50 protein-coding genes and 2 tRNA genes (2 of these 52 running past the window's edge) are annotated in these 56553 nt (G+C 72.5%); 16 read left to right on the top strand and 36 right to left on the bottom strand.

Going from position 1 to position 56553, the window contains the following annotated elements; all coding sequences use genetic code 11:
• Positions 1-358, bottom strand: partial view of a GntR family transcriptional regulator gene (locus ABD944_RS26425; RefSeq protein WP_345180969.1) — the 5' portion only. Its footprint begins 311 nt before the window's first position; only the first 358 of its 669 coding nucleotides appear in the window; the start codon lies at positions 356-358; its stop codon lies off the left edge, out of view.
• Positions 359-465: 107 nt separating this feature from the next.
• On the bottom strand, positions 466-1422 hold the full coding sequence (locus tag ABD944_RS26420) for a LysR family transcriptional regulator (protein ID WP_345180967.1): 957 nt from the start codon (positions 1420-1422) through the stop codon (positions 466-468).
• Between the two features lie 247 nt (positions 1423-1669).
• Here ABD944_RS26420 and ABD944_RS26415 point away from each other — a divergent pair, with 247 nt between their 5' ends.
• Positions 1670-2476 (top strand): ATP-binding protein, encoded by an 807-nt coding sequence (locus ABD944_RS26415; protein ID WP_345180964.1) that lies wholly within the window; start codon positions 1670-1672, stop codon positions 2474-2476.
• A 31-nt stretch (positions 2477-2507) separates the two neighbouring features.
• Here the strand turns inward: ABD944_RS26415 and ABD944_RS26410 are convergent, their stop codons facing one another.
• From ABD944_RS26410 to gcvPA, 6 genes are read right to left on the bottom strand one after another with little or no spacing between them, the layout of a single operon-like run.
• Complete coding sequence (locus ABD944_RS26410; RefSeq protein WP_345180962.1) at positions 2508-3176, bottom strand: GntR family transcriptional regulator; 669 nt, start codon at positions 3174-3176, stop codon at positions 2508-2510.
• Positions 3173-3817, bottom strand: coding sequence for a GntR family transcriptional regulator (locus ABD944_RS26405; protein ID WP_345180960.1), 645 nt, complete (start codon positions 3815-3817; stop codon positions 3173-3175). The genes ABD944_RS26410 and ABD944_RS26405 overlap by 4 nt, the downstream gene beginning before the upstream one ends.
• A gap of 51 nt (positions 3818-3868) precedes the next feature.
• Positions 3869-4627, bottom strand: a complete 759-nt coding sequence (locus tag ABD944_RS26400; RefSeq protein WP_345180958.1) for an SDR family NAD(P)-dependent oxidoreductase — start codon at positions 4625-4627, stop codon at positions 3869-3871.
• A gap of 14 nt (positions 4628-4641) precedes the next feature.
• Positions 4642-5748: an ATP-NAD kinase family protein gene (locus tag ABD944_RS26395; protein ID WP_345180955.1), complete on the bottom strand. Its 1107-nt coding sequence runs from the start codon at positions 5746-5748 to the stop codon at positions 4642-4644.
• Between the two features lie 7 nt (positions 5749-5755).
• Entirely contained in the window at positions 5756-7336 is a 1581-nt protein-coding gene (gene gcvPB, locus ABD944_RS26390) for an aminomethyl-transferring glycine dehydrogenase subunit GcvPB (protein ID WP_345180953.1), read from the bottom strand.
• On the bottom strand, positions 7333-8697 hold the full coding sequence (gene gcvPA, locus ABD944_RS26385; RefSeq protein WP_345180952.1) for an aminomethyl-transferring glycine dehydrogenase subunit GcvPA: 1365 nt from the start codon (positions 8695-8697) through the stop codon (positions 7333-7335). The genes gcvPB and gcvPA overlap by 4 nt, the downstream gene beginning before the upstream one ends.
• A 98-nt stretch (positions 8698-8795) precedes the next feature.
• Here gcvPA and ABD944_RS26380 point away from each other — a divergent pair, with 98 nt between their 5' ends.
• The 5 genes from ABD944_RS26380 to ABD944_RS26360 are packed head-to-tail and all read left to right on the top strand — an operon-like array spanning position 8796 to position 16098.
• Entirely contained in the window at positions 8796-10145 is a 1350-nt protein-coding gene (locus ABD944_RS26380) for an ABC transporter substrate-binding protein (protein WP_345180949.1), read from the top strand.
• A gap of 16 nt (positions 10146-10161) precedes the next feature.
• On the top strand, positions 10162-11100 hold the full coding sequence (locus ABD944_RS26375) for a carbohydrate ABC transporter permease (protein ID WP_345180947.1): 939 nt from the start codon (positions 10162-10164) through the stop codon (positions 11098-11100).
• The gene (locus ABD944_RS26370) at positions 11097-11942 is read left to right on the top strand and encodes a carbohydrate ABC transporter permease (protein ID WP_345180945.1); all 846 of its coding nucleotides are present in this window, start codon (positions 11097-11099) and stop codon (positions 11940-11942) included. The genes ABD944_RS26375 and ABD944_RS26370 overlap by 4 nt, the downstream gene beginning before the upstream one ends.
• On the top strand, positions 11939-13942 hold the full coding sequence (locus ABD944_RS26365) for a beta-galactosidase (RefSeq protein ID WP_345180944.1): 2004 nt from the start codon (positions 11939-11941) through the stop codon (positions 13940-13942). The genes ABD944_RS26370 and ABD944_RS26365 overlap by 4 nt, the downstream gene beginning before the upstream one ends.
• A 2-nt stretch (positions 13943-13944) precedes the next feature.
• Complete coding sequence (locus ABD944_RS26360) at positions 13945-16098, top strand: MGH1-like glycoside hydrolase domain-containing protein (RefSeq protein WP_345180942.1); 2154 nt, start codon at positions 13945-13947, stop codon at positions 16096-16098.
• A gap of 48 nt (positions 16099-16146) precedes the next feature.
• Here ABD944_RS26360 and ABD944_RS26355 read toward each other — a convergent pair whose 3' ends face one another.
• From ABD944_RS26355 to ABD944_RS26310, 10 genes are all read right to left on the bottom strand, one after another.
• Positions 16147-16935, bottom strand: coding sequence for a formylglycine-generating enzyme family protein (locus ABD944_RS26355; protein ID WP_345180940.1), 789 nt, complete (start codon positions 16933-16935; stop codon positions 16147-16149).
• Between the two features lie 189 nt (positions 16936-17124).
• A complete protein-coding gene (locus ABD944_RS26350; protein WP_345180938.1) occupies positions 17125-19128 on the bottom strand; it encodes a family 20 glycosylhydrolase in 2004 nt (667 codons plus the stop codon).
• A gap of 57 nt (positions 19129-19185) precedes the next feature.
• The gene (locus tag ABD944_RS26345) at positions 19186-20166 is read right to left on the bottom strand and encodes an aliphatic sulfonate ABC transporter substrate-binding protein (RefSeq protein ID WP_345180936.1); all 981 of its coding nucleotides are present in this window, start codon (positions 20164-20166) and stop codon (positions 19186-19188) included.
• Positions 20163-20939 carry an ABC transporter ATP-binding protein gene (locus ABD944_RS26340; RefSeq protein ID WP_345180935.1) on the bottom strand — a complete coding sequence of 259 codons (777 nt, stop codon included), beginning with the start codon at positions 20937-20939 and terminating at the stop codon, positions 20163-20165. Before ABD944_RS26340 ends, ABD944_RS26345 begins: the two co-directional genes overlap by 4 nt.
• Positions 20936-21706, bottom strand: a complete 771-nt coding sequence (locus ABD944_RS26335) for an ABC transporter permease (RefSeq protein ID WP_345180934.1) — start codon at positions 21704-21706, stop codon at positions 20936-20938. Before ABD944_RS26335 ends, ABD944_RS26340 begins: the two co-directional genes overlap by 4 nt.
• Positions 21706-23175 carry a sulfatase family protein gene (locus tag ABD944_RS26330; RefSeq protein WP_345180933.1) on the bottom strand — a complete coding sequence of 490 codons (1470 nt, stop codon included), beginning with the start codon at positions 23173-23175 and terminating at the stop codon, positions 21706-21708. Before ABD944_RS26330 ends, ABD944_RS26335 begins: the two co-directional genes overlap by 1 nt.
• A gap of 74 nt (positions 23176-23249) precedes the next feature.
• Entirely contained in the window at positions 23250-24416 is a 1167-nt protein-coding gene (locus ABD944_RS26325) for an ROK family transcriptional regulator (RefSeq protein ID WP_345180930.1), read from the bottom strand.
• A gap of 112 nt (positions 24417-24528) precedes the next feature.
• Positions 24529-25332 carry a class I SAM-dependent methyltransferase gene (locus ABD944_RS26320; protein WP_345180928.1) on the bottom strand — a complete coding sequence of 268 codons (804 nt, stop codon included), beginning with the start codon at positions 25330-25332 and terminating at the stop codon, positions 24529-24531.
• A gap of 34 nt (positions 25333-25366) precedes the next feature.
• Entirely contained in the window at positions 25367-26104 is a 738-nt protein-coding gene (locus ABD944_RS26315; protein ID WP_345180926.1) for a glucose 1-dehydrogenase, read from the bottom strand.
• 11 nt (positions 26105-26115) lie between these two features.
• Positions 26116-27216 carry an NAD(P)H-dependent amine dehydrogenase family protein gene (locus tag ABD944_RS26310; RefSeq protein ID WP_345180924.1) on the bottom strand — a complete coding sequence of 367 codons (1101 nt, stop codon included), beginning with the start codon at positions 27214-27216 and terminating at the stop codon, positions 26116-26118.
• A 324-nt stretch (positions 27217-27540) separates the two neighbouring features.
• Here ABD944_RS26310 and ABD944_RS26305 point away from each other — a divergent pair, with 324 nt between their 5' ends.
• Positions 27541-28803, top strand: coding sequence for a hypothetical protein (locus tag ABD944_RS26305; protein ID WP_345180921.1), 1263 nt, complete (start codon positions 27541-27543; stop codon positions 28801-28803).
• Here the strand turns inward: ABD944_RS26305 and ABD944_RS26300 are convergent.
• From ABD944_RS26300 to ABD944_RS26290, 3 genes are read right to left on the bottom strand one after another with little or no spacing between them, the layout of a single operon-like run.
• Complete coding sequence (locus ABD944_RS26300; protein ID WP_345180920.1) at positions 28790-29404, bottom strand: TetR/AcrR family transcriptional regulator; 615 nt, start codon at positions 29402-29404, stop codon at positions 28790-28792. The genes ABD944_RS26305 and ABD944_RS26300 overlap by 14 nt on opposite strands.
• Positions 29405-29409: 5 nt before the next feature.
• Positions 29410-30534, bottom strand: coding sequence for a hypothetical protein (locus ABD944_RS26295; protein ID WP_345180918.1), 1125 nt, complete (start codon positions 30532-30534; stop codon positions 29410-29412).
• Between the two features lie 16 nt (positions 30535-30550).
• On the bottom strand, positions 30551-32035 hold the full coding sequence (locus tag ABD944_RS26290) for an FAD-dependent oxidoreductase (RefSeq protein WP_345180916.1): 1485 nt from the start codon (positions 32033-32035) through the stop codon (positions 30551-30553).
• A 298-nt stretch (positions 32036-32333) separates the two neighbouring features.
• Between ABD944_RS26290 and ABD944_RS26285 the strand changes: the two genes are divergently transcribed.
• Complete coding sequence (locus tag ABD944_RS26285) at positions 32334-32762, top strand: hypothetical protein (protein ID WP_345180914.1); 429 nt, start codon at positions 32334-32336, stop codon at positions 32760-32762.
• 60 nt (positions 32763-32822) lie between these two features.
• Here the strand turns inward: ABD944_RS26285 and ABD944_RS26280 are convergent, their stop codons facing one another.
• Positions 32823-33161 carry a hypothetical protein gene (locus tag ABD944_RS26280; protein WP_345180912.1) on the bottom strand — a complete coding sequence of 113 codons (339 nt, stop codon included), beginning with the start codon at positions 33159-33161 and terminating at the stop codon, positions 32823-32825.
• 224 nt (positions 33162-33385) lie between these two features.
• Here ABD944_RS26280 and ABD944_RS26275 point away from each other — a divergent pair, with 224 nt between their 5' ends.
• Positions 33386-35317: an amino acid transporter gene (locus tag ABD944_RS26275; RefSeq protein ID WP_345180910.1), complete on the top strand. Its 1932-nt coding sequence runs from the start codon at positions 33386-33388 to the stop codon at positions 35315-35317.
• A 16-nt stretch (positions 35318-35333) separates the two neighbouring features.
• On the opposite strand, the gene ABD944_RS26270 is transcribed toward ABD944_RS26275, so the two are convergent.
• A complete protein-coding gene (locus tag ABD944_RS26270) occupies positions 35334-35678 on the bottom strand; it encodes a hypothetical protein (protein WP_345180907.1) in 345 nt (114 codons plus the stop codon).
• Between the two features lie 45 nt (positions 35679-35723).
• Between ABD944_RS26270 and ABD944_RS26265 the strand changes: the two genes are divergently transcribed.
• A complete protein-coding gene (locus ABD944_RS26265; RefSeq protein WP_345180905.1) occupies positions 35724-36224 on the top strand; it encodes an NUDIX domain-containing protein in 501 nt (166 codons plus the stop codon).
• A 53-nt stretch (positions 36225-36277) separates the two neighbouring features.
• On the opposite strand, the gene ABD944_RS26260 is transcribed toward ABD944_RS26265, so the two are convergent.
• From ABD944_RS26260 to ABD944_RS26250, 3 genes are all read right to left on the bottom strand, one after another.
• Positions 36278-38446 carry a serine/threonine-protein kinase gene (locus ABD944_RS26260; RefSeq protein WP_345180903.1) on the bottom strand — a complete coding sequence of 723 codons (2169 nt, stop codon included), beginning with the start codon at positions 38444-38446 and terminating at the stop codon, positions 36278-36280.
• Positions 38443-40524: a protein kinase domain-containing protein gene (locus tag ABD944_RS26255; protein ID WP_345180901.1), complete on the bottom strand. Its 2082-nt coding sequence runs from the start codon at positions 40522-40524 to the stop codon at positions 38443-38445. The genes ABD944_RS26260 and ABD944_RS26255 overlap by 4 nt, the downstream gene beginning before the upstream one ends.
• 531 nt (positions 40525-41055) lie before the next feature.
• A tRNA-Pro gene (locus ABD944_RS26250) sits at positions 41056-41129 on the bottom strand.
• A 141-nt stretch (positions 41130-41270) separates the two neighbouring features.
• On the opposite strand from ABD944_RS26250, the gene ABD944_RS26245 reads away from it, so the two are divergent.
• A tRNA-Gly gene (locus ABD944_RS26245) sits at positions 41271-41341 on the top strand.
• Positions 41342-41734: 393 nt separating this feature from the next.
• Here the strand turns inward: ABD944_RS26245 and ABD944_RS26240 are convergent.
• Both ABD944_RS26240 and ABD944_RS26235 read right to left on the bottom strand, forming a co-directional pair.
• On the bottom strand, positions 41735-42220 hold the full coding sequence (locus ABD944_RS26240) for a MerR family transcriptional regulator (RefSeq protein ID WP_345180900.1): 486 nt from the start codon (positions 42218-42220) through the stop codon (positions 41735-41737).
• A gap of 9 nt (positions 42221-42229) precedes the next feature.
• The gene (locus ABD944_RS26235; protein ID WP_345180899.1) at positions 42230-43105 is read right to left on the bottom strand and encodes an SDR family NAD(P)-dependent oxidoreductase; all 876 of its coding nucleotides are present in this window, start codon (positions 43103-43105) and stop codon (positions 42230-42232) included.
• A 1250-nt stretch (positions 43106-44355) separates the two neighbouring features.
• On the opposite strand from ABD944_RS26235, the gene ABD944_RS26230 reads away from it, so the two are divergent.
• Positions 44356-44787 carry a VOC family protein gene (locus ABD944_RS26230; RefSeq protein ID WP_345180898.1) on the top strand — a complete coding sequence of 144 codons (432 nt, stop codon included), beginning with the start codon at positions 44356-44358 and terminating at the stop codon, positions 44785-44787.
• A gap of 96 nt (positions 44788-44883) precedes the next feature.
• Here ABD944_RS26230 and alaS read toward each other — a convergent pair whose 3' ends face one another.
• Both alaS and ABD944_RS26220 read right to left on the bottom strand, forming a co-directional pair.
• Positions 44884-47511, bottom strand: a complete 2628-nt coding sequence (gene alaS / locus ABD944_RS26225) for an alanine--tRNA ligase (RefSeq protein WP_345180897.1) — start codon at positions 47509-47511, stop codon at positions 44884-44886.
• Positions 47512-47640: 129 nt separating this feature from the next.
• Positions 47641-48021: a winged helix-turn-helix transcriptional regulator gene (locus ABD944_RS26220; protein ID WP_345180896.1), complete on the bottom strand. Its 381-nt coding sequence runs from the start codon at positions 48019-48021 to the stop codon at positions 47641-47643.
• Between the two features lie 123 nt (positions 48022-48144).
• On the opposite strand from ABD944_RS26220, the gene ABD944_RS26215 reads away from it, so the two are divergent.
• Positions 48145-48723, top strand: coding sequence for a YceI family protein (locus ABD944_RS26215; protein ID WP_345180894.1), 579 nt, complete (start codon positions 48145-48147; stop codon positions 48721-48723).
• A 26-nt stretch (positions 48724-48749) separates the two neighbouring features.
• On the opposite strand, the gene ABD944_RS26210 is transcribed toward ABD944_RS26215, so the two are convergent.
• Both ABD944_RS26210 and ABD944_RS26205 read right to left on the bottom strand, forming a co-directional pair.
• A complete protein-coding gene (locus ABD944_RS26210; protein WP_345180892.1) occupies positions 48750-49433 on the bottom strand; it encodes an HAD family hydrolase in 684 nt (227 codons plus the stop codon).
• Positions 49434-49525: 92 nt separating this feature from the next.
• A complete protein-coding gene (locus ABD944_RS26205; RefSeq protein WP_345180890.1) occupies positions 49526-50122 on the bottom strand; it encodes a TetR/AcrR family transcriptional regulator in 597 nt (198 codons plus the stop codon).
• An 83-nt stretch (positions 50123-50205) separates the two neighbouring features.
• Here ABD944_RS26205 and ABD944_RS26200 point away from each other — a divergent pair, with 83 nt between their 5' ends.
• A complete protein-coding gene (locus tag ABD944_RS26200; RefSeq protein WP_345180888.1) occupies positions 50206-51003 on the top strand; it encodes an SDR family NAD(P)-dependent oxidoreductase in 798 nt (265 codons plus the stop codon).
• Between the two features lie 93 nt (positions 51004-51096).
• Here the strand turns inward: ABD944_RS26200 and ABD944_RS26195 are convergent, their stop codons facing one another.
• Both ABD944_RS26195 and ABD944_RS26190 read right to left on the bottom strand, forming a co-directional pair.
• Positions 51097-52932 (bottom strand): glycosyl hydrolase family 18 protein, encoded by a 1836-nt coding sequence (locus ABD944_RS26195; protein ID WP_345180886.1) that lies wholly within the window; start codon positions 52930-52932, stop codon positions 51097-51099.
• 192 nt (positions 52933-53124) lie between these two features.
• Complete coding sequence (locus ABD944_RS26190; RefSeq protein WP_345180884.1) at positions 53125-53610, bottom strand: MarR family winged helix-turn-helix transcriptional regulator; 486 nt, start codon at positions 53608-53610, stop codon at positions 53125-53127.
• A 61-nt stretch (positions 53611-53671) separates the two neighbouring features.
• Between ABD944_RS26190 and ABD944_RS26185 the strand changes: the two genes are divergently transcribed.
• Positions 53672-54088 carry a cupin domain-containing protein gene (locus ABD944_RS26185; RefSeq protein ID WP_345180882.1) on the top strand — a complete coding sequence of 139 codons (417 nt, stop codon included), beginning with the start codon at positions 53672-53674 and terminating at the stop codon, positions 54086-54088.
• 16 nt (positions 54089-54104) lie between these two features.
• Here ABD944_RS26185 and ABD944_RS26180 read toward each other — a convergent pair whose 3' ends face one another.
• Together ABD944_RS26180 and ABD944_RS26175 are read right to left on the bottom strand one after the other, a co-directional pair.
• Complete coding sequence (locus ABD944_RS26180; RefSeq protein ID WP_345180881.1) at positions 54105-54749, bottom strand: LuxR C-terminal-related transcriptional regulator; 645 nt, start codon at positions 54747-54749, stop codon at positions 54105-54107.
• Positions 54701-55987: a sensor histidine kinase gene (locus tag ABD944_RS26175; protein WP_345180879.1), complete on the bottom strand. Its 1287-nt coding sequence runs from the start codon at positions 55985-55987 to the stop codon at positions 54701-54703. Before ABD944_RS26175 ends, ABD944_RS26180 begins: the two co-directional genes overlap by 49 nt.
• Positions 55988-56182: 195 nt before the next feature.
• Between ABD944_RS26175 and ABD944_RS26170 the strand changes: the two genes are divergently transcribed.
• Positions 56183-56553, top strand: the start of a protein-coding gene (locus ABD944_RS26170; RefSeq protein WP_345180877.1) for a Tex family protein. Its footprint extends 2245 nt past the window's final position; 371 of the gene's 2616 nt are visible here — the first part of the coding sequence; it begins with the start codon at positions 56183-56185; the stop codon falls past the right edge of the window.

Here is a 56553-nt window from a genome sequence, read left to right as displayed (position 1 = left end):
GGCGCGGACGGGTCGCCTCGGGAACGGCGCCGGCCAGCCGCGCGACGGCGGGGACCTCGACCAGCTCCCTGAGCTCGGTGAGTTCGGCGAGGTCGCGGGCCGACGGCCGCACGACCCGGAAGCCCCGGTTGCGCACGGCCTCGAACAGGCCGTCCCGCACCAGGTCGATCATGGCTTCGCGGACCGGCGTGGGGGAGATCCCGAACTCGTCCGCGAGGGTGGGGGCGGAGTACACGACGCCCGACCGCAGCGTGCCCGTCGCCAGCGCCTTGCGCAGCGCCTCGGCCACCTGGCCGCGCAGGCTGCTCTGGCCGCCGAGGTCAGGCAGCCCGACCAGGGCATCGGCCACCGGATCCATTGGCCCTCCTCACCCACGATCAGAATACCGCCACGTGGGCGGCCCGGAGGCCCGGCCGAGACAAGATCACGAAGGCGGGCCGCGCGGGCACGGTCACGGGAGCGCGGTCACAGCAGCGGGTGCACCTGGGGGTGGGCGCGCCACCACGCCTCGAAGGTCGGATGGCTGGCGGTGTGCTCCAGGTAGGCGGCCGCCAGCCCCCGGTAGAGGGCCGCGGCCTCCTCCTCTCCCAGGCGGTCCCGCCGCCAGGCGACGATGAGCCTGGCGACCTGCGGTTCCCCGGCGAGGGGCCGCACGACCGTCCCGGGGTGCGGCGGCCAGGACGGGTCCACCATCCGGACGCCGTGCCCCGCCGCGACCAGCGGGCACGCCGCCCCGCTCGGCGCCTCGTAGCGCACGATGGGCTCGAAGCCGGCGGCACGGCAGGAGGCCCGCAGGGAGGACAGCGAGCCGTCGTCGGCGCCCGGCGGGGCGATCCACGCCTCGTCCCGCAGGTCGGACAGGTCGATCTCGTCCCTGCCGGCGAGCGGATGGTCCGCGGAGAGGGTGACGAAGATCGGGTAGCGGGGCACCAGGGTGCGGCTGACCACGGGCGCCGCGATCGGGACGTCGAAGCCCTCCATGAGCCCGATCAGCGCGGCGTCCAGATGGCCGCGCGCGAGGGCGTCGCCCAGCAGGGCGGAGGAGGGCTCGATGCGCAGCGAGACCTCGCGGCCGGGAAGGGCCTCGCCCACCCGCGCGACGATGCTCCCGACGCAGGCGAGGTGGACGCATCCGAGGCCGAGGGTCTCCTGCGGGCTCCGCGGTCCGCGCAGGTCGCCGAACAGCGTGTCCATCTCGGACAGGATCGTCCGCGCCCGGCTGATGACCTGGCCGCCGAGCGGTGTCGGCTCCAGACCGGACCGGCTGCGGGTGAACAGCGCTCCGCCGACGATCTCCTCGACCCGGCGGAGCTGGTTCGACATTGCGGGCTGGGACATTCCCATCCGGGCCGCCGCCCGGGTGACGCTCCCTGTCTCCGCCATCGCGCACACCATGCGAAGGTGACTGATGTCGAGATCCATAGCTGGAAATTATGCATCAGCCGATGACCCGCGACTCGGACCGACCGCAATAATTCCGGTACTCCTCCACACAGGTGGGCGATCACGGCGCCGGCGGCACCTCACCCTCGGTCTCCCGGCCGTGATCGCGCGTATGGAAGAAGGGAGATCCCGTCTCGCCGGCCCCCAGGTTGAGAGCCCTTCTCACCCTTTTTCTCTCCTGGGGGCCGGACGCGCCGCCGACAACTCTCGTGGAAAGCGATCGCTCATGCCGGATAATCCGCAGACGGTGGAGATGGCGGGGTCGAAACTGGCCGACGGCGCGTTTCCGGCCTGGTCCTTACCGCCCGGGCCGGCGGCGGCGGCGTTCGCGCGCTCCCTCGCCCGGTCGGTGTTCGCGGAGCTCGGCATGCCCGCGGACGACGCGCAGACGATCATCTCGGAGCTCGCCACCAACGCCGTCGTGCACGGCGATCGGGACCGCGCCGAGGTGTGGGCGTATCTCAGCCGCCGCCCCTCTCCCCATCTCACCCTCAAGGTGTTCGACGCCGCGCCCTGGCGGGGCGCCGGCGCCGCCGGCCCGGCGGACGCCGCCGCGCCGACCGCCGGGGAGCCCGCCGCCGACGCCTGCGGCGGCCGCGGGCTGATGCTGGTGAACGCGCTGACCGAGGAGGCCGGGGGCTGCTGGGGCGTCCATCCCACCCGCCGCAGGCTCGGCCCGGACCCGGTGTCGGGCAAGGCCGTCTACTTCACGGTCCCGCTGCCGGAGGCGTCCGCGGCCGCCCTGCCCCCTCCGGCGCCGGGCCCGGTGCCCGAAAGGCTGCGCGAGCTCGCCGCCGCGCGCGGGCTGCCGGCCCGCGTCTCGCTCGGTGCCGAGGCCACGGTGGTGCACTTCGGGGCGGGGCTGTGGGTCTGGGTGAAGGACGGGGCGCTGCTGTTCGAGCTGCCGGGACGGGGCGTCGTCCGGCACCCGCCGTCGGACGCGGTCGAGGTCGTCGAGCAGATGGTCCGGCTGAGCGAGGAGGGCGCGGCCCGCGCCCCCGCCCCGCGCGCGCCGTCGTGGGACCTGTGCTGACCGGCGGTCCGGTGCCGGGCGGCGCCCCGCCTCACCGGCCCTCGGGCCGGTCCGCCCAGATCCCCCGGACGTGCCGGAGGTGGTGGCGCATCAGCGCCTCGGCGCCCCGCGCGTCGCCGTTCGCCACCGCCTCGATCAGGTCCTCGTGCTCGCGGGCGGACGGTTCGAGCTCGCCCCGCTCCGCCAGCCGCGGCACCCCGTAGAGGCGGGACTTGTAGCGCAGCTCGCTCACCAGCCGGACGAGCTGGGCGTTGCCGCCGAGCCCGAGCAGCGCGAGGTGGAAGCGGTGGTCGGCGTCGATGTAGGCGACGACGTCCCGCCGCCCGGCCGCCGTGACGATCTCCTCGGCCAGCGGCTTCAGCGCGCGGACCTGCGCGGCCATGCCGGCCCGCGCGAGCCGCACGGCGGCGGGGATCTCGATCAAGGAGCGGACGTCGGTGATCTCGTCCAGCTCGTCGTCGGACAGCTCGGGGACCCGGAAGCCCTTGTTGCGGACGACCTCGACCAGCCCCTCCCGGGCCAGGTCGATCATGGCCTCCCGGACGGGGGTCGGGGACACGCCGAACCGCTCGGCGATGGCCGGCGCGGAGTACACGACGCCCGAGCGCATCCCACCGCTGACGATCGACGCGCGCAGCGCGTGCGCGATCTGGACCCGCACGCTCTTGCGCGGGCCGAGCGAGGGCAGGTTCGGCATCATCGCTCCGTGAGGCGCGAGAGGATCCGGGCCTTCCCGCTCTGCCAGTTGGCCTTCAGGGCCTCGACGGCCCCCTCGACGTCCGCGTCGACCAGGCGTTCGGCGATCCGCTCGTGCTCCTCGGCCGAGCGCTCCAGCACCTCCCAGTCGCCGACCACGACGCGCTCGTAGCGGTGCATGGTGAGCTTCAGCGAGGTGATGAGGTCCATCAGCCGCTCGTTGGGGCAGCCGGACAGCAGGAGATCGTGCCAGGCGTCGTCGTAGCGCTCTATCACGGCGTGCTCCGCCTCGGGGACGGAGAACGCGCGGGCCTCCTCCAGGAGGCGCGGGGCGACCGCGCGCAGGAACTCGGGGTCGGTCGACTCCAGCGCCAGGGACTCCAGCGCGGCGACGATCGTGGTGAGGTCGTCGAACTCCTTCGCGCTCATCGGGGCGAACCGGAACCCCTTGCCGCGCTCGCTGACGATGATGCCCTCGCGCTCCAGCCCGATGAGCGCCTCGCGGAGCGGGGTGCGGCTGACGCCGAGGTCCGCGGCCAGCACCATCTCGTTGATCGCCTGTTCGGGGTCGAACTCCCCCTTGCCCAGCCGGTCGAGGATCTCGTCCTTGATCTGTTCGCGCAGGGGGCGGCGGTCGATCGGCATGCTGTGGTCTTCCTCTCCTGGTGGATCGGACGGTCGGGCCGTGACCGGCGGTCAGGCCGTCCCGGCGCCGTCGACCGGGATGACGGCCCCGCTGACGAACGCGGCCGCGTCGCCGGCGAGGAACGCCACCATCGCCGCGATGTCGGCGGGCCGGCCGATCCGGCCGAGGGGGCGGTCCGCCGCGTCGGCGTAGAACGCCTCCGCCGATTCGCCGAGCTGGCGGGCCTCCTCGGCGAGCATGCCGGTGTCGGTGTCGCCGGGGCACACGCAGTTGACCCGGATGTTCTGCGGCCCGTGGTCGATCGCCATGGCCCGGGTCATGTTCACCACGGCGCCCTTCGAAGCGCAGTAGGACACGGCCCGCGCGCCGCCCTGGATGCCCCAGCCCGAGCCGGTGTTGATGATACTGCCGCCCCCGGCGGCGGCCATCAACGGTATCGCCGCCCGGCTCATCAACAGGATCGATTTGACGTTGACGGCCATCACCAGGTCCCAGTCGTCCTCGGCGATCTCCAGGACGGTGGAGCGGCGGATGACGCCGGCGTTGTTGAACAGGACGTCCACCCCGCCGAAGGCGTCCCGCGCGGCGGCGACGATCCGCGCGCAGTCGGCCGCGGAGGAGACGTCCCCGCGCACGAAGGCGGCCCGGCCGCCCGCGGCCCCGATCGCCTTCGCGGCCTCCGCCCCGGCCTCGTCGACGTCGGCCAGGACGACCGCGGCGCCGAGCTCCGCCATCAGCTCGGCGGAGGCCCGCCCGATGCCGCCCGCGGCCCCGGTGACCACGGCGGTCTTGCCTTCGAGTGAGTTCACGTTCGGTCTCCCTTTCATCGGACGGGGTACATGGCGAACCGGCCGTGCCCGGTCAGCACGGGCAGGTGGCCGCGCAGGGAGGCGTCGAGGTCCTCGTCGCCGGTGTCGACCAGCAGCGGGCGGCCGCCGAGCGAGGCGAGCTTGGCCTCGGTCGCCGCCGCGGCGAGCCGGTCGCGGCCGGCGGCGCGCAGCACGGCGGGGGAGATCTGCTGGTTGCCCCTGCCGAACAGGAAACCCTGCCCGCCGATCGGAGTCACGGCTATCCACGCGGGCGTCGCGCCCGCCAGCGCCTCCAGTTCGGCGGCGGCGGCGTCCGCCGCGACGACCGTCCCGTCGCCCGCCAGCACGTTGACGCCCATGAGGGGGACGTCGGCGCCGAGGGCGGCCGCGACGGCGCGCATCGTCGTGCCGGGCCCGAGCACCAGCAGGCCGGACGGCCCGGCGCGCTCCGCGAGCCCGGCGGCGATGCCGGCGACCGACGACGGATCCGCGACCGTGCCGCCCACCTTCCGCTGCTGCACGCGCACCGGGATGTCGGGCACCCGCACGTGGCCGTACAGGCGGGCGGAGACGCGGCCGTCCCGGACGGCGTCCTCGTCCAGGTCCATCACCTCGGCGTCCCGGATCCGCACGCCGCCGGCGGCCATCAGGGCGGCCGCCTCCCCGGCGGCGCGGGGCGTGGCCCCGAACACCGCCGAGTGCATCTTCACGCCGGTGGGCACGCCGAGCACGGGGACCGAGGACCCGACCGCGTCCAGCACGTCGCGTGCCGTCCCGTCGCCGCCGGCGAACAGCAGCAGGTCGACGTGCGGCGCGAGCGCGGTCGCGGCGCGCACGGTGTCGGCCGCCGTGGTGGGCTCGCCGGGCCGGTACCGGACGTCGGGGACCAGCCCGGCGCGCAGGACGGCGCCCTCGCCCATGGACCCGCCCGCGGTCGCCACCGCGAACGGGACGCCGAGCCGGGAGCGCAGTTCCGCCAGCGCGGTCGCGGCGCGCTCCGGCGCGCGCGGCGTCGCGCCCAGCGCCCGTGCCCTCTCCTGGACGCCGGCGCCGTCGCTGCCCTTGAGCCCGACCCGGCCGCCGAGCCCGGCGACGGGGTTCACCACCAGCCCGATCCTCATCGCGGCCTCATTCCCCGAGGATCTTCCGGCGGTACGCGCGCCAGGTGACGGCCCAGGTGGCCGGGTCGTCCAGGACGTCCTGGCGGGCGCGGTGCACGGTGGAGCGGTGCGGCGCGGTCCGGACGGTCTCCGGGTCGTCGTAGGCCTCGCGGGCCACCTCGGCGAGGATGGCGGCGTACTCGTCCAGCTCGGCCCTGGAGTAGGACTCGGTCGGCTCCAGCGTCATCGGCTCGGGGACGACGTAGGGGTGGTGGCTCGTCCAGTAGTGGGTGCCGAAGTCGGCCGCGCGGATGCCGATGTCCTCGCTGTGCACGCCGGTCTCCTCGGCGAGCCGCTCCCAGCTGTAGCGGACCTGCTCGACCCGGGGCCGTCCCGGCGCGTACGGCACCGACGCCCCGCGGATCTGGAGCACCTTCGCCATCAGGTAGTTGTTGTTGAGGACGGCCACCTCCGCGGCCTCGCGCAGCCCCGCGCCGCCCAGTGACATGATCCAGGCGTAGGCGCGCACCAGGTTCGGCACGACGCCGTAGAACGGACGGATCTTCCCGATCGACTCGGGCCGGTCGTCGTCCAGGCGGTAGCGGGTGCCGTCGAACTCGACCGTCGGCGTCGGCAGGTAGGGGGCGAGCTCCGCGGTCACGCCGCAGGCGCCCGCGGCGGGCCCGCCGCAGGCGTGCGGCGTGGAGAACGTCTTGTGCAGGTTGAAGTGGCACAGGTCGAACCCGGTGTCGCGGGCGCGGGTGATGCCGAGGATGCCGTTGGCGTTCGCCTGGTCGTAGGCGCACAGGCCGCCGGCCTCGTGCACGATCCGGACGAACTCCTCGATCCGCGGGTTGAACAGCCCGGTGTCCTCGGGGTTGGTGATGAGCAGGGCCGCGGTGCGGGGACCGACGGCCTGCCTGAGCGCCTCGATGTCGGGGTAGCCGTCGGCGTCCGGGTACAGGGTGATGACCTTGAACCCGGCCGTCTTCGCGCACGCCGCGTTGGACGGGTGCGAGAAGATCGTGGTGATGACCTCGTCGCGGGTCTCGGCCTCCCCGCGCGCCGCGAAGTAGGCGCGGATCATCGCGACGTTGGTGTAGATCGCGGCGGAGCCGGCGCCCGGCTGGAGGGTGAACCGGTCCATGCCGGAGACCTCCCGCAGCAGCCCCTCCAGCCGGTACATGATCTCCAGCACGCCCTGCACCGTCCGCTCGTCCTGCAGCGGGTGCAGCCCGGCCACCTTCGGGTCGCGGACGAACCGGTCGTTGACCTTGGGGCTGTACTTCATGGTGCAGGTGCCCTGGCCGACGTCGACGTTGAAGTCGGCGCCGAGGTTCTCCTGGGACAGCCGCAGGTAGTGCCGCAGCACCTGCGGCTGCGACAGCTCCGGAAGCGCGGGCGGCGCGGCGCGGCGCAGCCCGTCCGGGAGGACGACGTCCGCGGGCGCCTCCGGGAGCGGGGGCAGCACGCCGCGCTCGCCGGGGGAGCCCAGCTCGAACAGCAGCGGCTCGTCCCACCGGGCCTGGTGGAACCGGCGCAGCGGGGGCTTCGGGCCGATCTTCGCGTCGGCGGGGGAGAGGGGGGAGGGGGTCGGGCCCGTCTTCACTTGGCGATCTCCTGGAGGGTCTCGGCCAGCCGGTCGATGTCGTCCTTGGTGTGGATCTCGGTGACGCAGTACAGGGCGTCGGTCCCGGACAGGACCCTGCCGCCGAAGATCCCGTGCTCCAGCAGCGCCTCGCCGATCTCGGCGGCGGTCCGCGAGCCGGTGAAGCGGAGCGTGAAGTCGGCGAAGTGGGGGGCGTCCGCGTAGGGGGTCTCCACGCCGGGCACCCCGGCCAGCCGGTCCAGCGCGTACCGGGTGTTCGCCAGGATCGTCTCGGCGACCTCGCGCATGCCCTGCGGTCCCATCAGGGCCAGGTAGACCCCGGCGGCGATGCCGTTCAGCGCGGCGGCCGTGCCCACCCACTCCTTGCCCTCCTCGCGGAGGGCGAAGGAGGTGCGCTCGTAGGCGACGTCGCCGAAGCCGTACTCGCCCTCGACGCTGGTGGGCGCGAGGCCGAACAGCCGGGAGGGGAACTCGCCCACGTAGAGTTCCTCGTCCCGCGTCGCGACGAAGCCGCCGTTCATCCCGCCGTAGCTCATGGGCAGGCCGAGCGGCTGGATGTCGCCGCAGACGATGTCGGCGCCGTACGCGGCGGGCGGGGTCACCGCTCCCAGCGAGATCGGGTTGCAGCCCACGACGTACTGGGCCCCGGCCTCGTGCGCGATCTCGGCCAGCGACGGGAGGGCGGGGTCGAGGATCCCGGACGCCGAGGGCGCCTCGGCGAACACCGCCGCGACGTCCCCCGCCGCCAGCTCCGCCCGCACCGCGGCCGGGTCGGCCAGGCCGGTGGCGGGGTCCACCGGCACGAGGACCACGTCGTGGTCGGGACGGACATAGTCCTCGATCTTCGACAGCTTGTCGGGGGCGACGGCCGTCACCAGCAGCAGCCGGCGGCGGCCGGTGATCCGTCCCGCCATGCGCAGCGCGGTGGACGCGGCCTGGAAGCCGTCGTACACCGGCACGCTCACGACGTCCATCTCCAGCAGTTCGCCCATCAGCGACTGGTACTCCCAGAGCGCCTGGAAGCGGCCGTGGTCCTCGTACGGCTCGCCCGCGTAGGCGGTGAGGAACTCGCTCCGGTTGACCACCTCGTCGACGACCGCGGGCACGTGGTGGTGGTAGCAGCCGGCGCCGAGGAAGCTGAGCGCCTCCTGGGCGCTGGTGTTGCGCGCCAGCAGCCCGCCGACGTGCCGGACCAGCTCGGCCTCGGAGCGCATCGGCGGGGGCAGGTCCAGCGGCCGGTCCAGCCGGATGCGGCCGGGCACGTCCGCGTAGAAGTCCTCGACGCTCCGCGCGCCGATCGCCGCCAGCATCTCCCGTTTCACCTCGGGCACCGAGTTCGGGATGTAGGGGTGCGCGTTCATCTCGCTCTCCTTCACATTCCTTGCCTCACCCTCTTGACGAGAACACAGGATGCAGTGTGCTGTATACAGCATTATCCCGAATCCCTTGGGGAGGCAAGATGGCGACCAACCCCGGACGGGCGGCCATCGGACGCCGGACCGTCCTGACCGCCGGAGTCGCCGGAGCCGTCTCGGCGCTGCTCGGAACGAGCGGGTGCGCCACCGGAGGCGGCGCCGGGAAGGCGGGGCCGGCGCTCAGCGCGGGCGCCCAGGCCAAGATCGAAGGAAAGATCTCCGTCTGGTCGTGGGACGTCGCGGCGAAGGCGCTCAAGCGGCTCGCCCCGGCCTTCGAGCAGCGCCATCCCGGGACGAGCGTCGACGTCGTCGACATCGGCTACGACAACGCCTACGACAAGATCACCGTGGGGATGAAGGCGGGGAAGGGCCTGCCCGACGTCCTCACCGTCGAGGGCACCCGGCTCCCCGGCTACATCGGCGCCTTCCCCGGCGGGCTGTACGACCTGACCCCGCTCGCCGGCGCGCACCGGGCCGAGTTCGCCCGCGCCGCCTGGAAGGACGTCACCGACGAGCGCGGCAAGGTCTTCGCCCTGCCCTGGGACGGCGGGCCCTGCGCCCTCTACTACCGCGCCGACATGTTCGAGAAGGCCGGCGTCGACCCGGCGGGCATCGCCACGTGGGACGACTACGTCCGCGCCGGAGAGCGGATCAAGGCGGCGACCGGCAAGAAGCTCCTCGTCATGGACCCGCAGGAGGACAGCATGTTCCCGATGCTGCTCCAGCAGCAGGGGCAGGGCTACGTGCGCGGCGGCAGGATCGCCGTCTCGGACCCGCGGGCCGTCCGCGCCGCGGCGCTGCTCAAGACGCTCGCCGACAAGGACCTCGTCGCCTTCGAGAAGGGCTGGGACGGCCTCGTCTCGGCGACCAAGGCGGGCAAGGTCGCCACCACCCCGTACGCCGTGTGGTGGTCGGGGACCCTCACCGACGAGATGCCCGAGCTCAAGGGGAAGTTCGGCGTCGTCCCCCTCCCGGCGTTCGACCAGGGCGGGGTGCGGACGTCCAACGACGGAGGGTCCACCCTCGCCGTCAGCGGCCACAGCGCGAACGCGCGGGCGGCGTGGGCGTTCATCGAGTTCGCCCTCGCGGACGGCGCCAACCAGGTGTCCATGCTGAAGAACGAGGGCCTGTTCCCCGCCTACCTGCCCGCGCTCAAGGACCCGTTCGTGACCGCGCCGCAGCCCTACTACGGCGGCCGGCCCGTCTTCGCGACCTTCGCCGACCTCGCGGACAAGGTGCCCCCGATCGAGATCTCCAAGGACGGACCGAAGGCGAGGGACGTCGTCAACCGCACCGTCTCCGGCATCGTGCTGCACGGCGACGACCCGGCGAAGGCCCTGGACTCGGCGGCCAAGCAGATCGCCGCCGCGACCGGCCGGTCGATCGCCGAGTGACGCCGTGGTCGTCGACGTGACGAAACGGAAACCCGCGCAGAGCGGACCCGCCCGCGCGGCCCGGCCGGACGCGCCGCCCCGGTGGCGGGAGCGCTGGCGCCGCCGGACCACGCCGTGGACGTTCGCGGGCCCGGCGGCGGCGCTGCTGGCGCTCTTCTTCGCCTATCCGCTGCTGGCCGGCCTCTACCAGAGCTTCACCGCCGACCGCGACGGCGTGACGACCTGGGTCGGGCTGGCCCAGTACCGCCGGATGGCGGCGGACCCCGTGTTCTGGGCCGCGCTGCGCAACACCGGGCTGATCCTCGCCGTCCAGGTCCCGGTCATGATCGGGCTGGCGCTGCTGCTGGCGTTCGGGCTGAACCAGTCCTGGCTGCGGCTGCGCTCGGGCTTCCGCATCGCCTACTTCCTGCCCGCCGTCACGATGCTGGTCGCCTACTCGGTGGTGTTCCGCGTCCTGCTCAAGACCGACGGCGGCCTGGTGAACCAGATGCTCGGCGCGGTGGGCCTGCCCGCGGTCGACTGGCTGAACGGCCCCGGCTGGGCGCGGCTGGCGCTGATCGGCTCGATCACCTGGCGGTGGACGGGCTACAACGCGGTCATCCTGCTGGCCGGGCTCCAGTCGATCGCCCGGGAGCAGTACGAGGCGGCGGCCATCGACGGCGCCGGGCCCCTCACCACGTTCGTCCGGGTGGTCATGCCGCAGCTGCGTCCCGTCATCCTGTTCTGCTCGGTGACCTCGACGATCGGAACGCTCCAGCTCTTCGACGAGAACTACGTCCTGACCGGCGGCGGACCGGGCAACGCCACGACCACGCCCGTCCTCTACCTCTACAAGGTGGGCTTCGAGCAGCTCGACTTCGGCTACGCGGCCGCCCTGTCCTGGGTCGTCGTCGCGGTCATCGGGCTGATCTCCTACGCCCAGTTCCGCTTCTTCGGGAAGGAGAGGTCGCGGTGATCCCGGCCGCCGAGGGAAGGGGCCGCCCCCGCGCGGGCCGCGCGCTCGCCCTGCTGCTGCTCCTGGCGGGCGCGCTGATCAGCGCGGCGCCGTTCTACTGGATGGTGGTCGCCTCCACGCGCGACGACTCCGAGCTGTTCGCGTCCCCGCCGCCGTTCCTCCCGGGCGGGCGGTTCCTGCACAACCTGGTGGAACTGGAGCACACGATCGGCTTCGGCCGCGTCATGCTCAACAGCGCGGGCGTCGCCGTCGTCTACACGGTGCTCAGCTCGCTGATCTCCGCCATGTGCGGGTACGCGCTGGCCAAGTACCGGTTCCGGGGACGGCGGCTGCTGCTCGGCGCCGTCCTGGCGACCATGATGATCCCGTTCCAGGTGCTGCTCGTCCCGCTGTTCCAGATGATGGCGAGCCTCGGATGGGTCGACACCTACCAGGCGGTCATCCTGCCGTTCCTGGCCAACTCGTTCGGCATCTTCCTCATGCGCCAGGCGTTCCTCGCCTTCCCGGACGAGCTGATCGAGTCGGCCCGCATGGACGGCGCGGGCGACCTGCGCATCTTCTACCGGGTCGTCCTCCCGGTGGTCCGGCCCCAGTTCGGCGCGCTGGTCATCTTCACCTTCATGACGCAGTGGAACGCCTTCCTGTGGCCGCTGCTGATGCTGAACACCGAGGACAAGTACACCGCGCCGGTCGCGCTGTACACGCTCATCGGGCAGAGCCACGTCGACTACTCCGGGCTGATCCTCGGCTCCTTCCTGGCGACGCTCCCCCTGATGTTGATCTTCTTTCTGTTCCAGAAGCAGTTCGTGTCCGGTCTGTTGGGAGGGGCGGTCAAGGGATGATTCGGGTGCCGGGGCTGCTCTACGGCGGGGACTACAACCCCGAGCAGTGGCCCGAGGAGGTCTGGGCGGAGGACGCCCGGCTGATGAACGAGGCCGGGGTCAACCTGGTGACGGTCGGCGTGTTCTCGTGGGCGCGGCTGCAACCGGGCCCGGACTCCTGGGACTTCGGGTGGCTCGACCGGCTGCTCGACCTGCTCGCCGGGCACGGGATCGCCGCCGACCTCGCCACCGCCACCGCGTCGCCGCCCGCCTGGCTGGTGCGCCGCCACCCGGAGATCCTGCCCGTCACGGCGGACGGCGTCCGGCTGGAGTTCGGTTCCCGCCAGCACTACTGCCCGTCCTCCCCGGTCTACCGGGAATCGGCGACGCGGCTGGCCCGCATGATCGCCCAGCGCTACCGGGCCCATCCGGCGGTCGTGCTGTGGCACGTCCACAACGAGTACGGCGACCACGTGACCGAGTGCTTCTGCGCCGCGTCGGCGGCGGACTTCCGGTCCTGGCTGCGGGAGAGGTACGGCGACGTCGCGGAGCTGAACCGCGCCTGGGCGACGGACTTCTGGTCGCAGCGCTACGGCCGGTGGGAGGAGATCGAGCCGCCGCGCACCGCGCCCGGACCGGTGAACCCGACCCAGACGCTCGACTGGCGCCGGTTCTGCTCCGACGCCCTGCTCGGCTGCTACCTGGCGGAGAAGGCCGTCCTGGACGAGGACGGCGGGGGCCTCCCGGTGACGACGAACTTCATGTCGATGTTCAAGCCGCTGGACTACTGGAAGTGGGCGGCGCACGAGGACGTCGTGTCCGACGACGCCTACCCCGACCCGGCCGACCCGGCGGCGCACGTCAACGCCGCGATGAACTTCGACCTGATGCGCTCGCTGAAGGGCGGCCGGCCGTGGCTGCTCATGGAGCAGGCGCCGTCTGCGGTGAGCTGGCGCCCGGTCAACGTGCCGAAGCCACCCGCGCTGGGACGGCTGTGGTCCTTCCAGGCGGTCGCGCGCGGTGCGGACGGCGTGCTCCACTTCCAGTGGCGGGCGTCGCGCGCGGGGGCGGAGAAGTTCCACAGCGCGCTCCTCCCGCATCGCGGCACCGGCTCGCCGCAGTGGGACCGGACCGTGCGCATCGGGCGCGAGCTCGCCCGGCTCGCCGAGGTCGCCGGCACCCGCACCACGGCCGATGTCGCGATCGTCCTGGACTGGGACTCCTGGTGGGCGCTGGAACTCGACGACCACCCCTCGTCCCGGCTCCGGCTCCAGGAGCTCGTGCTGTCCTGGTACGGCGCGGCGCACGCCCGCAACGCGGCCGTCGACTTCGTCCCCCGCGGCGCGGACCTGGCGCCGTACCGGCTCGTGCTGCTGCCCAACCTCTACATGGCGAGCGATGAGACGGCCGCCTGGCTCGGCTCGTACGTCGCGGACGGCGGCCGGCTGGTCTGCGGCTTCTTCAGCGGCATCGTCGACGAGCACGACCACGTGCATCTCGGCGGCTATCCGGCGCCGCTGCGGGACGTGCTCGGAGTCGTCGTCGACGAGTTCTGGCCCGTCCCGGACGACGCGTCCGTCGAGGTGGCGTTCGGCGACCGCACGGTCCCGGCGACGCTGTGGAGCGAATGGCTGGAGACCGCCGGGGCCGAGACCGCGGCCGCGTACGGGTCCGGGGCGCTCGCCGGCCGCCCGGCCGTCACCCGCAACGCGCACGGCGCCGGGCGGGCCTGGTACGTGAGCTGCCACCTGGGCGACGGCATCGGGATCGTGCTGGACGAGGCGTTCGCCGACGCGGGCGTCCGCCCGGTGCACGCCGTCCCGGACGGGGTCGAGGCCACCCGCCGCGACGGGCCCGCCGCGTCCTACCTCTTCCTGCTCAACCATCGCGACGCCGAGACGGACGTGCCCGTCCCGGACGGCGTCGACCTCCTGTCCGGCGCCGCCGTGCGGGACACGCTGCGGCTGCCCCCGCTCGGGGCGGCGGTGCTCAGGACGACCCACCCCCACCCCGAAAGGTGATCATGCGACGACCGCTCCACGCCCTGGCCGGGCTGACGCTCGGCTCCGCCCTCCTCGTCACCGCCGTGCCGGCGTCCTCCGCGGCCGAGCGGAGGACGGGGCCGGAGGGCTACGCCGACGTGCTCGACCTGCACGGCGTCCCGGCCAACGCCCTGCCCGCCGAGGTCAACGAGGTCAACGTCTTCAGCGACCGCGGCGCGTGGCACGCCTACGCCCTGCCGCGGCCGGGGGACAAGGACGCGTACGGCGGGTTCTCCGGGCCGCTCTACATCGCCCAGGAGTACCCGTGGTGGCTGAGCAAGGCGTTCAGCCGGATCCGGCTGCGCGCGGACGGCCGGGACCTCGACCTCGGCGCCGCCGGCGCGCCCCGGCTCACCGCCCTCCCCGGGATGCTGCGCCAGGTCTACGACCTGCCGGGACTGCGGCTCACCCTCGAACTGCGCTTCGCCTCCGGGCACAGCGCGCTCGTCCGCGCCTCCATCGCCAACACCGGAAACGGCCCCCGGACGGTGGAGGTCGGCTGGAGCGGTTCGCTCCTGCGCCCGGACGACGAGCCGATGAGAAGCGCGCCGTCCCTGCACGCCACGGCGCGCGGCGTCGCGGTCGGCTTCGCCCGCGTCCGCGAGCAGTGGGACTACCTCACCGACGGGACCGAACGGTTCGAGGTGACCCACGCCGACCCCGTCCGCACCACCGTCGCCGGCGACTCCTACCGGACCGACCTGGCGCGCCCGCTGACCCTCGCGCCGCGCGGCTCGTCCGCGCTGACCTGGACCGAGACCTACACCTTCACCGCCGCCGAACGCGAGCGGGAGGCCGCGGCCGTCCGCGACCTGCTGCGCCGCCCCGGCAAGGCGATCGGCGACACCGACGCCCGCTGGCGCCGGTACGTCGCCGCCGTCACCGCCGACGTGCCCGCGGGACGGCGGCGGCTCGCGGTCAAGGCGCTCGAAACCCTCGTCACGAACTGGCGCGGCCCGGCCGGGAGGCTCGACCACGGCGGCATCACGCCGTCCATCTCCTACAAGTGGTTCACCGGCGGCTTCTGGGCCTGGGACACCTGGAAGCAGGCGGTCGGCGTGGCGGGCTTCGACCCGGCGCTCGCCCAGTCGCAGATCAGGTCGATGTTCGACCACCAGATCACCGCGGGTTCGCGTGACCGGCCGCAGGACGCCGGGATGATCCCCGACTGCCTCTTCTACAACGACCCCGCCCGCGGCGGCGGCAACTGGAACGAGCGCAACACCAAGCCGCCGCTGGCCGCCTGGGCGGTCTGGGAGACCTACCGGCGCAGCGGCGACGTCCGGTTCCTGCGCGAGATGTACCCGAAGCTGGTCGCCTACCACGACTGGTGGTACCGCACCCGGGACCACGACCACGACGGCCTCGCCGAGTACGGCGCGACCGTCGACCCGGCCAACGACACCCCGGAGGCCCGGCGGCAGGCCGCCGCCTGGGAGAGCGGCATGGACAACGCCCCGCGCTTCGACGCCGCGCTCGGCACCACCGCCGTCGAGAACCGGGACGCCGCCGGACGGGTCGTGGGCTACTCGCTGAACCAGGAGTCCGTCGACCTCAACTCCTACCTCGCCGCCGAGAAGGGCTACCTCGCGGCGATCGCGGAGCGCCTCGGCGACCGGGCGGCGTCCCGCCGCCTGACCGCCCAGGCTCGGACGCTCACCGCCGCGATCCGCACGGCGATGTACGACCCGGCGACCGGCTACTTCTACGACACCGACCTCGCGACGGGGCGGCGCCTCACCGACCGGGGCCGCGGCATCGAGGGGGCGATCCCGCTCTGGGCGGGCGTGGCGACCGGGCCTCAGGCGGCCGCCGTCCGCGGCAGGCTGACCGACCCGGAGGAGTTCGCCACCCCGATGCCGTTCGCGACGGTGGCGAAGAGCTCGCCGTACTTCGCCCCGGAGAAGTACTGGCGCGGCCCCGTCTGGCTCGACCAGGCGTACTTCTCCCTGGAGGGCCTGCGGAGGTACGGCTACCGCGCCGACGCGTCCGCCCTCGCCGACCGCCTGCGCGGCTCGGCGTCCGGCCTGCTCGGAGACGCGCCGATCATGGAGAACTACAACCCCCTGACGGGCGCCCCGCTGAACTCGACCAACTTCAGCTGGTCCGCCGCGTTGCTGCTGGCCCTGGACTGACGCCCGAGCGTCGCCGGCGCCCGGACGGCCCGGGTCGCGCGGGGCCGTTCAGGCGTCGGCGGCGCAGCGGAAACCGGTGTTGCCGGTGGTGGAGTCGGGTGTGTTGGAGGTGCGGGCGGCGACGCGGTAGCGGTTGCAGTAGGAGTCGTGGCAGAGGTACGAGCCGCCACGCATGGCGCGGGTGTCGCCGTCCCGGGTGAAGGCGTCGGCGCACCATTCCCAGACGTTGCCGACGGTGTTGTAGAGCCCGTAGGCGTTGGGACGGTAGGCGTCGGCGGCGACGGTCCCGGGGCGCCCGTCGTGCTGGTCGGGGAACCGGCCGCGCCAGATGTTGCACCGGTCCTGGCCGCGCGGGCGCAGCTCGTCGCCCCACGGGTAGGTGGCCTGATCGAGGCCGCCGCGCGCGGCGTACTCCCATTCGGCTTCGGTGGGGAGGCGCTTGCCCGCCCACGCGGCGTAGGCGGCGGCGTCGTTCCAGGAGACGTGGACGACAGGGTGTTTCCGGCGCTGCCGGACGTGGCTGCCCGGGCCTTCGGGGCGGTTCCAGGCGGCGCCCTCGATGCCGCGCCACCAGGGCGTCCCGGCCGGTGACGGAGCCGTGCGCGCCTCGGCCGGGGGCAGAAGGCCCTGGAAGACGTAGGACCACCCGAAGCCCTCGGCCTCGGTCCGGTACCCGGTCTCCTTGACGAACTGGGAGAACTCGGCGTTGGTGACCGCGTGCGGGTCGATGCGGAACGGCTCCACGCGGACGTCGCGGACCGGCCCTTCGCCGTCCCGGGGGTTGGCGTGGACGTCCTCGTTGCCCATGCGGAAGGTGCCGCCGGGCAGCACGATCATGCGGTTGAGGCGCGGAGCGGCGCGAGGGGGCACGGCGGGCCGGGGGAGCCGCGCGGGCTGGGAGAGCCGCGCGGGCTGAGAGAGCTGTGCCGCCCGGCGTGAGGCGGCGCAGCAGGCGGGCATGTCGGCTGAGGTCATGGCTTCCGATGGAGGTGTGCGGGGGACGGGTCCGTCCCCCGCACACCCGGTTCAGGAGACGGTCAGGGTCAGCGGCGCTTCCACGGGCGCCTGGCCGGTCGGCCGGAGGGTGAGGGTGGCCGTGTAGGTGCCGGGGGCTGAGAACGTCCGGTTCGAGACGGCGGTGAACGCGGCGTTGCCGCGCATGTCCGGAATGCTGGCCGCACGGGACGTAGTGAGCGTGACGTCCTCCTGGACGCCGTCGCTCCAGGTGACTGTGCCGGTGAGGGCGCCGGCGGCGGGAGCGGTGACCGTCCAGGCGGCACCGGCGGGCGAGCCCGCCGGGACGGTCCTGTCGGAGCCGAGGGCGGCCGTCCGCCAGGGGACGCCCGCGGTCGGGAAGAAGTTGACGCCCTGGAGCGTCAGGCGTCCGCCGACCATGGCGAGGCGTCCGGTGAAGTCGGTGTAGTCACGCTGGGACTGCGGCGTCCAGCCGACCTCGGCGGTGGCGACCAGGCGCGGGTAGCTGTAGTACTGCGCCTGCGGGAGGCGCCGGATGAACTCGCCCCACAGGGCCGACTCCACTCCGAGGACGTCGCTCTCGGACGTGCCGGGGATGAAGGTTCCGGGGTCCCAGCCGTAGTGCCGGTCCAGGCCGCACGGTCCGCCGCAGGCCCACGTGCCGCCCAGGGGCTGCCGGGAGTCCTGCTTCTGCGGGACGTAGGTGTTGGAGGCAGGGGAGAGGATCAGTTTGGCGCCCCTGCCCGTGACGGCGCCGGCCACGGCGGCCTTGTCGCCCGCCCAGTACTGGACGACCGCGTTGCCTCGCGGGAGCGCGGTCCGGGCGGTCTCGTTCCAGCCGACGACCGTCTTGCCCAGCCCGTCGACCTGGCCGGTGAAGGCGTCGACCATCGCCCGGTAGTCGGCGCCGCTCGTGCTGTGCGACTCGTCCCCGCCGATGTGCAGGTACGGGCCGGGCGTCATGGCCGCGAGCTGGGTGAGGACCTGCTTGGTGAACTCGTAGGTGACCGGGTTGGCGGCGTCGAACGACGAGTACCCGACGTCGGGGGTGCCGTTGGCGGGGACGGTCGTCTCTCCCGGCTTCAGGGCCGGCTTGGATCCGGCGCTGTTGAGCTGCGGGATCGCGTGCAGGGCGGCGTTGGTGTGGCCCGGCATGTCGATCTCCGGGACGACGGTCATCCCGCTCGCCCCCGCGTACCGGACGATCTCGGCGTAGTCGGCCTTGGTGTAGAAGCCGGTGACGCCGGGTTCGGTGCCCATCTGCTGGCCGCTGGAGTTGCGGGTCATCGCGGTCGAACCCGAAACCGAGGTCAGCCTGCCGTAGTCGATCCCGGAGGGGTTCACCGCGGGGGCGTCCATCGCGATCCGCCAGCCCTGGTCGTCGCTCAGGTGCAGGTGCAGGCGGTTGATCTTGAACTGCGCGGCGGCGTCGATGTACTTCCTGACCTCGTCCACCGGGTAGAAGCTGCGGGCGACGTCGAGCATCATGCCGCGGTGCGCGAACCGCGGATAGTCGGTGATCTCGACGTGCGGCACCGTCCAGGCGGCGCGGGCCTTCGCGGGCGACTCGACCCACTGGGGGAAGAGCTGCCGGAGGGTCTGCACGCCGTTGAGGGCTCCGTTGGCGGTGGACGCCTCGATGACGACCTGCGCCGGGTTCGCGGTGAGGTCGTAGCCCTCCGGGCGGCCCGCGGGGCCGAGCCCGGGGCCGACCTTGACGACGATCGGGTTCCGGCCGGACCTCGCGGGCACGACCGGCAGCCGGTAACCGGTGGACGGCCGCAGCACCTTCGCCAGGTAGGCGGCGGGCGCCGCGGCCCCGCCGCCGACCGCCGCGATGGAGGTCGCCGGATCGAGCCGGTAGCCGGGGCCGTCGCTCGCTTCGACGGACACCGGCTTCGGCACCAGCCCGAGCGGGCCGGCGGCGGGACGGTCCCCGGCCGCGCCGGCCCGCGCGGGCGCGGCGGCGAGCGGGGACAGGGCGGCGGTGAGGACGGCCGCGAGCGAGGCGGCGACCGTGCGGCGGCGGGACAGGGGGACGCGTTGACGGGGCATGGGGGTGTGCCTCCTCAGGGGCGGCCCGGCCGGCCGGACGCCGGCCGGGTCCGGGGGTTACTTGCTGCCGGCGTTCGTGTAGAGGCTCGCGGTGTAGTAGGCGGCCGGGTCGGGGGAGGAGGGCAGCTTGCCCATCGCGACGAAGATGTCGGACAGGCCCTTGTACCAGCCGTTCACCGTCCCGTCCCCGGTCAGCCGGGTCAGCTCCGCCGAGCTGAAGGTCCTGGTGACGGCGGACGCGCCCTTGAACTGCGCGGGCGGCACCTTGACGAACGCGGCCGCCGTCGTCTCGGCCTCGGCCGTGTGGCCGTCCACCCAGTCGTTGGCCTGCTGGAGCACCTTGATGACCTTGCGGACGGTCGCCGGATCGTCCTTCACGACCTGGTTGCGGGCGACGAAGGAGCTCGGGAACGACATCGCCGGGAAGAAGTCGGCGTTCTTGGACAGCTCGACCAGCCCGGGAGTGCGCTTCTTGATGGTGTCGATGAGCGGGTACCAGATCGCGGCGGCGTCCACCTTGCCGGAGGAGAAGGCGGTGACCACCGTGCTCGGGTCCATCGGCACGCGCTTCACGTCCTTCGGGGTCATCCCCGCCTTCTTCAGCGCGAGCTGGAGGAGCATGTCGCCCGACGTCCCCTCGGGCACGGCGACCTTCTTGCCCCGGAGCCCGGCGACGCTCGTGATCCCCGACTCCGGGGTGGCGATGATCCGGTCGGCCTGGCCGAGCATGTTCACCGCGATGATCTTGGCCTTGCCGGACGCGGGCATCCAGGTGGCGCCCGGCCCGATGTAGCCGTAGTCGAGGTCACCGGCGCCGAGCGCCTGGATCTGGAGCGGGCCGTTGGTGAAGACCTTCAGCCGGGGCTTGAGCCCGGCCTTCTCCCACAGGCCGAGCTTGTCGGCCGCGGCGAGGGTGGCCGCGCCCGAGAAGTCGGCGATGTAGCCGAACTTCACGGTCGTCCCGCCGTCGTGCTCGCCGCCGCAGGCGGCCGGCGGCAGCAGGAGGAGCGACGCGGCCAGCAGGCGCAGAGATCTCATGGTGCTGTCCCTTCGGGGGTCGGGGCGGGGGGCTGGTGGTAGACGGCCGTCCAGACCTCGCGGCGGAGCTCGTCGAACTCCGGCGACAGGCGGATCTCCTCGGTGCGGGGATAGGGCAGCCCGACGTCGACGACCTTGTGGATCCGGCCGGGGCGCGCGGCCATGACGACCACCCGCCCGGCCAGGTACACGGCCTCGTCCACGTCGTGGGTGATGAACATGACGGTGCGGCGCTCGCGGGTCCAGGTGTCGAGGAGCCCGTCCTGGAGCTGGACGCGGGTCAGCGCGTCCAGCGCGCCGAACGGCTCGTCCATCAGCAGCACCGACGGGTCGACGGCGTAGGCGCGGGCGATGGCGCACCGCTGCTTCATCCCGCCGGACAGGGTCTTCGGGAGCGCGTCGGCGAAGTCGGCCAGGCCGACCAGGTCGAGGTAGTGCTCGGCGGTCGCGCGGCGCTCCTTCTTCGACACTCCGGCGATTTTCAGCCCGAACTCGACGTTCTTGCGCGCGCTCATCCAGGGGAACAGCGCGTACTGCTGGAAGATGACGCCGCGCTCGGGGCCGGGGCCCGCGACCCGGGCGCCGTCCACCTCGACGGTCCCGGCGTCCGGTGCGAGCAGCCCGGCGGCGAGGTTCAGCAGGGTGCTCTTGCCGCAGCCGGACGGCCCGACGACGGTGACGAACTCGCCGTCGGCGATGTCCAGCGAGACGCGGTCCAGGGCGGTGAACGAGGCGAACCGGTGGGTGACGTCCCGGAAAGAGATCTTGGTCATCGGCGCTCCTGCCATCCGGTGAGCCGCCGCTCGGCGAGCAGCAGCAGGCGGTCCATCGCGAGCCCGGTGAGCCCGATCACGATCAGCGACACGAAGATGGTCGGGAGCTCGTAGTAGAGCTGCGCCTGCTGCATCCGGTAGCCGAGCCCGCCCTGCGAGGCGATCAGCTCGGCCGCCACGACCGTGGCCCAGGACGCCCCGAGCCCGATCCGCATGCCGACCAGGATGAACGGGGTCGAGGCCGGCACCACCACGTCGGTGAACAGGGTCCGGTCGCCGGCGCCGAGCACCCGCGCCGCGTTGATCAGCGTCCGGTCGACCGAGACCACGCCCTGGTAGGTCGACACGACGCAGGACAGGAACGCGGCCAGGAAGATCACGAAGACCTTCGGGGTCTCGTCGATGCCCATCAGCACCACCGCCAGCGGGATGATCGCCAGCGGCGGGATCATGCGGAAGAACTGGAGCCACGGCTCGAACAGCCCGCGCACCACCGGGTACCAGCCCATCGCGAACCCGACCGGGACCGCGAGCACGACGCCGAGGACGAAGCCGAGCAGCACCCGGCGCAGGCTGGCGAGCAGGTCGTCGAACAGCGTGCCGTCCCCGACCAGCTCCCCGGCGCGGCGCGCCACCGGGAGCGGGCCGGGGAACCCGTCGATCCCGCTCCTGGACAGCCCGACCCAGACCGCGAGGCCCAGCGCGGCCGAGGCGAGGGTCAGCGAGGCGGAGCGCAGGCGCCCCCGGCCCCGGCCGGCGGCGGCCATCACGCGACCTCGTCCGCGACGCCGTCGACGTCGGGCGCCCGGCCGGCGCCGATGTCGGCCATGTAGCTCATCCAGGTGTAGGCGGGGTCGCCCCGGCGCAGCAGTTCCCTGTAGAGCCGGCCGGTCATGTCCCGCCGCACGTCCGCGTAGGCGGGCGCCGAGTACACGTTCCGCAGCTCGTGGGGGTCGTCCTCCAGGTCGTACAGCTCGTGGACGCTCTCGGGGTTGAACACGAGCTTGTGGCGGCGGTCGCGGATCATCCGCTGCGAGTAGGGGAAGTGGTGGCCGTGGAACTCGGCGACCACCTCGGGGCGCGGGTCGTCCTCCCCGCGGATGAGCGGCAGCAGGCTCCGGCCGTCGCAGGGGTCGCCTGGCGGCAGCCCGGCCAGGTCCAGGATCGTCGGGTGCAGGTCGATCAGCGTGGCGAACTCGTCGACCGCGCGGACGGGCGCGCCCGGCACCCGGATGATCCCGGGGATGCGGTAGATGTCCTCGTACATCGCCGGGCCCTTGTCGTTGAGCCGGTGCGCGCCGGTGAACTCGCCGTGGTCGGCGGTGAACACGACCGCCGTGTCGTCCCACAGGCCGCGCTCGCGGAGCCGGTCGAGGATCCGCCCGGCCTGCTCGTCGATCATCGTGACGTAGCCCCAGTAGACGGCGATCAGCTTGCGCCAGGCGTCGGCGTCGAAGTGGTCGGCCGACCAGTACTCGGCGTAGCGGCGCTGGACGTCGGGCTTGCCGGCGAACGTCTCGGCCATGGACGCGGGCAGCGGCACGTCCGCCGGGTCGTACAGGTCGTAGTAGGCGTCCGGGAGCAGGTAGGGCAGGTGGGGGCCGTACCAGCTGCACGTCAGCGCGAACGGCCGCCCGTCGTCGGCGTACCGGTCGATCAGCTCGATCGTCCGGTCGGCGAGGAACCGCTCGACGGTCGCCTCGGCGGGCTGCTCCAGCCGCCCGGCGATCAGGTGGCCGCGCCCGGAGTCGTTGGGGGCCTTGCCGAAGACCGGGTCGCGCACCTTGAACGGCGGGTGCCCGTTGTCCTTGAGCCAGGCCTGGTAGGACGGGTGGTGGAACGGGTTCAGCGCCCCGGGCAGGTGCTCGCCGTCCATGCCGTAGTACTCGGGGCCGCGCTCGCGGCCGATGTGCCACTTGCCGACGTGGCCCACGTTGTAGCCCGCGCCCAGCAGCGGCCGGACGAGGGTGGGGAAGTCGTCGTCCACCTCGTCCTTGGCGCCGCCGTTGCGCTCGGGATTGACGAGCAGGCCGTGGCGGAACGGATGGGTGCCGGTGAACAGGGAGGCGCGGGCGGGGGTGCAGATCGCGGTCGGCGTGTAGAACCGGTCGAACCTGGTGCCCTCGGCCGCCAGCCCGTCCAGCGCGGGGGTGCGCACGACCGGGTTGCCGTAGCAGCCCAGCGTGTCGACCCGGTGCTGGTCGGTCATGAGGATCAGGACGTTGCGAGGGGGCACGGGACTCCGTTCATTAATTCCTGAGGGTTGACAGAAATAGGCGCTTTGTTGCGGGAGCGCAGGTCGGGCCGGGTCTACGGGTCCGCGGGCAGCGGGCCGGGCGGGAGGGGGTCCTGCTCCTTGAGGACCAGGGCGATCGCGCCCATCGCCGAAGCGGCGGGCCCGAGGTCGGCCGGGACGACGTCGAGCGCGCGCGGCTTGCCCGGCAGGGCGAGCTCGCCGATCGCCGACCTGATCGGATCGAGCACCAGGCCGCCGAGCGTGGCGAGGTCCCCGCCGACGACGACGCGCCGGGGGTCGAGCTGGGCCACGGTGCCCGCCAGGACCGTCCCCAGCGTGCGGGCCGCCTCGACGACCACCGCGGTCACCGCGGGCGTCCGGGACCGCGCGGCCTCCAGCAGGTCGTCGGTGCCCGTCAGCCGGACGCCCCGCGACGCGGCGGCCTCCAGCAGCGCCGGCACGCCGATCCGCCCCTCCAGGCAGCCGCGTCCGCCGCAGTGGCACCGCGGTCCCGCAGGATCGACCGAGACGTGGCCGACCTCGCCGGACGCCCCGTGCCCCCCGCGCAGCAGGCGCCCGCCGGAGATGAAGCCGCCCCCGACGCCGAACGCCCACCGCACATAGACCACGTCGTCGGCCGAGCGCGCGGCGCCCCACGTCTGCTCGGCCAGTGCGGCGAGGCGAGCGTTGTTGTCCACCTCGACGCGGGTGCCGAAGGCGGCCTCCAGCCGTTCGGCGGCCCGCCGCCGGCGGGCGGGGCCGTCCATCGCCCCGACCAGGCCGATCCCGATGGCCTCCAGCGCGCGCAGCCCGATGCCGCGGTCGTCGCAGACCTTGCGGACCAGCGCGATGGCGAGGTCGGCCTGCTCGCCCTCGTCCGCGTCCGGCGCCGAGTCGTCCACCGCGGTGGCGACGACCTGCCGGGCGATGTTGGCGATCGCGACCCGGATCCGCCGCCGGCCGAGATCCACGCCGATCAGCAGCCCGGCGTCGGGGTTGAGGGAGACGCGGGTCGCCGGCCGCCCCCGGCCGCGGGGCCGGCCGTCGTCCTCGGCCCCCGACTCGATCACCGCGCCGCGCTCCATGAGCTCGGAGATGATGGCGAACAGCGTCGTGCGGGACAGGCCGGTGCGCTCGGTGAGCCGCGTCCGGCTCATCGGCCCCTCGCCGCGCAGCGCCGCCAGAACGGCGCCCTCATGGGCCTGCCGGAGCCGTTGCAGCGCGTCAGCCCGCTTCTCCATGCCGGGAAGCATGAACGATGCACCCGATTAATGTCAATGCTCCGGACGAAAACCTCCGGGTCGGCGGCACCCGCATCCGGGCGGGCGTCGCCGGCCCCGGCCGGCCGTCCGTTCAGGGCCGGTGCGCGGTGATGATCCAGGCGCGCGAATCGAACCGGACACCGTCGCCGTCGAGGTGAGCTGAGAGCGTCTCGCGCAGCTGGGCGACCGCACGCGCCGAGGCGTCGGGGCCCAGCCGCCGGAGCGCCTCGCTCGTGGAGGTGAAACCGCGGACCCAGCCGAGGGCGGCGTCCACGTCCGGCCCGTAGTAGACGGGTTCGTGGACGTCGGTGAAGGCGATGTCGGCGAAGCCCGCAGCGCTGAGAATCCGCTCGGCGGTCTCCGGGTCGCCGAGAGAGAACGCGTCCGGTCCGGAGGGAGCGGCGGCCTCCGCTTGCCCGGCCCCGGCGAGGGCCTGGCGGATGGCGACCTCCCATTCGTTGCGTTCGGCGGGCTGCCACACCATCATCACCAGGCGCCCGGCCGGCCGCAGCCCCCGCCCGACGTTGGCGAACGCCGCGACCGGGTCGTCGAAGAACATCGTCCCGAACCTGCTGATCGCCAGGTCGAAGCGCTCGGGCGGGAAGGGGTGGGCCTGCGCGTCGGCGCGCTCGAAGGAGACGTTGCCGACGCCCTCGGCCCGCGCCAGCTCGCGGGCGCGCTCGATGGCGGGCGCGGAGACGTCGACCCCGAACGCGCTGCCCGCCCGGGCCGCGCGCGCGGCCTGCCGGGTCGTGTGCCCGGAACCGCATCCGATGTCGAGGACGTGGTCGTCGTGCCGGACGGCGGCCGCCCGGCGCAGGATCCGGTCGTGCAGCCGCAGTTCGGCGTCGTAGTCGGTGGGGCCCGTCCCGTGGTCCTTCGCGGAGTTTCGCACGGCAGTCTCCTTACCACGGCCGGACCGGCCGCGGTCAGCCCTTGTGGGGGATCTGCTGCACGGTCCCTCCGTCGATGACGAACTCGGCTCCGGTGGCGAAGGACGACTCGTCGCTGGCGAGGAAGACGACGAAGGAGGCGACGTCCTCCGGCAGGCCGGGGCGTCCGAGGGGGATCGGGACCATGTCGTCCGGGATGCCTTCGGTGAGCGGCGTCCGGATCAGGCCGGGGTGCAGCGAGTTGACCCGGACGCCGTGCGGGGCGAGCTCCACGGCGACCGACTTGGTCAGGCCCCGCAGCCCCCACTTCGAGGCCACGTAGCCGTGCGCCCAGGAGGTGCCGCGCAGGCCCTCGATGGAGGAGTTGTTGATGATCGACCCGCCTCCGGCGGCGATCAGCGCGTCGGCGGCCGCGCGGATGCCGAGGAACGGGCCGGTGAGGTTGACGTCGATGATCTGCCGCCACTTCTCCGGCCTGAACCGGTTGACGGCCGCGCCGTTGGCGATCCCCGCGTTGTTGAACAGCACGTTCAGCGCGCCGAACTCGGCGACGGTGGTCGCGACGGCCGCCGCCCAGTCGTCCTCGCTGGTCACGTCGAGGTGCACGTAGCGTCCCGCGTCGCCCAGCTCGTCCGCGACCGCCCTGCCCTCGTCGTCGAGGACGTCGCCGATGACGACCCTGGCGCCCTCGGCGGCCAGGGCCCGGGCGCTCGCCGCGCCGATGCCGCGGGCCCCGCCGCTGATCAGAGCGGTCTTCCCGTCCACACGTCCCATGGTCGCCGTCCCTATCTGCCGGTGCCCCGGTCGGTCAGCGCCGCGGCGAAGACGCCGCGGGCGGTGGTGAAAGGCAGGTCGAGCGGCGTCCGCAGCCCCGGCGGCGCCGCGACGACGTCGGGGATCGCGTTGACGATCCGCCCGGCGCCCGCGGCGATCGCGGCGTAGTTGTGGTCCCCCCTGGCGCTGGTCGGGCAGACGTCGACGCGGTAGGAGGGCTCCCCGACGATCTCGACCCGGTAGGAGCCGCCGTCCTGCGCCGGCTGCGGCCAGTCCGGCCGCAGGTCGCCGCGCAGCCGGGTCGTGTGGTCGATGACGAGGACCTCCCTGCCGCCGGCGACGCCGCTGATCTGGAACCGGACGGCCGCCATCCCGCCGGCGGGGATGTGCCCGGCGGCCACGTCGAACGCCTCCGGCGCCGGCTCCTGCTCGAACCACTCGGTGATCTCGTCGAGCTCGAAGCCGAACCCCCGGGCCAGCATCCGGAGGCTGACGCCCCACGACGCGGCCAGCATCCCCGGGCGCAGGATCTTCGGCAGGTCCCCGACGGGTCGTCCGAAGCCCATGAAGTCGAACATGACCGGACCGCCGTCGTAGGTCGCGTAGTCGGCGATCTCCGAGCAGCGCACCTGCTCCACCCGCTGGCAGGTGCTCGCGATCGCGAAGGGCAGCAGGTCGTTCACCCAGCCGGGGTCCACTCCGGTGGTGAAGAGGCTCGTGCCGCCCGCCCGGCAGGCGTCCTCGACGGGACGGATCATGCGTTCCGGCAGCAGCCCCCAGGGGTAGATCAGCGGCACCGGAGAGGAGGCGACCACGTTGCTGCCCGCGGCGAGGATCGTCCCGATGTCGGCGAGGGCGCCGGGCAGCCGGGTCTCGCCGATCGCGCAGTAGACGGTGCAGTCGGGCCGCGCGGCGAGCGCCGCCTCCAGGTCCGCGGTGGCCGCGACCCCGGTGACCACGTCGAGCCCGGCGAGCTCGCCGGCGTCGCGCCCGACCTTCGCGGGGTTCGAGACGACCAGTCCGGCCAGCTCGAAGCGGGGGTCCTCGATGAGCTGCCCCAGGGCGATGCGGCCGACGTTGCCGGTGGCCACGTGCAGGACGCGGAGGGCCATGGTGCTCCTCGACGGGAGGGGACGGTCGATAGAACGCGTTACCGGGCGCCGTGGGGACGGACGCTTCCGGCATTCACCGCGCCGCGCCGGTCAGCTGGCTGGACACATGTCCAGCATAGGTCGAGCCTCGTTCCCGTCGCAATGCCCGGCGCAGTCGACGGGTATCCGGACAGGTGTCCGGACAGGCTTCCAGTTTCATTGGAACACGTTCTACTATGGTGCCGGGCGCTCCGGAGCCGCGCCCGGCGTGGGACCGCGGCGCCGGCACCTCCCCGCCGCCTCGGTCGCAGGTGGACGGGACCGCCGAGGCAAGGAGAACCGCAGATGGCCGACCCGCCGGCGACGCCTCCGAGCCGGTACGCGGGCCTGACCCGCGGAGAGCTCGCGGTCGTCGTGCCGGAGCTGCTCCTGATCGGGCAGCTCATCGACCGCTCCGGGATGGCGTGGTGCATCTCCGCGTTCGGCAGGGAGGAGATGGCGCGGATCGCGATCGAGGAGTGGGCGGCGTCGAGCCCGATCTACACCAGGCGGATGCAGCGAGCCCTGGGCTACGCCCCCGAGGTGCCGGGCGAGGGCGACGTCCCGACCATCTTCAAGGGCCTCCAGCTCGACATCGGCGCCCCGCCGCAGTTCATGGACTTCCGCTACACCGTCCACGACCGGTGGCACGGCGAGTTCCACCTCGACCACTGCGGCGCCCTGATGGACGTGGAGCCGATGGGCGACGACTACGTCCGCTCCATGTGCCACGACATCGAGGACCCCACCTTCGACGCCACCGCGGTCGCGACCAACCCCAAGGCCCAGGTGCGGCCGATCCACCGGCCGCCGCGCCGTCCCGCCGACCGGCACCCCCACTGCGCGTGGACGGTGGTCATCGACGAGTCCCACCCCGACGCCGAGGGCATCCCCCTGCTCGCCGACAACGAGCGCTCCCGCGCCGCGACCCTCGAACTCGCACCGATCGACCCGTCCGACGACGGGCTCGCCGACTACTCCGGGCCCCTGCTCTCCGACCTCGACTTCGCCGCCTTCTCCCGCTCCGCGCTGGCACGGATCGCCGACGAGGTCTGCCTCCAGATGCACCTGCTCAACCGGGCCTTCACGCTCTCCGTGGCCCGGCGGGCCGCCGACGCCGGCGAACTCCTCCGCATCCGCCGCAAGCAGCTCGTCGGCATCGCCGGCGTCGCCGCCGAGCGGCTCGCCCGCGCCCTGGACCCGCCGCGCGACGCGGAGGGAGCGGCCCGCCTTCTCGCGGTGCACCCCCTCCTCAACCCCTCGGCCTACGTCGACGCCGGCATCGAGGGCGCGAACATCGTCGTCCGCCCGTCTCCCGCGCATGAGGACGGCGCCTGGATCTCCCTCTGCGGACCCGGATGGACGACCGCGCTCCAGGCCGTCGTCCGCGCCGTGGACCCCCGCCTCGACGTCGAGGCGCACGGTTCCGGCGACGGGGAATGGCGGCTGACCGTCGTCCGCCGCGACGACCCGGCCCCGGAGCCCGACGAGGTGGCCGTCGTCCGCTTCAGCACCGGCGCCGCCTTCGCCTTCCGGCCGCGGCGCTCCCTGCCGATCACCCCTGTGTGACGGCGCCGGCGCGCAGGGCGGGGGCCAGCCACCGGTGCAGGACGGCGCGGACCTGCGCCTCGTCCCTCGGCGGCTCGCTCGGGTGCTGCAGCAGCGAGGTCAGCAGGCGCATGACGATCTCGGCGAGGCCGTCGAGCTCGTCCTCGCCGACACCGGCGGCCGCCCAGTCGACGGGGAAGCGCTGCAGCATCTCGGCGCCGTAGGCGATGGCGTCGGCGGTGGTGGCCCCGCGGCCGAAGGCGGCGGAGTCGTCGAGCTGGAGCAGCAGGCTCAGCCGCGGCTCGTTCGGGATGGTCCGCACACAGAAGATCATGCCCTCGACCACGGCCTCGGCCGGGTCGCCGATGCCCTGGAGGTGGGCGATCATCCGGTCGACGAACGACTCGGCGCCCTGGGCCGCGACCTCGCCGATGATGTCGCTGATGCGGCCGAAGTGGCGGTAGACGGTCTGGCGGGTCACCCCGAGCTCGTTCGCGACGTCGGACAGCGTCGTCTTCGCGACGCCGTGCCTGTCGATGCAGCGGACGGTCGCGTCGACGATGCGCTGCCGGGCCTCGGCCTCCGACGCGGGAGGCCGGCCTCCCCAGCCGTGGTGCCCCATGGGCCTCAGGATCGCACAGGTCCCGCCGCCCCCCGTGCCACGCTCGCGCGGAGCGCGGCCGCGATGATCCCGGCGGCGGCGACCGAGCACAGCGCGGCGTACCAGAGGCTGCCGATCGGCGTGCCCTGTTCGGTGACGCCGCCGGACGAGGCGAGGTACGCGGGCAGCGCGAGGAGCCAGAAGACGACGTGGACGCCGAGGTACAGCGCCGGATAGGTCCGCGCGAACAGCGGCGACACCGCCGGGACGGCCGTCCCGGCGCGCCGCGCCCGCCAGGCGTCGGCGAGCAGGAGGAGGCCGGCGACCCAGACCGCGGCGAGCTCGGCGCCGAGGATCGCCCGCTGGACCCCGAGGCGGCCCTCGAAGGCGCCGCTGGGGGCGCTCACGACGATCATCGCCAGGGGCGTCACGGCCCCGGCGACCAGCGTGCGCCGACCGATCCGCGGGCCGGTGAGGGCGCCGCGGCCGTCCCGTCCACCGGTCAGGCGGACGACGAGGTAGGTCATGGCCCCGAAGGAGACCGAGGCGAAGAGCAGCATGCTGTTCATCGGCACCGAGGCGAGCGCCGGCTGGTTGATCTTCTCGTTCGCCTCGTTCCACGCCCACCACCTCAGCTGCGGGCCGAGCTGGTCGAAGACCTCGTAGAAGACCTGGCACGCGAACGCGACCGCCACCGAGCCGGCCAGCGGCCCGCGCCGTGCGAAGACGCCGAGCACCCGGACGAGCTCGTAGGCGAGCTGCGAGATCGCGGGATAGAACGCCACGATGTACAGCGGCAGCCGGTCGTACATGAACTGCACGGTGAACACGTTGTGGGAGAAGATGAACCCGACGTGGTCCTGCAGACCGAACCAGCCGGGAAAGTACAGCGGCGGCTCGATCACGGCCAGGTAGACGACCGAGGCGAACCACAGCGAGATGTTGACCGGATCGCCGTCGCGCCGCCACCGCCGCCACGCGTGCACCAGGGCGAACACCGCGCCGCCGACGATGAGCAGTTCGAGCACGGCCATGGTGCCGTCGGCCAGGTCGAACGGGTTGCGGAAGCTCACCACGGCATCGGCGCCGTGGCAGGAGAAACCGAGTTCCCCGGCGACGCGCTCGGCCGCCGGATCGCAGGTGGGACCCATGAGCCGCCTCCCGGCGTCAGGTGCCGACAAGGTCGTCGCCGCGGGCCGGGGAGGCGCCGCGGGGGCCGGTGTAACCGGTGAAGTCGATGCCGGGCGGATCCCTCCGGTCGTCGAACCCGTCGGGCACGACGGTGCGGCCGAGCCGTTTCCGCAGCTCGTAGCGCACGACGCCGAACCAGAACCGCGGATCGGCGGCCATCTGCCGGAGCGACCTGTCGAGGTTGAACACCTGCGCGAACGTCCGCTCGACGTAGGCGTCCTCGCGGCTCGCGGCGGTGATGGCGTTGAAGACGGGCCAGCTCAGGCGCGCGGTGAGCCTGCGGCGCCAGGCGGCGGCGACCTCGGTCCCGGTCGCGAAGTCGTAGGCCTGGTCACGGGCCATCGCCAGCATCCAGGGGACCTGGAGCGACCTCCTCTGCCCGCGGAGGAACTCGCGCATGAACGCGAGGTCGACGGCGTCGCGCCTGCGCAGCACCTCGTCGAGGATGAGGGCGGAACGGGCGGCGGAGCTCATCCCCTGGGCGTAGAAGGGGTTGAAGGCGCAGATCGAGTCACCGACGCACACCAGCCCGATCGGGGGCGTCCTGAGCAGGTCGTACCGGCGCCACTTGTTACCGGTCGAACGGGTCAGATGCACCCCGGAGGTCGGAGTGCAGGCACGGGCCGCCTGCGCGAACACCGGTGTCCGCACACGGTCCAGCGCGTCCTCGAACGCCTCCACCCTGCGCGGCATCTCGATGCCCCACGACCCCATGCACACGATGGCGCGCTCGCCCTCGATGGGGAAGAAGTTGCTGAGGAACTCGTGCTCGGCAGGGTGGTCGCCGCCGTCCTGGGTCGGGGTGATGACCAGGTGCTTCCACCACCACGTCTCCGGACGCCGCCCCGCCGGGGGCAGGTCGTACCAGCGCGAGGTGTAGGTGACCTTGGCGTCGAGCGTCTTCTCCGGAGGCGCGGGCCACCCGGCGGCGCCGAGCCAGTCCACGACCGAGGAGCCGCGACCGAGCGCGTCGACGACCAGGTCGGCGGCCAGATGACCGTCGCCGTACTCGACCCCGACGACGCGACCGCCCGCGGAGCGGAGCCCGGTGACGGTCACGCCCTCGCGGATCTCGATGGCCGGCAGCTCGCGGACCTTGTCGCGCAGGACCCGCTCGATCAGCACACGGGAGCTGTACACCATCGTCATCGAGCCGGACTTGCGCGGCGCCCAGCCGTCGTTCTCGCAGTAGGCCGCGTCCATCGACGGCATGAGGTGCATCCCGCCCGCCGCGATGAGCGCCTCCTCGAACCCGGGGAAGATCTCTCCGATCGCCCGCCGGCCGGAGTTGAGAAGGAAGTGCGGGTGCTTGCTCTGCGGGACGCCCCGCCGGTGCTCGGCCTCCGGCGGCAGCCGGTCCCGTTCCAGCACGACCACCCTCGCGAAGTGCCGGGCGAGCACCCCCGCGGCGCACAGCCCCGCCACACTCCCGCCGAGCACCACGGCCGTCCCGCGCGGCATCCCGCCACCACCCATCCATTCATACACACAACGAGTGAATGTATGATTAACCCAGGCCGAGCCGCCGCGCAAGGGTGCGGCCCTGACGAACCGGCCCCCGCCAGCCGCTGCTACCCCCTCCGGTGCCGCGCTGCCCCGAGGCGTGCAGGTAGCCATAAACATAGAAATTTGCACCCTAAGGCTGATAAAAACACCATTCGGCGGCCGAGAGAGAATCTACTGGTTCGTAATGTCCGGCCTACTGAAATGATCTCCTCTGGCGGGTGAAACTGGTGCTCGCAAACAGAAGGAGGGGTGTATGCGAAAAACCGCTTGTCTCGTCATGGCGGTCGTCGCGTCAGGGGTGCTGATGGCGGCTCCGTCCGCCGAGGCCGCCCGCCGCGAGAACGTCACCAAGACCTTCGACGTCACCTTCGCGAAGCAGTGGGACTCCAAGAGGTTCTCCCAGAACGCGGGCACTGACACCTTCAAGTGGCAGTGCCTCGGCGTCCCCGGCGAGCCCTACTACTTCGAGATCTACAAGTACGACACCATCGTCAGCCCGCCGAGAAGGGTCCTCGACAAGGACTACAAGTGCAAGATAAAGGACGACGAGGGGAAACCGCTCATCATCACCGAGAGCGTGCAACTCGAATACGGCGTCTACACGCTCCGGTTCAGTAAGCCGCCGGGCCCCGACGGCATCCATGTCAAGGGCACGGGCACCTACCCGAAGCAGACCGACTGATCACCGCATTCCGGCGGTACGCCGCGTCCCGGCGTGCCGCCGGGACGCGGCGGCGTTCTCTCAGGCCGGTGCGCCGGCGCTGAAGGGCGGCTCGGGAGGGTCGGCGCCTTCGCCGCCGCCCGCGACCCTCACCTCCCAGGAGGGCTCCGCCGCATCGTCGAGGTGGAGCCACACGTACACGGCGGGGTAGGGCTTGCCCACCGGATCGAGAGGCGGGTCGGTGGCGGCGGAGGCGAGGCGCTGGGCCAAGATGCCGGCGTATCTCGTGGCGAACTGCTGACGGAGGCCGACCTGCACCACGGTCGTCGCCCGGTCGCCCTGCCAGACGGTGAGTTGGTCGCCGGTCACCCCGATGCTGGTGATGGTGTCCGAACGGATGAGGTGGATGTCTTCGGTCACCAGCCAGACCACTGGAGAACTCGTGAACGCGTCAGGCTCCATAGCAGCGGAGCCTAGAGGCGCTCCACGCATCCGAAAAGGTGTGCGGCGCTCCGATACGCGTGCGGACACGTGGCTCCCGGCCCCGTGACGAGCGGTGTGGCCGCTCTCCCTGTGCGGCACTAGCGCGGATGTCCCCTTTCGCCAGTATTGTGTGCGGGCTCGCGACTCGACCTGGGGGCCGGATGGGAACGTCAGCAGAGCCGGAGGCGGACTCGGGGGTGCGGCGCTGGCTGCTCCAGGGGCTGCACCGCCCGGGGCACAAGCCGGGGCCGCACAAGAAGCAGCCGCACCACGAGGACGCGCCGCACAAGCAGCACGCCTGGTGGCAGGTCATGTGCCTGACCGGCGTCGACTATTTCTCCACGCTGGGCTACCAGCCGGGCATCGCCGCCCTGGCGGCCGGGGCGCTGAGCCCGATCGCCACCCTGCTGCTGGTGGCGCTGACCCTCTTCGGGGCGCTGCCGGTCTACCGGTCGGTGGCGGGGCAGAGCCCGCACGGGCTGGGGTCGCTGTCGATGCTGGAGCGACTGCTGCCCGGCTGGCGCGGCAAGCTCCTGGTGCTGTTCCTGCTCGGCTTCGTCGCCACCGCGTTCATCGTGACGATCACGCTGTCGGCCGCCGACGCCACCGCCCACCTGCTGCACAACCCGTTCGCCCCGGACGCGGTCGCGGGCTGGCAGATCCCGGTCACGCTGGTGCTGATCGCGGCGCTGGGCGCGGTCTTCATGGTCGGGTTCAGCGAGGCGATCTCGATCGCGGTCGTCCTGGTCGCGGTGTACCTGGTGCTGAACGTCGTGGTGGTGGGGACGGCCCTGGTCGAGGTGGCGTCCGACCCGGGGCTGGTCACCGACTGGAGGCACGCGCTGACCGCCGACCACTCCAACCCGATGGTGATGGTCGCCGTCGCGCTGTTCGTGATGCCCAAGCTCGCCCTCGGGCTGTCCGGGTTCGAGACCGGCGTGGCCGTGATGCCGCTGGTCAAGGGCGACCTGGACCGGCGGATCCAGGGCGCGCGCAAGCTGCTGACCACGGCCGCGGTCATCATGAGCGTCTTCCTGATCACCTCCAGCTTCGCCACCAGCGTGCTGATCCCCGAGAAGGAGTTCGAGGAGGGCGGGAAGGCCAACGGCCGGGCGCTGGCCTACCTCGCGCACGAGCACCTCGGGGAGTGGTTCGGCAGCGCCTACGACCTCAGCACGGTCGCGATCCTGTGGTTCGCCGGCGCCTCCGCCATGGCCGGGCTGATCAACATCGTCCCCCGCTACCTGCCGCGCTACGGGATGGCCCCCGACTGGACCCGCGCCACCCGCCCGATGGTCCTGATCTTCACTCTCGTCTCGTTCGCCATCACCCTGCTGTTCGGAGCGCAGGTCGAGGCGCAGGGCGGCGCCTACGCCACCGGCGTCCTCGCGCTGATCCTGTCCGCCGCGGTCGCCGCGACGCTGGCGTCCTGGAAGCGCGGACGCCGCCGCGCCTCCGCCGCCTTCGGCGCCGTCACCCTGGTCTTCACCTACGCCACCGTCGCCAACATCATCGAACGCCCCGACGGCCTGGTGATCGCCGTCGTGTTCTGCGTCGCGATCGTCGTCACCTCGCTGATCTCCCGCGCCACACGCTCCACCGAACTGCGCATCACCGACGTCGAGTTCGACGAGAAGGCCCGCGAGCTGCTCGACCGGTCAGGCGAACTGCGGATCATCGCCAACGAACCCGACGAACGCGACCGCCAGGAGTACCTGGACAAGGCGCGGGAAGCCTGGGAACTGCACCGGCTCCGCGCCGAGGAGGGGCTGCTGTTCCTCGAACTCACCGTCTCGGACGCGTCGGAGTTCGAGTCCACCGTGCGCGTCACCGGCGAGGAGCGGCACGGCTACCGCGTCCTGAGCACCGAGGGCCCGAGCATCCCCAACGCGATCGCGGCGATCCTGCTCCACATCCAGCACGAGACGGGCAAGCAGCCGCACGTCTACTTCCACTGGGCCGAGGGCAACCCGATCGGCGCCCTGCTCCGCTACCTGGTGTTCGGCGGCGGCGACGTCCCACCCATGACCCGCGAGATCCTCCGCCAGGCCGAACCCGACATCGAACGCCGCCCCATCGTCCACGTCGGCTGACGTCTGGGCCCCGTGGCTATCGCCAGAGGTAGTCATAGCGGGCCGGCGCCGGAGCGACCTGGACTCGCCCGTCCCTGACCTGCCATTCGATCTGGTGCCCCTCCTCGTGGAAGACGAGGAAGAGCCCGCAGACCCGGTCGCCGTCCTCGTCGGCGGCGGGGAGGGCCGCGATCTGCCGGACCTGGTCGAGAACATCGTCGGAACCGGAGGAGCGAACCGCGCGGGCGTAGCACGCCGCGTCGAGCCAGCCGCCTTCCGGAAACGCCCACCCCGCAGGGTCCCCGTGGCGGATGATGCGCTCGGCCTCAGTCCTCTGCCCGTGAAACTCCAGCCACCCGCGTATATAGACCCAAGCGCTCATACCGCCATGATGCCGAGGACACCTCCACGAGCAGATCGGAGTCCCGTGAGCTGGTTGCCTCCCGAGGAGTACGTCCGGACGCTTCCGAACGCCACCATGTACGCCGCCCTGTACTTCACCGACGTCGACGGTGATCCCCTCCTCCTGCGCTCAGCGCTGGGCGTGGAGACCTGGCAGTTCCCCGGCGGCAACGTCGAGCACGGCGACGCCACTCCGTTCGCCACGGCCGTCCGGGAGTGCAGGGAGGAAACCGGCATCGAGTTCGACGGACCGCCCGTCCTCCTTCTGACGCACTTCCTCCCACCCCACCCGGGATGGCCCTGCGCGAAGATCGGGTTCGTCTTCGACGGCGGAACGCTCACGGACGCCGAACTCGGCCAGATCGTCCTGGACCCGTCCGAGCACACCGAGTGTCTCGTGCAACCGCTCGGCGCATGGAAGGCGACGATGAGCCCGCGCTCGTTCGCCCGAGTCGCCGCCGTCCACGAGGCCAGAAGCAGTAGATCCGCGAAGCTCCTCTGCGAACCCCACCCGACGGCCCCGTAACCCGCTCGAACGATCTGGCCACTCGGCCTGGCGTCGGCCGCGCCCGCTTCGTCTCAGGGGAGGCGGAAGGCCAGGAGGGTTTTGTCCTGGGCGGCCACCAGGGTGCGGTCGCGGGTGGCGAGCGCCCATTGCCTGGTCGGGGAGGGGGTGGAGACGGGGTGGTTCCAGACGAGTTCGCCCGTCTCGGCGTCCCAGCCGTAGAGCCCCGCGCCCGTGGCTCCGGCCACCCCGGTGCAGATCATTCCGCCGGCGGCGACCAGCGGGGCGGTGCGGGCCGCGGGCGTGTCGACGGACCAGACCCGGCGGCCCGTGCGGGCGTCGAGCGCGATGAGCCGCGGGTTGTCGAGGATATAGGCGTGCTTCCCGCTGACCAGGAGGCTTCGTTCCTGCCCGCCGGGTGAGGTCGGTGTGTAGGTCCACAGCTCCCGGCCGGTGGACGCGTCCAGGGCGTACAAGGTCGGGCTGCCGGTGTAGACCGTCCCGGCTGCGACGGTGAAGTCCTGCGAGAGCTGCCTTTCGTCGTGGGGCTCCGCCGCGGCCTTGGGAAGCTCGACGGCCCAGAGACCGCGGCCCGTGTCGGCGGCCCGCGCCTCGAGCCTGACCCCCGACGGGTTGCGGAAGATCAGGTTCCCGCCGCCCTCGGGGACGGAGGTCAGGCCGCCCTCCGGATCGGCCCAGCGGACCGCGCCCGTCGCGGTGTCGAGCCCGACGAGCAGGCTGTCGGCCCCGCGGGGGGTGCCGATCGCGACGAGGGTGTGGTTCGTGATGCCGTAGAGGAGGCTGAAGAAGGTCTCGGAGGGCCACTCGTAGGCCCAGAGCCGGCTGCCGGTGGCGGCGTCCACGCCGAAGACCGTCCGGTCCCGGCCGGTGATGACGAGTTTCCCGTCGTCCGGCCCCAGCAGCTCGGGGAAGTCGTTGCCGGCGGCCACGTCGCTGCTCCACCTGACCCGGTGGGACTCGTCCATGGCGATCAGCCGGTCCTCCTCGTCCGGGATCCCATAGATCATGCTGGGTCCGGTGACGGCGACGGAGAACCTGCTGGACCACAGCTGTCGCCCGGTCTCGAGCGAGTGCCAGCGGTACACCGGCCCCTCGTCGTGGGGGACGACCGTCCGGGAGAGGACCTCGACGGCGAAGCGCCGGTCGCTGAGGTCGCCGATCGTCGTCCGCCACAGCGGCTTCGGCGGGGCGGGCCTCCGCCCGGCCCCGCCGTCGGCCGCGGCCAGTGCCGCGGCCGTCCCCCCGCCGACGACGGCGAGTCCCGCGGCGGCGGCGCCGCCGAGCAGCAGCCGCCGGCGGGTGCGGGCCTTGGCGATCTCGCGCAGATCCAGGAGGAGCGTGTCCTCCCGCTGCCGCAGCTCCTCGCCGAGGGAGCCAGGAAGCCAGCCGGGGGCCACCGGCTCGGCCGCCAGAAGCGACGGCAGCAGTTCGGTGGGCGGACGCTCACCGGGGTCGCGGCTCAGGCAGGCGGCCACCATCCGCTCCAGGGACGCCGGCACGCCGTTCAGATCGGGCGCCTCGTGCAAGGTCCGGTGGATGATCGCGGGCAGCTCGTCCCTGCCGAAAGGGGGACGGCCGGTGGCGGCGAAGGCCAGCACGGCCCCGAAGGCGAACACGTCGGCGGCCGCGGTGAGCGTCCCGCCGCGGATCTGCTCGGGGGACATGTACCCGGGGGAGCCGATGATCTGCCCCTCGGAGGTGAGCGCCCGCGTGGACCCGCGGGACGCGTCATGGTCGGCGGCCCTGCTGATGCCGAAGTCGATGACCCGGGGCCCGTCCTTGGCCAGCAGGATGTTGGCCGGTTTGAGGTCGCGGTGCAGCAGCCCCGCCGCGTGGATCGCGATCAGCGCCTCGCCCAGCCCGGCGCCGAGCGTGCGCAGCAGCGGCTCGGGCATCGGCCCGTACCGGTCGACCGTCTCCTTCAGGCTGAGGCCGTTGACGTACGCGGTCGCCAGCCATGGGACGGCCCCGTCCGGCTCGGCCTCGACCACCGGGCTGGTGAACGCGCCGCTGACCCGCTGGGCTGCCGCGACCTCCGCCCGGAACCTCGCCCGGAACGCCGGATCCCCGGCGAGCTCCGGCCGCACCACCTTGATCGCCACCGCCCGTCCGGCCGGGGACGCGGCCAGGTACACCCGTCCCATGCCGCCCTCGCCCAGCCGCCGCAGCACCCGGTACCCGCCGATGCGGGCGGGGTCTTCGGGCCCTGGCCGGGCCGTCACGAGGCCGCCCGGAAGCAGAGCAGCCGCTCATGATCGGTCGCGAGGACCGACGAGCCGGACACGGCGACGTCCCATTTCCCGGCGCGGGGGACGTCGCCCCAGTGCGCCCACAGCCCCCGGCCGGAGGCCGTGGCGGCGAAGACGCCGCCTTCGAACGCGACCGCGACGACATCGCCCGACGCCGCGTCGTGCCCCGACTCGGCGACGAACTTCTCCGGACCGGCCAGGGACCACGCGGGGGCCCCCGTCCCGCGGTCGTGAGCGTGCAGGTCGTCACCCCGGAAGATCACCTTGCCGGCCGCGGGCAGGACGGAGGGGAACTCCGCGCCGGCGGTCCGCGACCACACGCTCTTCCCACCGGCCGTGTCGACCGCCTGGAGCGTATCGGCGAAGTTTCCGAACACCCTGCCGCCGGATACCGCGATGCCCTGGGTCAGCCACTCACCCCCGTCTTTGGACCAGTCGACGGTCCAGCGCCTGCGGCCGGTGACGAGGTCGACGGCGAAGAGCGTGTGCTTCACATTGAGGTACAGGCCGTTCCGGTCGGCCGCGCCAGAGGCGTCCGAGTCGGCGAGAGGGAACCGCCAGCGGGCCTTGCCGCCGGCGAGGTCGACGGCCCACACGACAGGGACGCCCTCGTCCGAGTACGTCCCCGACTGCAGCAGGGCCGCGCCGTCGACCACGCCGAAGACGGCGCGGGGAAACGCGCCCTCGGGCATCGGCAGATGCGTCGCCTCACCCGATGCCGCGTCGACCAGGCTGATCGTCGACTTCCCGTCGAGACCGCCGCCGTTCGGAAGGACGAACGTCGACCCGTGGACCGCGCAGCCGGCGAACATGCTGACGTCCGCCGTCCACAGCCGCCGCCCGGACGCGGCGTCCACCCCGTATGCCGCGTCTTCGCCGCCCCACAGCACGACACCGCCCGCGACCAGCACGTGCGATTTGTCTGACCCGACGGGCGCGGGCGGGACGAAGGTCCACGCCGGCGCGGGCGCCGAGGCGATGGCGGTCCCGCGAGGCGCGGGCTTCGCGGGCTTGGACTTCCCGCCCGCCAGCGCCCAGCCCGCCGTCCCCGCGCCGATGCCGGTCACGGCGACCGCCGCCCCGGCGGCCAGCCCCAGCACGCGCCGCCGCCGCAGGCCGTCGGGGACCGTCTCCTCGATCCTCGGCAGCGGCGGCGGCAGCGTCACGGGCCCGGACGCGACCCGGTTCGCCTCGGCCTCCCTCGCCGCCAGGTCCCGTCGCAGGGCGGGGGAGAGGAGCGCAGAAAGATCGGCGGGGGTCAGCGCCGCGAGGACGTCCGCGAGTGGAGGCCGCCGGGCCGGTTCCTTGGCCAGGCAGGCGGCCACGGTGCTCCGCAGCGACGCGGGCAGCCCGTCCAGACGGGGCTCGCCGTACATGATCTCGTAGAGCAGCGCGCCCGGGTCGCCCTCCCCGAACGGCCGGGCTCCCGTCGCCGCGTAGACCAGCACGCCCCCCAGCGCGAACACGTCCGCCGCAGGCCCCGCGTCCTTGGCGCCGGCGATCTGCTCGGGCGCCAGGTACGCCAGCGTGCCGATCATGCCGCCGGTACGGGTGATCTGCGTGGCGTCGACGACCTTGGCGATCCCGAAGTCGATGATCCTGGGCCCGTCCTCGGCCAGCAGGATGTTGCCGGGCTTGAGATCGCGGTGCACCAGCCCCGCCCTGTGAACGGCCTGCAGCGCCTCGGCGAGCCCCGCGCCCAGCGCGCGGACGGCCGGCTCGGGCAGCGCCCCGCCGTCCTCGACGGCCTCCTTCAGCGTGGGCGCGGGGACGAAGGCGGCGGCGAACCACGGCTGCGGCGCGTCGGCGTCGGCGTCCAGCACGGGAGCCGTGTACAGCCCGCTGACCTTGCCCGCGGCGGCGATCTCACGCCGGAACCGCTCCCGGAAGCCGGGGTTGTCGGCGGCGTCCGGCCGGATGAGCTTGAGGGCCGCCAGCCGCCCACCCGGCGATCGGGCGAGATAGACGACCCCCATCCCACCGGCACCGAGCCGGGCGAGAACCCGGTACCCGCCGACCCCAACGGGATCCCCCGCCTGGAGTGGCCCCATCCCGCCCCCACCTCGACAGAACAAACCTGTCTGTAAGAATATCGGATCGGCCTAACCCCAGGGAGTGCCCCAGCCCCCGGTCGAGGTCCCTCTAACGGGAGCGCCCGCTGTCGGCCGGATCGACTTCGAGCTGTGTGCGGATGTCGAGTTCATCGCAGAACGCGTGATCGCTGCATCACCCGACGATGCTCACGGCGTCTGGGGCAGTGACCTGGAAGCACAGATAGACCCGCGTGTGGCTGGCACTGACCAACCTCTGGTCGACTGTTGCGTGGGCCGAGACGTCCGGCTTCAACACCACCACAGACGCACTCAAAGCCGGGTGACCCTGACGGCGCCGCCCCCGCGGCAGCCAGTTCGACTGACGCCAGCAAACGCGTCACCCCACACGGCCCAGACGCGCGCCGCCCCAGACCCCGAACGGGAACGTTGCTCGGGTGGTGGGCCCACTGGGTCCTGCTCCTGCGCTCGGTCTTCCAGCGCATCCGGAACAAGACGAAGGTGGACGTCGACCTTCCTACCTGATCTCGGTCGGGCTGGCGGGATTTGAACCCACGACCCCTGGCACCCAAAGCCAGTGCGCTACCAAACTGCGCTACAGCCCGCACACCACCGCCGAACGCGATGACGCGAGAAGTGTAGTCCCGATCGGCCCCCGCCCGCTCCGCCCCCGGCACGTCCACCCCGAAGACCCTGTACGCTACGGGATGGCGATCGAGGCCCATCCCGAGCCCGGAGATCGCCTAGCGGGCGTAGCTCAATGGTAGAGCCCCAGTCTTCCAAACTGGCTACGCGGGTTCGATTCCCGTCGCCCGCTCTTTTATATCCCCAGGTCAGAGCCCTGTGGGGCGATCTTGGACGCCCTTCTGAAGATCATTTGTCACCCATTTGTCACTGGGATCTGGCATGCCTGGGCGGCATCCTGGTTCAACTGCCGTACTTCGTGATCATGGTCTGATCGTCCCTGGCGGAGATCAGCACGGTGGCGGATCTTGCGTCCTCAACACGGCCCTCCGCTCCCGAACGTGCCCCAGCCGTCATGCAGCTGGGCCGTCGGCGCGTCGGGGTCGATGATCTGCCGGGTCGCGAGTGGATGCCGTCGGCGCCGATCATGACGTCCGGGCCGAGCCGATGTCTTCGCCCAAGTGCTGAAGACGAGGGGGACCGTGCCGACTGGGCGCGGTGGACCCACTCGGCACGGTTCGGTTGGTCAGGCCTTCCCCGCTGACGACGGGCCGGTGTGGCCGCCGTAGGTGGCGATTTTGTATTCGGTCGCCGCCAGCGACAGGGTGAGCTCCTTGAGTTGGCGGCGGATCGTGTCGCGGTGTTCGAGCAGCAGGTCGAGGCGCTCGGGGACGGTGTCGTCGCCCTCGTCTGCCAGCCGCATGTAGTGCTGGAGGTCGCGCATGGCCATCCCGGACAGGCGCATGCGGGTCAGGAACACCAGTCTCCGGACCGCCGCCGCGTCGTAGCTGCGGTGGCCGCTGGCGTCGCGGGCCACCTCGACCAGCCCGATCCGCTCGTAGTAGCGCAGCGTGTGCGGCGACATGTCGAGCAGGTCGGCAACCTCCGTGATGGTCATGGGGTCGGTGGCGGCGCCGACGTCGACGAGGCGGTGGATCACCTCGACCGACATCGGGCCATCGACCTCGTCGAGGGCGGCGAGCGCCCTCGACATCAGATCGTCCGTGGCCATGGCCACACTCTAGATCGGCCGGGCGGATGCGGCGGCGCCGGGGAAGTCGGCGGCACGCGCGGTAGGGGCCCAGCGTTCGAGCTCCTCCAGGTTCTGCCGGTAGGACCTTCCGATGCGCTCGACCGCCTCACGCCCGAGCGGAAGGCGCAGCGGCAGCTCGTCACCGGCGACCAGGTCCACGATGATCTCCGCGGCCCGTACCGGATCGCCCTCCTGCATCCCGTCGGCGCCCACCATGTCGTTGCGGACGGCCCCCAGCAGCCCGGCGTACGCGGCGCTGGCGTCGGCGACCCCGAGCACGTCGGGCGCGTTGAACGAGGTGCGGAACCGGCTCGGCTCGACGATCATCACTCGGACCCCGAACGGCGCGACCTCTCCGGCCAGCGCCTCCGACCAGCCTTCGAGCGCGAACTTGCCGGCCGAGTACGCGCCGACACCGGGGAAGGAGATGCGCCCGCCCTGGCTGCTCATCTGCACGATCGTGCCCGACCCCTGCTCGCGGAAGTGCGGCAGGACGGCCCGCACGAGCGCCGCCGGCCCCAGAAGGTGCAGTTCCAAAGACGCGCGGAGCTCCTCGTCGCCGACCTCCTCGGCCGCGCCGACGACCCCGCGGCCGGCGTTGTTCACCAGCACGTCCACCCGCCCGAACCGGTCGACCGCCGCCCGTACGACGTCCCCGGCGCGCCCGGTGTCACGCACGTCGAGCTCGGCGACCAGCACCTGGTCGCGGTGGGCGTCCGCGAGGTCGGCCACCGACCCGGGCCGCCGCACGGCCAGCACCACGTTGTCGCCCCGCCCGATCGCGCACTCGGCGATGGCACGGCCGAAGCCCGCCGACGCGCCGGTGATGATCCATGTCCGCTGAGTGCCTGGTTGAGATGTCATGCCGGTGACGCTAGGAGTTCGAGCGCGCTCGAACGCAAGCACGGCGTCCGCGTCCCGTTCTGCGCACCGTCGGGATGTTCGCTCGGTGGCGGTGCATCGTGCGAGGTCGGAGCCGTGCTGGTGCGGGGCTCAGCCGCCTAGGGGGCAACGTCGCGAGCCTTTGCGCTGCGCGCTGTTGCGGCTCGACTGCGCGCTGGAAGGCAGTCGGCCGGATCCCAAGGCGCTGATGCGAGGGCTGCGGTCGGTAGCCGTAGTCACCTCGTTGGGGCAACCGGAGGGGGGAACAATGCGTCTGACTGTCGAGACCGCGGCTCGCGCCATGAGGCGAGATCCGCCACGACGGTTGGAGCCACGATGACCGCACCTAAGAAGCGCATTCCTGGACAGACCAACGCCGAGTATGAACGACGCCAGGATCCCAACGCGAAATTCATCGGAGCGCAGTCGCTGCAGGGTGGCGGAGACCCTTCTTTTTCGATCAGGGCCTCTCAGGCTTTCCTCGCTTGGCTTGACCGTCGCAGGGGCCGCAAGTCCCGTTAGGTGCGCCGCGGCCCGCAGCTCCGGCCTCATGCCGACAGAGGCGGGGGCGGGGGGCGGAGCGGGGGTCGTCACCTACGCCTCGTACCTCGGCTGCGGGGGCGGCGGACCGTGCCGACCGCGCATCGCCGCTGCCCCTTGGCTGGGGAGGTCGGGACATTTCGGCTCGTGTATGCGGCGAGGCGAAACAGGGACGTGACAAGAGCTGCGGGCGAAGACGCGCATCGTGCTCAGTGAGTTGAAGACGGCCAAGTCGCGACGACGCGCTCGTGCTCACAACGCAGATCATGGGCCTTCGTTTCCCCGAAGTACGGCGTGACATGGGCGGCGAGCGCGTAGGCGTTGTCCGGGCGCCTGCCTTGCCTTCGGCGATGCGGGTCTCGGCTCGGGCGGAATGAACTCGAATCTTTTCCCCGGCTCGTCGAAGAAGGCGATCACCGGAACTTCGTAAGTGGTCTTCGCTCCCCGCCTTTCGACGTGGCGGACCACTATGGCCGAGTGTGTATCCCTGTGCGCCGGAGGCGTCTCCTTTTCATGAAGTTGTAGATCAGGGCGGGAAGGATCAACAGATAGATGATGATCACGATTTCCATGTTTCCATTGAACGCCGTCCGCGCATCGCTGTCCCGCCGGTCGTGTAGGCGATGCGACGCGAACGGCGCCGCAAGGCATGGGGGACCATCGGTTCATAATTCGGGACGCGGTGTACCGTTATGGGCATGGCCACGGAGACGCAAGCATGGCCGGACGGGCTTGGGGTGGTCCAGGTTCGGATTGCGCGGCCTACAGACAGGCTGGACGAGGTGGTCACGTTTTATAGGGACCACTTGGGCCTGCCCGAGCTCTCCCGGTTCACCGGCCACGCCGGTTATGACGGCGTGATGCTCGGTCTGCCCGGCACCGACTACCACCTGGAGTTCACCTCGCACGCCGACGGGAGCCCGTGCCCGGCGCCCACCGGCGACAATCTGCTCGTGCTGTACTTCGCGGGCGCGGCGCAGATGCACGATGTGGTCGAACGGCTCGCGGCGGCCGGGCACGAACCGGTGCCGGCGGAGAACCCCTATTGGACCGAGAACGGCGCTCTGACCTTCGCGGACCCGGACGGCTGGCGCGTCGTCCTGGTGCCCAAGCCCGTCTTCTGACGGCTGGACGTGCCCGCGATTCGCGCATCGACAGCGCCGTGCCGGCCGCCACCGTTGGACGCGGCGCCCGCACTGGGTGTGCGGACGCCGCGGGGGTCACGTCTGGGTCGCCAGGAGGGTGCGGGCCTCCGTTGCCGCGGTGGCGATCGCCTTGGGGAGGTTCTCGGGGCGGCGGCCGCCCGCGTTCGCCAGCGGGCCCTTGCCGCCCGCGCCGCCGCCGACCTCGCGGGCCGCTCCGGTCAGCAGGTCGCGCGCCTGGACTCCGGTGGACGCCCCGGCCGCCGCGACGAGGACCGCCTTGCCGTCCGACTCGGTGCCGAGGACGACGAGGCCGCGCTGGTCGCGGCGGGTGAGGACGCCGGTCGCGATGGTGCGCAGGTCCGCGCCGGTCAGGCCGGGGACGGTGTGCGCCACCAGCCAGCCGCCGGGGACGGGCTCGGCGAGGGACGCCAGGCGGTCGGTGTGCCGGTCGAGTTCGGCGCGGTGCAGCTCCTCCAGGCGGCGCTGGGTCTCCGCGAGTGTTTCCAGGCGTTGCCGGAGGCGGTCCGGGGCTTGGTCGGGACGGACGTTCAGCAGCGCCGCGAGCTCCTTCAGCAGCAGCGCGGTGCGGTCGTGGTGGCGGAGGGCGTCGGCGCCGGTGAGGGCCTCGATGCGGCGTAGGCCCGTGCCGATGGAGGACTCGCCGACGATGTGGACGGGGCCCGCCTGCGAGCCGTGGCCGACGTGGGTGCCGCCGCAGAGTTCGCGGGAGGCGTCCCCGATGTCCACGATGCGGACGTCGTCGCCGTACCGCTCGCCGAACAGGGCGATCGCGCCCGCGCGCTCCGCCTCCGCCCGGGTCGCCTCCCAGACGCGCACCTCGGGGTCGTCCAGGAGGTAGTCGTTGACGAGGGTCTGGACGCGGTCCGTGTCGACGGGGGAGAAGTGCGCGAAGTCGAAGCGCAGGCGTCCGGGCTCCACGCGGGAGCCCTGCTGCGCCGCGTGGTCGCCGAGGGTGCGGCGCAGCATCGCGTGCAGGACGTGGGTCGCGCTGTGCGAGCGGGCGGTGGCCGCGCGGCGGTCCGCGTCCACGATCGCTTCGGCGTCGTCGCCGGGACGGATTTCGCCGTCCACGATGCGGACGGTGTGGACGTGCAGACCGTCCAGTCCCGGGCGGGTGTCGACGACCTCCAGGGTCGCTCCGGACGTGCGGATCGTGCCCGTGTCGCCGACCTGGCCGCCCGACTCCGCGTAGAACGGGCTGTGGGTCAGGATCACCTCCAGCTCGTCGCCCCTGGTCGCGGTGGGCACCTCGCCGTCCGGGCCGAGGAGGGCGCCGATCTGTGTTTCCGCTGTTTCGGACGTGTGGCCGACGAAGTCGGTGAGGCCGTGCGCCGCGGCGACGCGGCGGTAGAGGTCCTGCCGCGCGACCGCGCCGCCCTTGCGGCCCTGCCCGGCGCGGTGCGCCTGGCGGCGCTGCTCGTCGAGGAGTTCGGCGAACGCGTCCTCGTCGACCGTGAGGCCGGCCGAGCGCGCCGCGTCGACCGTGAGGTCGATCGGGAAGCCGTAGGTGTCGTGCAGTTCGAAGGCCGTCCGCCCGGAGATGGCGGTGGTGGCGCGGCCGATCGCCGCGTCGAGGAGCTGGGAGCCCTGGCGCAGCGTCCGCTCGAACGCCTCCTCTTCGGCCCGGACGACCTGCTCGATGAGCTCGGAGCGCCGGGAGAGCTCCGGCCAGGCGTCGCCGAGGTTGCCGACGACGCTGGAGGTCAGCGCGGGCAGGGTGGGGCCGTCGATGCCGAGCCTGCGCGCGTGCCGGATCGCGCGGCGCATCAGGCGGCGCAGGACGTAGCCGCGGCCGTCGCGGGCGGGCATGACGCCGTCCGCGATGAGGAACGCGACCGAGCGGGAGTGTTCCGCGACGACTCGGAAGGACATGGAGTCCTCGCCGTCGCGGCCCGGGTAGGCGCGGCCCGCCATGTCCTGGACGAGCCGGAACGTCGGCGCAAGCAGATCCGTCTCGCAGACGGTGTCCACGTCTTGCAGCACCGCCGCGAGCCGGTCGAGACCGAGCCCCGTGTCGATGTTCCGTGCAGGGAGCTCGCCGAGAATCGGGTAATCGTCTTTGCCGGAGCCCTCGCCACGGAGGTTCTGCATGAAGACGAGGTTCCAGAGCTCCTGGTACCGCTCGCCGTCCACCGCGGGTCCGCCTTCGCGGCCGAAGGACGGCCCCCTGTCGTAGTGCAGTTCGGAGGACGGCCCGCAGGGGCCGGGGATGCCCATCGACCAGTAGTTGTCCTCCATGCCGAGCCGCTGGATCCGCTCGGAGGGGACACCCACGCGCCGCCAGAGCCGGACGGCTTCGTCGTCGTCCAGGTACACGGTGACCCAGAGGCGTCGCGGGTCGAGGTTGTAGTGGCGGGTGAGCAGTTCCCACGCCCAGGCGATCGCCTCCGCCTTGAAGTAGTCGCCGAAGGAGAAGTTGCCGAGCATCTCGAAGAACGTCGCGTGCCGCGTGGTGCGGCCCACGTTCTCGATGTCGGACGTGCGCGCGCACTTCTGCACGGACACGGCGCGCGGGTGCTCGGGCGTGGTCTCGCCGAGGAAGTACGGCTTGAACTGGTTCATGCCCGCGTTCGCCAGCAGCAGCGTGGGATCGGACGGGATCAGCGGGCTGGACGGCACGACGCGGTGGTCGCGCTCCTGGAAGAAGCCCAGGAAGGTCGAACGGATGTCAGTCGAGCGCATGGGACGGCCTCACGAGGTCGATGGGATGACGGCGCACACCGCCGAGCCGGGCCGGGCACGTCTGCACGTTCCCCAGCTCGGCGCGGCTAGCTCGCCGTCCCACCTCGTGAATGACCATCGCCATCCACGTTACCGCCGGGCGTCCTCCGCCTGCACGTCCATTTGGCGGGCGTCGTACTCGGCGCGGGCGGCGTCGATCTGGCCGAGGTGGTCCTCGGCCCAGGCGACGAAGGTGCCGGCCGCGTCCATCAGCGTCGCGCCCAGCGGGGTGAGCGAGTACTCCACGCGGGGCGGGACCACGGGGTAGACGGTCCGGGTGACGATGCCGTCGCGCTCCAGCCCGCGCAGCGTGACGGTGAGCATCCGCTGGCTGATGCCGTCGATCTCGCGCCGCAGCTCGGTGAACCGCTTGGTGTGCTCGCCGAGCACCGCGATGACCTGCAGCGACCACTTGTCGCCGATGCGGTCGAGGATCTCGCGGGCGCGGCAGCCGACGGCGGTGTGCTCCATTGGTTCCCTCCAGGTGACCGGGGCAGAAAAAAGTGCCTTCTTGTGCCGGATAACGGGTTGTCCGCACCATGGAAGCGGTTCCCGAAAGGAACTGCCTTACCTTCCATAACCGTAGGAGACACCATGACGGCCCAGCTTGTCGAGATCCCCGGCTACGTCGCCGGGACCTGGACCATCGACCCCCTGCACTCCGGGGTCGGCTTCACCGTCCGGCACCTGATGGTCAGCCGGGTCCGCGGCCGTTTCGGGACGTTCGAGGGGACGATCGTGACCGGCGCCGACCCCCTCGACTCGTCGGTGACCGCGACGATCGACCTGGCGTCGGTCGACACCGGCAACGCGCAGCGCGACGAGCACGTCAGGTCGGCCGACTTCCTGGACGTCGCCGAGCACCCCGCCATGACCTACCGCTCGACCGGCGTGCGCCGCGACGGCGAGGACTTCGTGCTGGACGGCGAGCTGTCGCTGCGCGGCGTCACCCGGCAGGTCCCGCTCCGGCTGGAGATCGGCGGCTTCGGTCCCGACCCGTTCCGGCAGGACGACCCGTCCAAGGGCGCCCGCTCCGGGTTCACCGCGACGGGCGAGCTCAGCCGCCTGGAGTTCGGCGTGGGCGAGGCGACGACCCTGGCGGGCGGCGGGCTCGCGCTGAGCGACAAGATCCAGATCGTCCTGGAGATCGAGGCGGTCCTGCAGGACGGCTGACCCGGCTCCGCGGAGACGACGCCGCGTCAGCCCCGGAGCAGGGACGGGAGCGCGTCCAGCGTCGTGATGCGCGCGACGTCCAGGGGGCCGGGGGACGGGCCGCCGGACCGGTCGAGCCACACGCCGGTGAGGCCCGCGGCGGCGGCGCCCTGCGCGTCGACGACGAGCCGGTCCCCGACGTAGGCGGCCGCGTGCGGTTCGGCGCCGAGGGCCGCGCAGGCCGTCAGGAAGATCCCGGCGGCGGGCTTGGCGGCGTCCGCCTCGCTGGAGGCGACGACGACCGGGAGCCGGGCGGCGAACCCGATCCGCTCGACCTTCAGGCGCTGCTGGGCGGCGTCCCCGTTGGTGATCACCCCGAGCCGCAGGCCGCGCGCCGCGAGGGCGTCGAGCGCCGGCCCGGCGTCCGGGAACGGGCGCCAGGCCGCCTGGTAGCGGGCCACGTACCCGGTGAGCCACGCGTCGGCGCGGGCGTCGTCCCAGTCGCCGAGGCCGAGCTCCCGGGCGAGGGTGACGATCCGGAGGCGGCGCTGCTCGGCGAAGCTCAGCTCGCCCGCCAGGTACCGGTCGACCGCCTGGTCGGTGAGCTCCGCCCAGCGCGCGGCGAGGGGCGCCGGGTCCTCGTCCGGGAACATCCCGACGACGGCCCGGCGCGCGGCGTCCTCGTGGTCGAGGAGCGTCCCGTCCAGGTCGAACAGCACCGCCGTGATCATGAGAGGAGGCCGAGGAGCGCGGCGGTCGGCTCGGCCTGGACCTGACGCGGCGTCCAGTTCTGCAAGGAAGCTCCCAATGTCGTCGAACCCGCTCAGCCGAACCCGTGTGATTGGGCGAGTACCCGCGCCGCCTCCATGACCGACGCGCGGCGGCGCGCGAAGGTGGCGGCGTCGTCCTCCTCGTCCAGGATCACCCGGCGCAACTGCGGGACGGCGAAGTTCCACGCGATGAGGCCGAACACGGTGAACATCAGGTCCTGGACGGCCCGCGTGCGGTCCGGGTCCGCGGGTCCGCCGCCGCCGTGCTCCGTGAAGCGCGCGGCCTTGCGCCGGAACTCCTCGCGGCGCTCCGCCTCGCCCTGCACCTGGCCCGAGGTCTCCAGAGCCTCCCACAGAAGCAGCCTGACCAGCTCCGGGTGCTCCCTGTACCAGTCGAACAGCCGGCCCACGGAGTCCGCCAGGCCGTCCGGATCGATGTCGGACGCGTTGCCGATCTCCGCCATCTTCGCGCGCACCACGGCGCCGAACAGCTTCTCCTTGCCGCCGAAGTACAGGTAGATGGCCTGCTTGTTGGCCCGTGCCTCGGTGGCGATGCGATCGATCCGGGCGCCCGCGAGCCCGCGCGCGGCGAACTCGGCGGTGGCGGCCTGGAAGATCCGCCGGCGGGTCGCCTCCGCGTCGTAGCCCATACGCGGATTAAACCACCCGGTTGACTTCGGCCGGTCCGGGGCGCATTCTAAAACAACCAGATGGTTTATTTTGTGGAGGACGTATGACCACGACCGAAGCGCCCGTCCTGGCCCGCTCACCGCTCCCGGCGAGCCTCGCCGGCCGCACGGCGGTGATCCTCGGGGGCAGCTCCGGCATCGGCCTGGCCGCGGGGGAGCTGCTCGCCTCGGCCGGTGCGCGGATCGTGCTCGCGAGCCGCGACAGGACCCGGCTGGACGCCGCCGTGGCGCGCGTGGCCGCGGCCGGGACCGCGGTCCAGGTGCTGGGAGCGGCCGCCGACGTCACGGACGAGAACGCGGTGGAGGAGGTCTTCGAGCGCGCCGGCACCGTCGACCACGTGCTGGTGACGGCCGGGCGCCCTGTCGGCATGGGGCCGCTCACCGGGCTCACCCGGGACGTCGTGCGGGACGCCGTCGAGGGACCGGCGTGGGCGGTGCTCGCCGTCGCGCGCGCCGCCGCCCGCCGGATGCCCCCGGGCGGGTCGATCACGCTGACCTCGGGCATCCTCGTGACGCGTCCCCGTCCGGGGATGTCCGCGCCGGTGGCGGCGGGCGGCGCCGTCGAGACGCTCACCCGTGCGCTCGCCGTCGAGTACGCGCCCGCGCGCCTGCGGGTCAACGCGATCCGGTTCGGGGCCTTCGACACCCCTCTGCTGCGGACGGCCTACGGAGCCGCCTCCGGCGCGGAGGGCGACGCGGCGATGGCCGAGGCGGGCGGGTCCATGCCGCTCGGGCGGTTCGGGACGGCCGAGGAGGCCGCCTCCGCCGCCCTGTTCCTCATGGCCAACACCTACGTGAACGGCGAGATCCTCACGGTGGACGGAGGCCAGTCCCTGCTCTGAGCAAGGGGCGGGCCCCTGACCGGCGTCCGGTTGGTCAGGGGCCCGAAGTCTCGGCTGTCTGAGGGGGCTGGGAGTACCCCTTCTGCGAACAGCTCAGCCGAGACCGCTCTTGATCGCGGTGATCAGCTCACCGCCCGTCGTGTCGCCGCTGAGTTCCCAGAAGAAGGCGCCGCCGAGACCCTGGTCGCCGGCGAAGCCCATCTTCCCGCGGATGGTGGACGGGGTGTCGTAGCTCCACCACTCGCTGCCGCACTTGCCGTACGCGGTTCCGGCGACCGTGCTCGTCGCGGGGCACTTGCCCTTCAGGACCTTGTAGTCCTCGATGCCGGCCTCGTAGGTGCCGGGCGCGGCGCCGGTCGCGGCGCCGCCCGGCTCGGACTGGGTGACGCCCGTCCAGCCGCGGCCGTAGAAGCCGATGCCGAGCAGCAGCTTGCTCGCCGGCACGCCCTTGGCCCTGAGCTTGGAGATCGTGTCGGTGCTGTTGAAGCCCTCGTGCGGGATGCCCGGGTAGGACGTGAGCGGCGAGTGCGGCGCGGTCGGCCCCTTGGCGTCCCAGGCGCCGAAGTAGTCGTAGGTCATGGGGTTGTACCAGTCGACGTACTGGGCGGCGCCTCCGTAGTCGGTGACGTCCATCTTGCCGCCGGCGCTCGCGTCCGCGGTGATCGCCGCGGTCACGAGGTTGCCGGACCCGAACTTGGCGCGGACCGCGGCCATTAGCTTCCTGAACGCGTCCGGCCCGCTGGTGTCGCAGGTCAGCCCGCAGGCGTTCGGGTACTCCCAGTCGATGTCGATGCCGTCGAACACGTCGGCCCAGCGCGGGTCCTCGACCAGGTTGTAGCAGGACTCGGCGAACGCGGCGGGGTTCTGGGCGGCCTGGCCGAAGCCGCCGGACCAGGTCCAGCCGCCGAACGACCACAGCACCTTCAGGTCCGGGTGCAGCTTCTTCAGCTTGCGCAGCTGGTTGAAGTTGCCGCGCAGCGGCTGGTCCCAGTTGTCGGCGACGCCGTCGACGCTCTGGTCGGCGGTGTAGGCCTTGTCGTAGTCGGCGTAGGAGTCGCCGATCGCGCACCGGCCGCCCGTCACGTTGCCGAACGCGTAGTTGATGTGCGTCAGCTTGGCGGCCGAGCCGCTCGTCTCGACGTTCTTGACGTGGTAGTTGCGCTGGTAGACGCCCCAGTCGGTGAAGTAGCCGACGACCTTCTTCCCGCCGCCTCCGGGGTTGCCGCCGCCGCCCTCGTCGGTGGTGACGGACACCGGCGCCGACGCGGGGGAGGTGTTCCCGGCGGCGTCCTTGGCCTTGACGGTGAAGGTGTAGGCGGTCTTGGCCGAGAGCCCGCCGACGGTCGTGCTGGTGCCGGTCACCGACGCCGCCTTGGCGGAGCCGTTGTAGACGTCGTAGCCGGTGACGCCGACGTTGTCGGTCGACGCGGTCCACGCCAGCGACACGCTGGTGGCGGTCTTGCCGGTGGAGCGGAGGCCGGACGGGGCCGAGGGGGCCTCGGTGTCCTTCTCGGGGGGCGTGGAGCCGTCGCAGGTCGCGCCGTTGATCGTGCAGCCGGTGAACCAGCCGGAACCGGTGCCGCCGAACCCGAAGCTGGTGCTCGCGCCCGCGGCGATCGTGCCGTTCCAGCCGGTGTTGGCGAACGTGTAGTGGTTCCCGGAGACGGTCTTGGTCGCGTTCCAGACGTTGCCGACGGACGTCCCGGACGGCAGGTCCGCCTCCAGCTTCCAGCTGCTGATCGCCGAGCCGGTGCCGTTGGTGATGGTGCAGTTGCCGTCGAAGCCGGTGCCCCAGTCGGAGGTCTTCTTGCAGGTGGCGGTGACCGCCTGCGCCGACGACGCCGGGGGCGCCGTGAGCAGGGCCGCGGCCGCCGCGAGTGTCGCTGCGCCGGCGAGCGCGATGGCCCGCCGTCCGCCCGGTCGTGACATGGTTCTCCGTTCGGTTCGGCCCCCGAAGCAAACAGGAATCCCCGCCAACTCTTAGGAAAGTTTCCTAAGAATTGGGCCGATCGTAACCGCGCCGAACGGCGCCGACAAGGGCTCGCGGGAGACCCGCGGACGCCGGAACGAGTGGTCTAAGCGACTGCCTGGACTCATACGGTCACCGGGCGCGCAGAAAAATCAGGACGCGCCGAACCATCCCGGCATGTCGAGCCGCCACAGGTCCGCGGACGTCATCCGGCGGAGATCGTCCTCCAGGGCCCGCATGCGGTCGGCGCCCAGCGTCCGGACCCAGTCGCCCCGGATCCGCTCGAAGATCCGCTCGGACCGGACGAGGGAGTCGACCCCCCGCGCGGTCAGCCGGACGATCTTGCGGCGCGCGTCCCGGGGGTCGGCGCCGCGCTCCAGGTAGCCCGCCCGCTCCAGTGACTCCACCATCTTGCCCGCGGCCTGCTTGGACACCCCGAGCCGGCGGCCGAGCTCGACCGCCGTCGTGCCGTCCGGTCCGATGGCCTGGAAGACGAAGCCGTGCATCGGGCGCAGGTCCGGATGCCCCTGCCGGGCCAGCTCGGCGTGCAGCTCGTCGATGATCACGCGGAACGCCAGGAAGAGCCGCAGCGGCAGCTCGAACCCGGGCGCGTCCCGCGGCCCGCCGTCACTTGACATGAAAGACAACCTCGTTGACTATATGGACAACCACATTGTCTAACTTAGGGGACGGGGAACCATGACGCTCATCCGCAACGCCGAGAGCCGCCGGACCGAGACGCCGAACGGCGTGATGACCACGGCCGCCACGCCGACCCAGGGCGGCACCGAGGGGATCGCGGTCTGGCGCGTGAAGGGGACGCCGGGCAAGACCGGTCCGCTGCACGCGTTCGACACCGAGCAGGTGTGGACGTTCCTCGACGGCGACGCCACCGTCGACCTGGACGGCCGCAAGCTGGAGGCGGGCCCCGGCGACACCGTCGTCCTGCCCGCCGACGCGCCCCGCCAGATCACGGCCGGGGACACCGGCTTCACCGCCGTCGTCGCCGCCCACGCGGGCTGCCTCGCCTACGACCCCGAAGCCCTGGTGGACGAGACCCGGTGCGCCATCGCGCCCCAGGGGGACGAGCGGATCGTCCCGCCCTGGGCCGCGTGAGCCGAGGCGGCGGGGATCAGGCGCCCAGGTAGGCCAGGACGGCGAGGACGCGGCGGTTGTCGTCCTCGGACTGCGGCAGCCCGAGCTTGCCGAAGATGCTGTTGGTGTGCTTGCTGATCGCCTTCTCTGTGACGAACAGCTTCGCGGCGATCGCGGCGTTCGAGCGGCCCTCCGCCATCAGCCCGAGCACCTCGCGCTCGCGGGGAGTGAGCTGCTGCAGCGGCTCCTCGCGGGCGTGCCGGGTGAGCAGCTGGGCCACCACGTCGGGGTCGAGCGCGGTGCCGCCGCCCGCGACCCGGCGCACCGCCTCCACGAAGACCTTGACGTCCGACACGCGGTCCTTCAGCAGGTAGCCGATGCCGCCCGTGCTGTCGGACAGCAGCTCCCGCGCGTACAGCTGCTCCACGTGCTGCGACAGCACGAGGACCGGCAGGCCCGGGATCTCCTTGCGCGCGTCCAGCGCGGCCCTGAGCCCCTCGTCGGTGAACGTCGGCGGGAGCCGGACGTCCACGACCGCCACGTCCGGGCGGTGCGTGGTCAGCGCCCTCAGCAGGGACGGCCCGTTGTCGACCGCCTCGACGACCTCGAACCCGAACGCCTCCAGCAGGCGGATCAGCCCGTCCCGGAGGAGGGCGAGGTCCTCGGCGATGACAACGCGCACGGCAGCTCCATGGTCACGATGGTCGGCCCGCCGACCGGGCTCGTCACCGCCATCGTCCCATCGAACGCCGCCAGCCTGCGCTCGATACCGCGCATTCCGCTCCCGGCCCCCGGGTCGGCGCCGCCGGTCCCGTCGTCACCGATGATCATGATCAGCCGGTCCCCGGGGTGCTCGATCTGCACCCAGGCGCGCCGCGCGGCCGAGTGCTTGACCACGTTGGCGAGCATCTCCGCGACCGCGAAGTACGCCGCCGACTCCACCGGGGCGTCGCCGCGCCCCGGCAGGTCGATCCGGACGTCGACGGGCAGCGGCAGGGTGAGGGCGAGGGCGCGCACCGCGCCGTCGAGGCCCCGCTCGGCCAGGACCGGCGGATGGATGCCCCGGACCAGGTCGCGCAGCTCCGTCAGCGCCGTCCCGCTCGCCTCGCGGGCCTCGGCCAGGAGCTTCTGCGCCGTCTCGGGGTCGTGCTTCATCATCTCCTCGGCGAGGCCGATGTTCATGCTCAGCGCGACCAGCCGGGCCTGCGCGCCGTCGTGCAGGTCGCGCTCGATGCGGCGCAGCTCGGCCGCCGAGGCGTCCACCGCCTCCGAACGCGTCTCGGTGAGCCGCTCGACGCGCTCGGCCAGCGCGTCCCGCGTCGGCGCGAGCAGGGACTGGCAGAACCGGGCGTGCGCCTTCAGGAACAGCGGCCCCAGCGGGACGGACACCGCCGTCAGCGCCGCGCCCAGCACGATGGTGCCGACGAAGCCGATGACGCCCCAGTCGCTCAGCGGCCAGAAGGGACCCCAGCCGTAGTCGGTGAGCAGCGACACCCACGGCGCCACGAACACGCCCTCCAGCCCGTAGAGTGTCAGGCCGCCCGCGAGGACGCCGAGGACGAGCGCGACCGGCACGTTCAGGAGCGTCCACAGCAGGTCGCGCCACGAGGCCGGATCGGCGAGGACCCACTTCAGCCGGCCGAACACGCCCGCCCCGGCCGGCTCCGCCCGGTACGGGACGGGGATCCGCACCCCCGACCACCCGGCCGCCCACGCGCGCTGCTGGTTGGCGACCGTCCGGATCGCCTGGAACATCACCGGAGCCAGGACGACCCCGAACCCCAGCGGGATGAACGCGATCGACAGCACGGTCACGATGAACAAGGGCAGGTTCACCGCGTACGCCAGCACGATCTGGACGACCGCCCGCCCGAAACAGGCGAGGGCGCGCCGCCCGTACCCGCGCAGTAGCTCACTCACCGTTCCTCCAAGGGTTCGCCGTGGGACCTCCACCATTGTCATCGTTCGCCCCTCGCGGCTCGGTGGTGCTAGACCCCCTCTTCGTGACCGATGCGGTGGGGTTAGGCCTACCGTCATTCGAGCGTGACAAGACAACCGGCCCCGTTCCCTGGACAATGCACAGGCGACACTCAGGGGAGAAAGCGAATTCAAGCTGTGACAGCGACCATCAGCCAGACGTCCGACGGCCAGGGCCCCGGGCCCGCCCTGCGGCCCATCACCGAGCGCATCGCCGAGGAGATCGGCGTCCGCGAGGGGCAGGTGCGGGTCGCGGTGGACCTGCTCGACGGCGGGGCGACCGTCCCGTTCATCGCCCGCTACCGCAAGGAGGCGACCGGCGCGCTCGACGACGCCCAGCTCCGCGCGCTGGAGGAGCGGCTGCGCTACCTGCGCGAGCTGGACGAGCGCCGCGCCGCGATCCTGGAATCGGTCGAGTCGCAGGGCAAGCTCACCGACGAGCTGCGAGCGCAGATCATCACGGCCGACTCCAAGGCGCGGCTGGAGGACATCTACCTCCCGTACAAGCC

Origin of the sequence: Actinomadura verrucosospora, assembly GCF_039540335.1 — a bacterium.
Classification (GTDB): domain Bacteria; phylum Actinomycetota; class Actinomycetes; order Streptosporangiales; family Streptosporangiaceae; genus Spirillospora; species Spirillospora verrucosospora.
Note: the sequence above shows the minus strand (reverse complement) of the source record. Positions and strands in the feature narration are given on the sequence as shown.

Coding starts and splice junctions, on each gene's coding strand:
- ABD944_RS26185 (WP_345180882.1), top strand. CDS start 53,672: ATGACGCTCATCCGCAACGCCGAGAGCCGCCGGACCGAGACGCCGAAC.
- ABD944_RS26275 (WP_345180910.1), top strand. CDS start 33,386: ATGGGAACGTCAGCAGAGCCGGAGGCGGACTCGGGGGTGCGGCGCTGG.
- ABD944_RS26295 (WP_345180918.1), bottom strand. CDS start 30,534: ATGGGTCCCACCTGCGATCCGGCGGCCGAGCGCGTCGCCGGGGAACTC.
- ABD944_RS26325 (WP_345180930.1), bottom strand. CDS start 24,416: ATGGAGAAGCGGGCTGACGCGCTGCAACGGCTCCGGCAGGCCCATGAG.
- ABD944_RS26405 (WP_345180960.1), bottom strand. CDS start 3,817: ATGCCGATCGACCGCCGCCCCCTGCGCGAACAGATCAAGGACGAGATC.
- ABD944_RS26215 (WP_345180894.1), top strand. CDS start 48,145: ATGACGGCCCAGCTTGTCGAGATCCCCGGCTACGTCGCCGGGACCTGG.
- ABD944_RS26210 (WP_345180892.1), bottom strand. CDS start 49,433: ATGATCACGGCGGTGCTGTTCGACCTGGACGGGACGCTCCTCGACCAC.
- ABD944_RS26200 (WP_345180888.1), top strand. CDS start 50,206: ATGACCACGACCGAAGCGCCCGTCCTGGCCCGCTCACCGCTCCCGGCG.
- ABD944_RS26300 (WP_345180920.1), bottom strand. CDS start 29,404: ATGGGGCACCACGGCTGGGGAGGCCGGCCTCCCGCGTCGGAGGCCGAG.
- ABD944_RS26290 (WP_345180916.1), bottom strand. CDS start 32,035: ATGCCGCGCGGGACGGCCGTGGTGCTCGGCGGGAGTGTGGCGGGGCTG.
- ABD944_RS26190 (WP_345180884.1), bottom strand. CDS start 53,610: ATGTCAAGTGACGGCGGGCCGCGGGACGCGCCCGGGTTCGAGCTGCCG.
- ABD944_RS26235 (WP_345180899.1), bottom strand. CDS start 43,105: ATGACATCTCAACCAGGCACTCAGCGGACATGGATCATCACCGGCGCG.
- ABD944_RS26355 (WP_345180940.1), bottom strand. CDS start 16,935: ATGATCGTGCTGCCCGGCGGCACCTTCCGCATGGGCAACGAGGACGTC.
- ABD944_RS26420 (WP_345180967.1), bottom strand. CDS start 1,422: ATGGATCTCGACATCAGTCACCTTCGCATGGTGTGCGCGATGGCGGAG.
- ABD944_RS26230 (WP_345180898.1), top strand. CDS start 44,356: ATGGGCATGGCCACGGAGACGCAAGCATGGCCGGACGGGCTTGGGGTG.
- ABD944_RS26340 (WP_345180935.1), bottom strand. CDS start 20,939: ATGACCAAGATCTCTTTCCGGGACGTCACCCACCGGTTCGCCTCGTTC.
- ABD944_RS26285 (WP_345180914.1), top strand. CDS start 32,334: ATGCGAAAAACCGCTTGTCTCGTCATGGCGGTCGTCGCGTCAGGGGTG.
- ABD944_RS26255 (WP_345180901.1), bottom strand. CDS start 40,524: ATGGGGCCACTCCAGGCGGGGGATCCCGTTGGGGTCGGCGGGTACCGG.
- ABD944_RS26305 (WP_345180921.1), top strand. CDS start 27,541: ATGGCCGACCCGCCGGCGACGCCTCCGAGCCGGTACGCGGGCCTGACC.
- ABD944_RS26410 (WP_345180962.1), bottom strand. CDS start 3,176: ATGATGCCGAACCTGCCCTCGCTCGGCCCGCGCAAGAGCGTGCGGGTC.
- ABD944_RS26205 (WP_345180890.1), bottom strand. CDS start 50,122: ATGGGCTACGACGCGGAGGCGACCCGCCGGCGGATCTTCCAGGCCGCC.
- ABD944_RS26350 (WP_345180938.1), bottom strand. CDS start 19,128: ATGCCCCGTCAACGCGTCCCCCTGTCCCGCCGCCGCACGGTCGCCGCC.
- ABD944_RS26315 (WP_345180926.1), bottom strand. CDS start 26,104: ATGGGACGTGTGGACGGGAAGACCGCTCTGATCAGCGGCGGGGCCCGC.
- gcvPA (WP_345180952.1), bottom strand. CDS start 8,697: ATGAACGCGCACCCCTACATCCCGAACTCGGTGCCCGAGGTGAAACGG.
- alaS (WP_345180897.1), bottom strand. CDS start 47,511: ATGCGCTCGACTGACATCCGTTCGACCTTCCTGGGCTTCTTCCAGGAG.
- ABD944_RS26220 (WP_345180896.1), bottom strand. CDS start 48,021: ATGGAGCACACCGCCGTCGGCTGCCGCGCCCGCGAGATCCTCGACCGC.
- ABD944_RS26415 (WP_345180964.1), top strand. CDS start 1,670: ATGCCGGATAATCCGCAGACGGTGGAGATGGCGGGGTCGAAACTGGCC.
- ABD944_RS26195 (WP_345180886.1), bottom strand. CDS start 52,932: ATGTCACGACCGGGCGGACGGCGGGCCATCGCGCTCGCCGGCGCAGCG.
- ABD944_RS26345 (WP_345180936.1), bottom strand. CDS start 20,166: ATGAGATCTCTGCGCCTGCTGGCCGCGTCGCTCCTCCTGCTGCCGCCG.
- ABD944_RS26360 (WP_345180942.1), top strand. CDS start 13,945: ATGCGACGACCGCTCCACGCCCTGGCCGGGCTGACGCTCGGCTCCGCC.
- ABD944_RS26335 (WP_345180934.1), bottom strand. CDS start 21,706: ATGGCCGCCGCCGGCCGGGGCCGGGGGCGCCTGCGCTCCGCCTCGCTG.
- ABD944_RS26395 (WP_345180955.1), bottom strand. CDS start 5,748: ATGAGGATCGGGCTGGTGGTGAACCCCGTCGCCGGGCTCGGCGGCCGG.
- ABD944_RS26270 (WP_345180907.1), bottom strand. CDS start 35,678: ATGAGCGCTTGGGTCTATATACGCGGGTGGCTGGAGTTTCACGGGCAG.
- ABD944_RS26310 (WP_345180924.1), bottom strand. CDS start 27,216: ATGGCCCTCCGCGTCCTGCACGTGGCCACCGGCAACGTCGGCCGCATC.
- ABD944_RS26380 (WP_345180949.1), top strand. CDS start 8,796: ATGGCGACCAACCCCGGACGGGCGGCCATCGGACGCCGGACCGTCCTG.
- ABD944_RS26240 (WP_345180900.1), bottom strand. CDS start 42,220: ATGGCCACGGACGATCTGATGTCGAGGGCGCTCGCCGCCCTCGACGAG.
- ABD944_RS26365 (WP_345180944.1), top strand. CDS start 11,939: ATGATTCGGGTGCCGGGGCTGCTCTACGGCGGGGACTACAACCCCGAG.